The sequence below is a fragment of the Calidithermus timidus DSM 17022 genome (genome assembly GCF_000373205.1).
Classification (GTDB): domain Bacteria; phylum Deinococcota; class Deinococci; order Deinococcales; family Thermaceae; genus Calidithermus; species Calidithermus timidus.
On sequence record NZ_KB890699.1, the window covers coordinates 1 to 56,942 of the forward strand.

Here is a 56,942-nt window from a genome sequence, read left to right on the forward strand (position 1 = left end):
ACTTTGTTCAAAAACACCACGATGTACGGCACCCCTACCTGCCGAGCCAGCAGGATGTGTTCGCGCGTCTGCGGCATCGGTCCATCGGTCCCAGACACCACCAAGATCGCCCCGTCCATCTGTGCCGCTCCCGTGATCATGTTCTTCACGTAGTCCGCGTGCCCCGGGCANTCNACGTGGCTGTAGTGCCGCTGGGCCGTCTCGTACTCCACGTGCGCCGTGTTGATCGTGATCCCACGCGCCTTCTCCTCCGGCGCCTTGTCGATCTGGTCGTAGTCCTGCACCTCGATGCTCGGGTTCGCCGCCGCCGCTACAAACGTGATCGCCGCCGTCAGCGTCGTCTTCCCGTGGTCTACGTGCCCGATCGTCCCCACGTTTACGTGCGGTTTCGTCCTCTCGAATACACCTTTCGCCATGGTTGCCTCCTTTGGCTTCCGCTGCCGGTGAGGCCAGCGCCACACCTTTTCATTTGCACGCCGCCCGTAGCGGTGACCGGGCGGCGCCTGTACTGCTATGGAGCTCGGGATCGGGCTTGAACCGACGACCTCACCCTTACCAAGGGTGTGCTCTACCAGCTGAGCTACCCGAGCACTCCAGCGCTTGCTTACCTCCGACTGTGCCGCTCATCAGCGGCACGGAGATAAAGTGGAGCGGGAAATGGGACTCGAACCCACGACCCTCTGCTTGGGAAGCAGATGCTCTACCAACTGAGCTATTCCCGCGCATGGCGCTCTCGCGCTACCTCTAGCTTACAGCTTATAGCCAGACAGCGCCATCGGCTATAGGCCATGAGCATGAGGTGTATGGTGGGCAGGGATGGATTCGAACCATCGAAGGCTTGCGCCAACGGTTTTACAGACCGTCCCCTTTGGCCGCTCGGGCACCTGCCCCCACTTCTGAATTTTGGAGCCACCCATCGGAATCGAACCGACAACCTTCCGATTACAAGTCGGGTGCTCTACCAATTGAGCTAGGGTGGCCCGCCTCGTTTGGTATTCCCGATGGTTGGCGTGGACTAAGGGCTTGAACCTTGTCCGAGCGAATAGGTTACACCAGGGATAGGGCGCTGTCAAGGCAAGAGAATGCGCTGCTAGAGGCAGTTCCCCGCACGACAAGTCCATTTTGGGCACAAGAGTGTGGGGGTTGAAGGCGCTTAATGGCATACCGGCTGGTAGATTGCTGAGCGGTGGTAGATTAGCCCCATGCGCCTCACGCCCTACGGAGCCGCCAGGACCGTCACCGGAAGCTGCCATCTAGTTGAGTACCAAAATTACCGCTTGCTGCTGGATTGCGGAGCCTATCAAGGTTCCGAGGACGACCGCAACAACGAGCCTTTTGGCTTCGAGCCAGCGACGATTGATGCAGTGGTGATCTCACACGCACATCACGATCACATAGGCCGCCTGCCGCTGTTGATTCGGCGGGGCTACAAAGGCAGGGTTTACGCCACCAAACCCACACAGCTCTTCCTGCCGGTGATCCTCGAGGACTCCCTGCACCTCATGAGCGAGGAGCGTGACCGCCTGCTGCGCAAGGGCAAGCAGCCCCCACCTCTGGACTGGGATGAAACCGACCTGCGGGAGCTATATACCCGGCTCGAGGTCATCCCGCTGGGGCAAAGCCTCGAGTTCGGACCCCTCCGGGTACGGCTCGGCGACGCAGGCCACCTGCCGGGCAGCGCCTTCGTCGAGGTGAGGGCGGGGGGAAAACGGCTGGTCTTCAGCGGCGACTTGGGTCACAGCGCCAAGGAGGTGCTGCCCGACCTCGAGGATGCCACCCCCGCCGACTTGACGCTGTGCGAGGGCACCTACGGCGACCGCTCGCACCGCCCCTTCCCCGAAACCATCGCCGAGTTCGCCCACATCCTCTCGGAGACCCTGGACAAGGGGGGCAAGGTCTTCATCCCCAGCTTCGCCCTCGAGCGCACCCAGGAAATCCTGTTCTACCTGCGCGACCTCGAGGAGAAGCGCCAAATCCCCAGCGTCCGGGTCTTCGTTGATTCGCCCATGGCCTCCAAGATCAGCGACATCTACCCCTCGGTGCGCGAATACCTCAGTGAGGAGGTGCGAGCGCTTTACCGCCAAGGACGCGATCCCTTCAGGCCCAGGAGGTTGGAGTACACCCAGAGCGTGGAGGACTCCAAGGCCCTCAATGAGCTCGAAGGCCCCCTGGTCATCATCGCCGGAAGCGGGATGCTGGCTGGAGGACGCATCCTGCATCACCTGCGCCACGGTCTACCGGGGGAAAACAACGCCCTGGTGATCACCGGCTACCAGCCCAGGGGAGGGCTGGGGCGACTGCTGATCGAAGGAGCCCAGAGGGTACGCATGTTCGGTGAGGACGTGCCCGTGCGGGCCCACACCCACACCCTCGGCGGCTTCTCCGGCCATGCCGGGCAGGACGAGCTGCTTCGCTGGCTCGAGGGCGAGCAGCGGGTGGCGCTGGTGCACGGGGAAGCAGACAAGCTCGAGGCCCTGCGGCAAAAGCTCACCCAACAAAACACCCGTGCTTTCCTGGCGGAATGGGGTCGGGCAATCGAGGTTTGATCGTCAATGCCGAATCTGGTATCACTTCCACTCGCGAATAGGTATCAACTCACCGCCTTCAACCACCTTGCGGGTGGGTTTGTAGGCCCGGTTAAACCAGATCTCCAGCGTAGCCCGCTCGAGGCTCTTCGGCCCGATGATGTGCTTGCGCACGTAGTAGCCCCCGCCCTCGTCGACGGAGATTTCACCGCCTTTGGTCAGGCGCAATTCGACGATCTCGCCGCTTTTGAGCAGCCGCACCCGCACCCACAGCACCCGATCGCCCTCGGGTTTGACGTGCTCGTCCCGTTTGAAAAAGCCGAACATGAGCCTAATTTACCGCCATCACGCGGCCACCGGTCAGGGCCACGAGTTGCTGGGGGGTGAGTGCGAAGAGGGCGTTAGGCGTGCCCGCCGCGGCCCACACCTGCTCGTATTGCAGCAGGTCGGGGTCGATGAGGGCCTCGAGGGGAGTGGCGTGACCCACCGGGGGCACCCCGCCGATGGCGAAGCCGCTCACTTCGCGCACCCAGTCGGGCTTGGCCCGCTCGAGCCGCTCCCCCAGCCTCTCCCCCACCTTCACCTCGTCCACGCGCTTGGAGCCGCTGACCAAAAGCAGGTAGGGCCTGCCCGACTCCGCCCCGCGGAAGATGAGGGACTTAACGATCTGGCCCACGCTGCACCCCACCGCGTCGGCGGCTTCCTGGGCGGTGCGGGTGGAGACGGGCATCTCGACGACCTCGAGTTCGCCAAAGCCCCGCTCGCGAAGGACATCCTGAACCTTTTGGGCGCTCGGGCTGAGCATGTGGGCTCCTCAGCAAGCCGCCAGGTCGGCCAGCAGACCTGACAGCAGCGCGGTGCGGCGGGGGATCTCGGGGATGACGACGTGCTCGGTGAGCTGGTGGGCATCCGCGCCGAAAAGACCCAGGCCGTCGAGGGTGGGCACGCCCAGCGCAGCGGTGAAGTTGCCGTCGGAGCCGCCCCCCACGCGACCCGCGCCCAGGCTGAGGCCCAGCGAAGCCCCGACGCGCCTGGCCCGCTCGAAGAGTTCCAGCGAGGCCGGGCTGGGCTCCATGGGCGGGCGGTTGAGGCCGCCGCTCAGGCGCAGCCGCGCGCCGGGCAGGACGGGCTGCAGGCCCCTGAAAGCCGCCTCGAGGCGCTCGTACTCGGCCATGGTCCACACCCGGAAGTCCACCGTCACCGAGGCCTCGGCGGCCACCACGTTGACGGCGGTGCCGCCTTGGACCTTGTTGGGGCCGAGGGTAGTGCCCTTTTCCCAGTCCTGCAGGGCCACGATCTTGAGAATCTGGTGGGCCAGCTCGACCACCGCGTTGACGCCCTTCTCGGGTTCGACGCCCTGGTGGGCGGGCTTGCCCTGGGCGGTGAGGGTGTACATGCCCGTGCCTTTACGTGCGACCTTGAGGTCACCGTTGCCCATGGGGGCCTCGAGCACCAGCACCAGCTCATTGCGCCGGGCCGCCGTCTCGATGGCCTCGCGCGAAGCCGGCGAGCCCACCTCCTCGTCGGGGGTGAAGAGCAGCTCGAGCCGCGGCAGCCCCAGGCCCATCTCGTCGTTGGCGCGCAGCGCCCACAAGAGCTGCACGATGTTGCCCTTCATGTCGTAGACGCCAGGACCATAGGCCCGTTCGCCCTCGACCTTCCACCCGAAGACCCCGCGCGGATGCACGGTGTCGTAGTGGCACAGCACAAGGACCTTGGGGCCACTGTGGCCGAATTTCAGGCTCAAGATGGGACCGTTTTTGCTGTCCTCGTGCCTGAGCTCAGCGAAGCGGCCAAAGCGCGTCTTGATCCAGGCCGCTACGGCCTCGAGCCCCAGAAGGTCGTGGGAGGGGGATTCGAGGCAGACGATGGCCTCGAGGTCGGCGAGGATGCTGGGAAGGTGGGATTCGAAGTAGGCAAGCGGGGTCACGCAACACATACTAGCGCTTTTGGAGTGCTGGACGCCTAACGCAGAACGTCCTGACCCCCAGCTACCTACACCCCTACCTTCCACTTCGGCCCTTCCCGGGTGTCCTCCACGGCGAGGCCGAGCTCCGCGAGGCGGTTGCGGATCTGGTCGGAGAGGGTGAAGTTGCGCTCGCGGCGAGCTTCCTCGCGGATCTCGAGCAGCAGCTTGATGAGGCCGTCGAGCAATTCGCCGCCCAGGCTGGCCTCGAGCACCCGCTTGGGGAACAGGCCCAGCACCCCCTCACCCAGCCTGCCGAAGACCTCCTCGGCCCGCGCCAGCGTGTCCCGGCCTGGCTTGTCCGGCATGGCGCGGTTGAACTCGGTGACGAACTCGAAGAGTGCGGCCAGGGCCTGGGCGGTGTTGAGGTCGTCGTCGAGGGCGGCGGCGAAGCGGGTCTCGAGCGCGTCGATGGCCTGCTCGAGCCCGGCATGCCGCCCAGCCGGGGCTTCGGCAACCTGGCGGCGGATCTCGCGGTAGGCGTTGAGCAGGCGCATGTAGCCCTGCTTGGCGGCCTCGAGGCCCTCCCAGGTGAAGTCCATCACGCTGCGGTAGTGGCTGCTCAGCAGGTAGAAGCGCACCGTGATGGGCTCGTGCCGGGTGAGCAGGTCGCGCAGCACCACGAAGTTGCCGGTGCTCTTGGCCATCTTCTCGCCGCCCAGCAACACGTGGTTGTGGTGCATCCAGTAGCGGGCGAAGCGGTAACCAGCCGCCTCGGCCTGGGCGATCTCGGCTTCGTGGTGGGGGAATTGCAGGTCGATGCCGCCGGAGTGGATGTCGAAACCCTCGCCCAGGTACTTCAGGCTCATGGCGCTGCACTCGATGTGCCAGCCAGGGTAACCCTCGCCCCAAGGGCTCTTCCAACGCATGATGTGCTCGGGGTCGGCGCTCTTCCACAGCGCGAAGTCGCGGGGGTCCTCCTTCTCCTCGCGCACCTCCACCCGTGCTCCAGCCTCCTGCTCCTCGAGCTGGCGGTTGGCGAGCTTGCCGAAGCTGGGCCAGGCCCTCACCCGGAAATAGACCGAACCGCCGCGCACGTAGGCGTAGCCGCGCTCGAGCAGCCGTTGGACGAGGTCGATCTGCTCGGGGATGTGCCCGGCGGCGCGGGGAGCGATGTCGGGGCGGCGCACGTTGAGGTCCCTCATGTCGTCGAAGTAGGCCCACATGTACTTCTCGGCGACCTCCATCGGCTCAAGCCGCTCGAGCTTAGCCCGCTTCTGCACCTTGTCCTCGCCCTCGTCGGCGTCGTCTACGAGGTGGCCCACATCGGTGATGTTGGAGACGAAGCGCACCTTGTAGCCGCTATGCTCCAGCCATCGCCTGAGCACGTCGTAGGTGATGGGGCCGCGGGCGTGGCCTAGGTGGGGGTCGCCGTAGACCGTGGGGCCGCAGAAGTAGATACCCACGTAGCCGGGCGTGCCGGGCACGAAGGGCTCTTTCTGGCGGGTGAGGGTGTTGTAAATCTGCAGAGGCATCGGGGTCTCCTGATTCAGTTTGGCTCGAGGCTGGCCTGGTGTGGGTATTGAAAACGCCGGGCCTGGGCATGGCGGCACCAGACACCCGGCGGCGGGTTCAGCTCAACATCGCACGACGAAGGTCATGGGTCGAGTATACCTCGAGCCACCCCCGCCTCAGGCCATGGCCCGCTCCTTGAGCCCGGCCAGCAGCCCGTCGCAGTTTTCCTTCATCAGCTTGAGCACGAGCTTTTGCAGCAGCCCGCCGAAGATGGGGATATTGAGCTCGTACTCGAGCTCGAGCCTGACCCTCGTACCCCCGTCGGCCTCCTCGAAGACCCAGCTGCCCTCGTACTTGTCGAAATCGCCCTCGGGGCTTCTGAAGCGGTTGCGCAGCTCGGCGTCGAACCACTCCTCCTCCTCGATCCAGTGCACCTTCTTGCCCATCGCCACCGCCACCCACTCGCTTTTGGAGCGGTTGCCGTGGTCCTCGAGCACCTGCAAGCTCTGGACGTCCTTGAGGTAGGGCTTGAGCCCCGCGAGGTCCTTGGCGCAGGCGTAGACGTGGGTGGGCGGCTTGGGGATGAAGATTTCAGATTGCACGTGCGGCATACCCACCCAGTTTAACGCCCTCAGGCTTACTGGTTGGAAAGGGTGTTGATGATCTGGAACAGCGGCAGGAACATCCCCGCCACGATCAGGCCCACCACGCCCCCCAAGAACACGATCATGATGGGCTCGATGGCCGCAGTGAGGCTGCTCACGGCCTCGTCCACCTCGCGCTCGTAGAAGTCGCCGATTTTCTGCAGCATCACGTCGAGCGCGCCGGTCTCCTCGCCGATGGCGATCATCGAGCCCACCATGGGCGGGAAGACCTGGGGGTAAGCCTGGATGGTGGCGTAGACGGGCTCACCGGCCTGGATGGTGGTCTTGGTCTCCTCGAGGATGTCCTCGATGATGGCGTTGCCCGCCGTGCCCTTGGTGATGTCGAGCGATTCGACGATGTTGACGCCGCTGGTGATGAGCAGGCCGAAGGTGCGCGAGAAGCGAGCGAGGGCGCTCTTCTTGTTGAGGTTGCCGAAGACCGGCATCCGCAGCTTGATGCGGTCGATCACCCGGCGTCCCTGCTCGGTGCGGTAGTAAGAGCGGTAAGCGAAGAAGCCCACGATGGCCAGGAGAACGATGAACAACGTGCCCGCACGCAATGCGTCGGAGATGGCAATCAGGAGGCGCGTCAGCAGGGGCAGCTCCGAACCGAGCCCGGTCAGAATCCCGGCAAACTGGGGAACCACCCCGGTCAGCAGGAAGTAGGTCACGCCGACAGCGAAGACGAAGACGATAGCGGGATAGGTCAGGGCCGAGCGGATCTTGCCGCGCAGCTCGAGGTCCTTCTCCAGGAAGGTCGCCAGCCGGTCGAGGATGGCGTCGAGGGTGCCCGAGGTCTCCCCAGCCTTGACCAGGTTGATGTACAGGCGCGAGAAGAGCCTGTGCTTGGAAAGCGCGTCGCTGAAGGTGGTTCCACCCTCCACCTCGGTGCGGATCTCCTTGATGATCTCGCGGAACTTCTTGTTCTCGGTCTGCTTCTCGAGGATGGCCAGCGACTGCACGATGGGCAGCCCCGCCGAGAGCATGGTGGCGAGCTGGCGGCTGAAGACCGCGAGGTCCTTGAGGCCGGGGCCGCGCTCGAGGCCGGGGAGCTTGATTTCCGCCTGTAAACCCCGGCCCTGCTCCTTGATCTCGGCGACGAAAAAGCCCTTGTCACGAAGGGAGCGGGCAGCCGTGCGAATGTCCTCGGCTTCGATCACCGCAGCGATCAGGCGCCCCTCACGATCACGAGCTTTGTAGTTGAAGCTAGGCATACTGGTAGTATAGCCAGGGTTGAGGGGCGGAGTTGTCCGTTTTCCACCCTGGCTCAAGACATCATGAACGCAGCGCAGGCACAGTTACTGGCGGTACTCTTCGCCGCAGGGCGTCCGGTGAGCCTGGCCGAGCTCTCGGCCCTCGCGCCGGAGGAGGCCGTTGTGCGGGAGCTGGCGGGCCTGGAGCACTGGCTCCTCCAGCATCCCATCGGCGTGCAAATCGAGCGGGTGGCCGGGGGGTGGCGACTGGTGGTCCACCCAGCGCACCTGGATGCGGTCGAGCGGGTCCTGCGGCCCAATCCGCCCCGGCTTTCGCGGGCCGCGCTGGAGGTGCTGGCCATCGTGGCCTACCAGCAGCCCATCACCCGCGCCGAACTCGAGGCCGTGCGTGGGCGCAGCGTGGACGGGGTGCTCGAGGGGTTGCTCGAGCGCGAACTGATCCGCGTAGTAGGCGAAAAGGAGGCCATAGGCCGACCAAAGCTCTACGGCACCACCGAGCGCTTTTTGGAGCTCTTTGGCCTGGAGAGCCTCAAGGAGCTGCCCCCGCTCGAGGAAGGCCCAGTGTTGCTGCTGCGGGGCTGAGCTCATCCGCCGATCCCTGATAATATGCCGTGATGCGTTTGCGGGTCGACCTTCAACGAAACAAGGACAGTTATACCGACCAGATCATCGCAGTCGCGGTTTTCCACGGCAGCGCGATCGGAGCCTTGCTCAGCCAGGGGGCCCGCGAAGTCTGGGTCGCACCGAGCGTCCGATCGGCCCGGTCACTGGCACAGCCTGGCGACGTCCTGCTGGGCGAAGAAGAGGGCATCCCACCCGAGGGCTTCCACCACAGCCTTTCCCTGCGGGACCTGCTCAAGATCGACTTCAGCGGCAAGCGGGCCATCGTCTTCGCCTATACCCTCTGCAAGGCCCTGGCCCCCAGCGACACACGGGTAATGTTGGGCTACTTCCGCAATGCCAAAGCAGTGGTGGAAGCCAGCCTCCAAGCCCGCGAGGAAGTAGCGCTGGTGTGCGCCTCCGACGCGAGTGGGGAACCCAGCCTGGGGAACATCCTGGCGGCGGGGTTTCTGGCCAGGCGCATCCAGCAGCTCACCAAAGCGGAGCACCTCGAGGGCGCGCTGTTGGCCTCGAGCCTGCTCAGAGCCTTTCCCGACCCCCAGGAGGGGCTTTTCGCCAGCGCCGCCGGGCAGCGCCGCTACCGCATGGGCCGCAGCGAGGATTTGGCCCTGGCCAGCTTGATCGGCGTTGAAGACGTAATCCCCGAGCTCAAGGAGGTGCGGGTGCTGGGGGCAAAAGAACACGGCCTGAGCAAAGACCGCCCGGTCTACCGCTTTGGCCGCCGGGGGGAATGATGCAAAGGGTAGAAGTGCTCGGCCTCCCGGTAGACCTCGTCAGCCTCGAGCAGGCCGTCGCGCGCATCGGGGAGATGCTGGAGTCGCCTGGAACCCATCAGGTCATCACCCTCAACCCGGAGTACGTGGTGCGGGCTCAGGGCGACCCCGAGCTCGTGCAAGCCGCACGGGAGAGCGAGCTGGTGACGGCAGACGGCGTGGGCATCGTGTGGGCAGTGCGCCAGCTGAGCAAGCAGCAGTTGCCAGAGCGCGTCAGCGGAGCCGACCTGGTCCCGGCTCTGCTCGAGCGCTTCGGCCCCAAGCTGCGGGTCTTCTTCCTGGGAGCCAGGCCCGGCGTGGCCCAGAAAGCTGCCGAGAAGGCTCGAGCCCGCTGGGGAATCCAGGTCGTCGGGGTGCAAGACGGCTACTTCAAGGACGAAGCCCCGATAGTCGAGCGGATCGCCCAGGCTCGACCCGACCTGCTGCTGGTGGGCATGGGCGAGCGCCAGGATTTGTTCATCTACCGCAACAAGGCCCGGTTGGGAGCCAGGGTAGCCATCGGCATCGGTGGGATGCTGGACGTGCTCTCGGGCGAGGTCAAGCGCGTACATCCGCTATTCCAACGGCTGGGCCTGGAGTGGCTGGTGCGCATCGCCGGCGACCGCAAGCGCTGGGGGCGCTTCCCCCGGCTGATCCAGTTCGTGCGGCTGGTGCAGGCGGCGAAGAAAGCCCATAGCCGATAGCCAAGGGTTTTGGGGCATCAGTCCTGCGGCACCGGCTGGGCTTTCACCAGCGCATAGGCATAGCCATCGGTGAGGGCCTTGAGGGAAGCCTCGAGGCTGTTGCGGCTTGCACCTACGGTGGTCCAGCGCTCTCCGGCGCGGTGCATCTCGATCATGACCCGCACCCCGCTCGCCGTACCGCTCTCCTGCCCGCTGAGGATGCGCATCTTGTAGTCGGAGAGCTCGATCTCGCCAATTTCGGGGTAGAAGGCCTGCACCGCTTTGCGGAAGGCGATGTCGAGCGCCGAGACCGGGCCGAACTTGCTCTCCCCCGCCGTGTGCTGCACGCTCTCCCCCACCTTCACCCGCACCGTGGCCTCGGCCCAGGTGGGGCTGTCGGGGCGGTCGTCGTTGGCGTGCATGAAGACGCTGAAGCCCATCAGCTCGAAGGGGAGCTTGCCCCCACGCAGCCGGTGGGCCAGCAGGTAGAAGCTCGCCTCGGCGCCCTCGAAGGAGTAGCCGGCGTGCTCGAGCTGCTTGACCTCCTCCAAGAGTGCCCCCGCCGTCTCCTTGGGCAGCTGCACCCCAGCCTCGGCCAGCTTGGCGAGCAGGTTGCTTCGGCCCGAGAGGTCGGAAACCAGTACCCGCCTTGTGTTGCCCACCGCCTCGGGGGGCACGTGCTCATAGGTGCGCGGGTTCTTCAGCACCGCCGAGACGTGGATGCCGCCTTTGTGGGCGAAGGCCGCGTCGCCCACGTAGGGGGCCCGCAGGTTGGGGGTGAGGTTAGCCCGCTCGTCGACGTAGTGCGAGACCTCGCGCAGCTCGGTGAGCTTTCCCCGGCTGATGCCCTCAAGCTCGAGCCCGTACTTGAGGATGAGGTTGGGGATGGTGCTGGTGAGGTTGAGGTTGCCGCAGCGCTCCCCGTAGCCGTTGATGGTGCCCTGCACGTGGGTCGCCCCGGCCCGCACGGCAGCCAGCGCGTTGGCAACCGCCAGTTCCCCGTCGTTGTGGGGATGGATGCCAATGCGCACGCTGGGGAAAGCCTCCACGACAGCGCGGGTGATCTCGGCGACCTCCTCGGGCAGGCTGCCGCCGTTGGTGTCGCACAGGCACAGCGTGTCGGCCCCGCCACGCACGGCGGCCTCGAGCGTCGCCAGCGCATAGCCCCGGTTGGCCTTGAAGCCGTCGAAGAAGTGCTCGGCGTCGTGGATGACCCGCCGGCCCTGGCTCACCAGGTAGCGGTAAGTCTCCTCGATCATGCGCAAGTTCTCCTCCAGGCTCACCTCGAGCGCCTCGGTGACGTGGAAGTCCCAGGACTTGGCGACCACCGTGACCACCGGGGTGTGGGCCTCCAGCATGGCCTGCACCGAAGGGTCGTCTTGTGGACGGAGCCCCTTGCGCCGGGTCGAGCCGAAGGCCACCAGCCGGGTCTGGCCCAGGTCCACGCCCCGCATGCGGGCGAAGAACTCCGCGTCCTTGGGGTTCGACCCCGGCCAGCCGCCCTCGACGAGGGGCACGCCGAAGGCCGCCAGCCGCCGGGCAATGGCCACCTTGTCGTCGCTGGAGAGGCTCACGGCCTGCCCCTGGGTGCCGTCGCGCAGGGTGGTATCGAGGATTTCGATCATATCTACTCCAAGCTCTCTAGGTCGGCCAAGTCCTGGCTTCTGCCGGTAGCCAATCTGGACAACCGTTCCGGCTTCCGGAAGAAAGCTTCAGCGCACGATGCCCTTGGCCTGCACCTCGTCCAGGCTCGGCGGGTGCTTGGCCGCCTGCCCGGCCACCAGCTTGTTGGCCGCATCCAGGTAAGCGCGGGCCGAAGCCTCGATGATGTCGGGCGAGATGCCGTGGCCGGTGGCGAGCACTTCGCCCAGCTTGAGCTTGACCGTGACCTCGCCCAGCGCCTCGGTGGTGCCGGTGACCGCCTCCACGCGGTAGAGCTCGAGTTCGGGCTGGATCTCGATGGCCTCGGCGAGTGCCTTGTAAACCGCGTCTACCGGACCGTCCCCGATTGCCGTGGTGGTCACCTCACCCTTGGGGGTCTTCAGGCGCACGGTGGCGGTGGGGAGCATGCCGTAGCCGGAGAAGAACTGAAGCTGCTCGATGGCAAATAAATGCGCGGTGGGCGCGGTCTCGCTCTCGACCAAAGCCCGCAGCTCTTCGGTGGAGATGGGACCTTTGCGATCTACGATCTCGCGGAAGCGCTGGAAGACGGTCTGCATCTGGCTCTCGTCGAGTTTGTAGCCCAGGTCGTGCAGGGCCTTCTTGACCGCGGCCCGGCCCGAATGCTTGCCCAGCACCAGCACGGCGGCCTCGCGGCCCACCAACTCGGCGTTCATGATCTCGTAGGTCTCTTTGTTCTTGATCACCCCGTCCTGGTGGATGCCCGACTCGTGGGCGAAGGCGTTGTCGCCCACGATGGCCTTGTTGGGCTGCACCACCATGCCGGTGTAGCGCTCGATCATGCGGCTGATGCGGTAGATTTCGCGGGTGTTGATCTGGGTTTCGGCCTGGTAGTGGTCGCGGCGCACGTAGAGGGCCATGACCACCTCCTCCAAGGCGGTGTTCCCGGCCCGCTCTCCGATGCCGTTGATAGTACACTCGATCTGGGTCGCACCGTTCTCCACCGCCGCCAAGCTGTTGGCGGTGGCCATGCCCAGGTCGTCGTGGCAGTGGGCGGAGATGTGCACGTCGCGCCCGCGCACCACCTCGTCGTGGATACGCTTGATGAGGGCGCCGTACTCCAGCGGCGTGCCATAGCCGGTGGTGTCGGGGATGTTGATGGTGGTAGCCCCGGCGGCGATGGCGGTATCGTAGAGGCGCAGCACGAAGTCGAAGTCGGCGCGCATGACATCCTGGGCGCTGAACTCCACGTCGTCGGTGAAAGTACGGGCGTAGCGCACCATCTCATCGGTGAGTTCTATGATCTGCTCGGGCGTCTTCTTGAGCATGTACTCCAGGTGCACCCGGCTGGCGCTGGTGAAAACGTGGATGCGACGTTTCTCGGCGGGCTCGAGCGCGGCGGCAGCCCGCTCGATGTCGAGCTTGTGGGTGCGGGCCAGGGCGCAGATCACCGGCCCCTGCACCTCCTGGGCGATCCGAGAAACGCACTCGAACTCGCTGGCCCCGTTCACCGGAAAACCCGCTTCGATGATGTCGACGTTAAGGCGGGCCAGGGCGTGGGCGATCTCGAGCTTCTGCTGCAAGGAAAGGGCTACGCCAGGGGATTGCTCCCCGTCCCGAAGCGTGGTGTCGAAAATCCGGATGTGGCGCATGAAAACCTCCCGATGTCCTACGCCATAGGTCTTACTAAAAGCCTTGGGCGTACGACGTAGGACGCAAAGCGTACGCCCATGACGGTTTAATCCCCCGCTACCTCTTCCTTGCTAAAGCGCGACTTCAAGAAGGGCATCATGGCCCTGAGCTTGGGGCCGACAAGCTCGATGGGGTGGCTCTTCCAGTAGTTGCGGTTGGCGCTGAGCACGGGCTGGCCGGCCTGGTTCTCCAGCATCCACTCCCGCGCGAACTCGCCCTGTTGGATCTGCCGCAGCACCTCGCGCATGCGGGCTTTGGTCTCCTCGCGGTTGATCACCATGGGGCCGCGGGTGTAGTCGCCGTACTCGGCGGTGTTGGAGATGGAGTAGCGCATTCCTGCAAAGCCAGATTCGTAGATCAGGTCCACGATGAGCTTGACCTCGTGCAGGCACTCGAAGTAGGCCATCTCGGGGGGGTATCCGGCTTCGGTCAGCGTCTCGAAGCCTGCGGCGATGAGCTGGGTCAGGCCACCGCACAGCACGGTCTGCTCGCCGAAGAGGTCGGTCTCGGTCTCGTCTTTGAAGGTGGTCTGGATGGTCCCGGCGCGGGTGCCGCCGTTGGCCTTGGCGTAGGCCAGCGCGGTGGGTAGGGCCGAGCCGGAAGCGTCCTGATAGACGGCGACCAGGCTGGGTACGCCCGAGCCTTTCTCGTATTCGCTGCGCACGAGGTGACCAGGGCCCTTGGGGGCTACCATCCACACGTCGAGGTCGGGCCGGGGCTTGATCTGGCCGAAGTGGATGTTGAAGCCGTGGGCGAAGGCCAGCGCCGCACCTTCCTTGAGGCTCGGCTCGATCTCCTCGCGGTAGACCTTGCCCTGAGTCTCGTCGGGGAGCAGCACCATCACCACATCAGCCTTCTTCACCGCTTCGGCTACGGGGAGCACCTCGAGCCCCGCCCCCCGGGCCTTGGCCTCGTTGCGGCTACCAGGGCGCAGGCCCACGACTACCTTGATACCGGAGTCACGCAGGTTTAGCGCATGGGCGTGACCCTGCGAACCGAAACCCAGGATGGCCACGGTCTTGTCCTTGATGAAGCCGATGTCCGCGTCGGAGTCGTAATAGATCTTCATGTACTTGCTCCCCTTTCGTATACCGTTATGTCCTTCGACCCAAAAAGCAGGCCCGTGAGGCCTGCCTTAAACTGCCGCTTTCTTCTCGCGTACCTTCAAGACCTGCTCGCCGCGCGAGAGCGCGACCGCTCCGGTACGCATGACCTCCATCAGCCCATAAGGCCGCATGGCTTCGATGAAGTTGTGTACCTTGACCGAGTCGCCGGTGAGCTCGAAGATGATGGACTTTCGCGCCACGTCCACGATGCGGGCGCGGAAAGCCTCGGCGATGTCCTTGATCTCCAGCCGCTCCTCCATACCCGGCACTGCCACCTTGACCAGCGCCAGTTCCCGCTCGACGTGGGGCTCGGAGTGGTCGGTGACCTTGATGACCTCGATCAGGCGGTTGAGCTGCTTCTCGACCTGCTCGAGCACCCGGTCGTCGCCCGTCACCACCAGCGAGATGCGCGAGAGCCCTTCCTGGTGGGTGCGGCCCACCGCCAGCGACTCGATGTTGAAACCCCGGCGGGCGATCAGACCCGCGATGCGTTGCAGGACGCCGGGCTTATCCTGAACCAAAACCGAAACCACGTGTCGCATGAATTCTCCTGTCTACCGGTCAATCACCGGCTTCCACCGCCTCGCGCGGGTTCTCGATGATCATGTCCTCGGCGGCCCCACCCGAAGGAATCATGGGGAACACGCCTTCCTCGTGGTGTACGCGGCAGTCGAGCAGCACCGGGCCATCGTGCTCCAACACCTCCTGCACCGCCTCGGCCAGCTTGCCCCTGTCGCTGAGGGTCAGACCCTTGATGCCGTAGGCTTCAGCCAGTTTGGCAAAGTCAGGGTTGGAGTCGGCGAGGTAGACCTCGCTGTAGCGCCTAGCGTGAAAGAGGTCTTGCCACTGACGCACCATACCCAAAAATCCGTTGTTGAGGATGACGATTTTGACGGGGAGGTTGTACTTCTTCACCGTAGCCAGCTCCTGCAGGGTCATCTGGAAGGAGCCGTCGCCGTCGAAGTCGATGACCAGTTCGCCAGGCCTCGCCAGCGCCGCGCCGATGGCGAAGGGCAGGCCCACCCCCATGGTGCCCAGCCCGCCGGAGTTGATCCAGGAGCGGGGCTGGTCGAACTTGAAGAACTGCGCGGTGAACATCTGGTGCTGCCCCACCCCACTCGTCACCACCGCTTTGCCCCCGGTGGCCTCCCAGAAAGCGTGAATGACCTCCTGGCTTTGTAAGTAGGGTTTGGGGTTCCAGCTAAAGGGGTGCTTGGTGCGCCACTCGTCCACCTGCTGCCACCACTCGGCGATGGAGAGCTTCTTGGCTCCCTTGGCCAGCTCGGCGGCCACCCATTTAGCATCGCCCACCACCGGGATGGCGGTGCTCACCAACTTGCCGATCTCGGCGGGGTCGATATCGACGTGGATGATGGTGTGGGCGTTGGGGGCAAAGCGCGAAACCTTGCCGGTCACCCGGTCGTCGAAGCGCAGGCCGATGGCCAAGATGGTGTCGGCGTTGTGGATGGCCCAGTTGGCCGCCACCGAACCGTGCATGCCGGGCATGCCCAGAAACTGCCGGTGGGTACCGGGGAAGGCCCCCAGCCCCATCAAGGTGGGGATCACCGGGATACCCGTCTTCTCGGCGAAGGCGATGAGCTCAGCCGAGGCGTGCTGGGCCCCGCCGCCCACCATCAGGACGGGTTTTTTGGCCCTCTCGAGCGCCTCGAGCGCCCGCTCGATCTGGCGGGGGTGCCCCCTGAAGGTGGGCCTGTAACCGGGAAGGTTGATCTCGACGTCGAAGCTGCCGCTGAAGGGCGCGAGTTGCACGTCTTTGGGAACGTCAACGAGCACCGGCCCAGGGCGACCCGTGGAGGCGATGTAGAAGGCCTCGGCAATCACCCGGGGAATGTCGCCCACGTCACGGATTTGAAAGTTGTGCTTGGTAACCGGCTGGGTGATGCCACACACGTCGGCTTCCTGAAAGGCATCGGTGCCGATGAGCGCCTGCGGCACGTTGCCCGTGATGGCTACCACGGCAGTGGAGTCCATCAGGGCGTCCTGTAGCCCGGTGACTAAGTTCAGTGCCCCCGGCCCCGAGGTCGCCATCACCACGCCCACCTTGCCACTGGCGCGGGCGTAGGCGGTGGCGGCGTGGACCCCGCCTTGTTCGTGCCGCACCAGGATGTGCCGGATGGGAGAATCGTAGAGGGCATCGTAGGTGGGCATGATGGTACCTCCCGGATGCCCAAAGATGGTAGTCACCCCTTGTCTTTCCAGCGCTTTGAGGATTGCCGCCGCTCCGTTCATACCCACTCCCCTTCAAAAAAACTTCCCCCGGTTGGTATCCGGGGGTTTGCGATGCGCTCGTAGGTCGTATAGCTACACCCTACCCCCCGTAGGCCCGATAATTACTAGGCCTACTACAACCAGGGTTAGGGTGAGGCTCTCAGGCATCTCGTCTGTGAGTCTAAGGGGCTTTGGTATACCGTGTCAACCACCCGGCTCGAGACAAGTGTGGCTTCCGCGCTGCAGGAGCCGTTACAACACCACCACCGAGCAGCTTTCAGAGGACTCGTAAGCCGCCAGGGCCACCCGCAGCGCCTGGAAGCCATCGTTCCAGGTCACGCTGGGTTGTCGGTGCTCGCGGATGCTGGCGATGAACTCCCCCAGCATAGCCCGGTTGGGGTCAGGGCCGAAGCCCACCCAGCTCACCGGGTGCGACCCATGACGCGCGTAGAGCGTGAGGTGCTGGGCGAAGGCGTCCAGCACCATCGTGCCCCCCTCCCCCACCACCTCCATCTTGAGATGGCCCCAGCGCGGATACCAGGTAGGGCGGCTCCAGCTACAGTCGATGCTGGCCCGAACCCCGTTGGAAAGCGACACCAGCAGGAGCCCGGCGGTGTCGACATCCACCTCGCCAGGGTAGAAGAGGTTGTCCAGCTCGGCGTAGACCTCGGTGACCTCGGCGTCGAAGTACCAGCGCAGCAGGTCGGCCAGGTGGACGATGTGGTCCATCGCCGCGCCACCCCCGGCCAGTTCCCTCTCAGCAAACCAGGCCCGGTGGGCCCTGGGAATCTCGCTGTGGTTGATGCCGTTGACCCCCAAGATGCGACCCAGCCGGCCCTCCTGAATGGCGGAGCGGACAGCCTGCACCGAGGGAGCGAAGCGCATGGGGAAGGCGGTCATGAAGCCAACCCCGTTGGCTTCACACGCCGCACGCATGGCCAGGGCATCGGCGAGGCTGGTTTCGATGGGCTTCTCGCATAGAACGTGGCACCCGGCCTGGGCAGCTAGCTCGACGAGCTCGAGGTGGCGCGCATTCTCCGAGCACACGATCACCCCGTCGAGTCCTTCGGCCAGCAGGTCTTGGTGGCGGGGGAACCACTTCAGGCCGTATTCGTGGGCGAAATGCCGAGCTTCCTCCGCGTTTTCGTGGGAAAAACCGACCAGTTCGACCCCTGGCATGTTTTTGAGGTGGGCCTGATAGCCTTCGGCGTGCAGGTGGGCAAAACTCAGGATGCCGATACGCATGTCGTCCTCACAGCGAAACGGGCTTGCCGGTGGCGATGGATTCCTTGGCGGCCAGGGCGAGGCGCAGGGCCTCGAGGGCGTCTTGTGGGCTCACCTCGAAGGGCGCACCGGCCTGGATCGAGCGGTAGGCGTGCTGGAGCTCGATGGCGTAGGGGTCTTCGGCCAGACCCACCACCGGTAAGCCCACCGAGGCTGCCTCACCCGGCCTGTGCAGCACGAAGCTCCGCACGGGGCCGTGCTCGTCGGAACTCCATTCGATCAGACCGTCCGTGCCCGCGAGGTCGAGCGCGGTGCGGAACACCCCCGGGGGGTAGGCCCACCCTCCTTCGATGAGCGCCATTGGTCCCGACTTGAAGCGCAGGATGACCTGAGCGTATCGCCCCACGCCGTCGGCGCTGCGGGAGAGGTGGGCAAAAACCCGCTCGACCTCGCCACCCAGCCAGCGGGCATAGTCGAAGTCGTGGATCATCAGGTCCACCACCATCCCGCCCGAGCGCGACTCATCGAAGTACCAGTTGTCATCCGGCTTGTGGGGAGGATACGAGACCCGCTTGAGCCGCATCACCCCCAGCTTCCCGATCTGGCCCCTGGTCACCAGCTCACGCGCCAGGCGATACTGTGGGAAAAAGCGCACCACCATAGCCACGAAAAAGCGCACTCCGGCCCGCTCACAGGCCTCGATCATCTCCTGGCCGTCTTGCACGCTCAGGGCAATGGGCTTCTCACAGATCACGTGCTTCCCAGCCCCAGCCGCCTGCAGCACCATGGCCTTGTGCAGGTGGGTGGGCACGCAGATGTCCACGATGTCCACGGCCTTTAGCAGCTCACCGTAGCTCGGATAAACCTCGAAGCCGAACTGCTCGGCCAGCCGGAGGGCTTGCTCGAGGTGAGCCGAAGTACAGCCCACCAGCTCGGCCCCCGTGCTGCGCCAGCCCGCCGCGTGAACCTCGGCCATCACCCCGCTTCCCACGATTCCTACGCGCATCAAAGCTCCCTCCCCCGATGTTCAGTGTCTTGTGTGCTCTAGCCTTGCGTCTTGCATTCAACCTCACTTCACCGCCCCCGAGGTGATCCCCCGGATCAGCTGCTGCGAGAAGATGAAGTACAGCAGCACCGCCGGCACAATGGCCAGGGTCAAAGCCGCCAGCACCGCGTTGTAGTCGTTGACGAACTGGCCCAAAAACACGCTGGCCCCCAGCACCACGGTCTTGGTGGCCTCGCCGGGAGCGAGGATAAGCGGGAACCAAAGGTCGTTCCAGATGGGAATCATTGAGATGGCCAGCACCGAGCCGATGGCCGGGCGAATCAGGGGCAGGGTGAGCCAATAGATGCGGTATTCGCTGGCCCCGTCGATGCGGGCGGCGTCTTTGAGGTCCCTGGGCAGCTGGCGCATGAACGACGAGAGCACGAACACCGCCAGCGGGATGCCCTGGGCGGTATAGACCAGGATCAGAATCCACAGGGTATTGACCAGCTCGAGGTCCTTGGCCAGTTGCAGTATACCCACGGTGCCCAGGCGGATGGGCACCATAATCCCGATGGACAGGTACAAGCCGATGAGGTTGTTGAAGCGAAAGCTGTACTCCGCCAGGGCAAAGGCGGCCATCGAGCTCAGCAGGATCATCAGCGCCAATGCCCCCACCGTGACGATGAAGCTGTTGAGGAAGTAGGCGGGGAAGTTGGCGGTGGATTGCAGGGTGCGGAAGCCCTCGAGGGTAAAGGTCTGAGCGTTGGGCAGGGCGTAGGGCGCGCTGAAGATCGTCAGCCGGTCCTTGAAGGCGTTGAGGACAACCAACAGCACCGGGAACAGCGCCAGCAGCGAGTAGGCGATCAGGGCGAGGTGCACGCCCAGCACTCCCGGCCAGTTGGTGCGGCTCATGCAAGCCTCCCATGCGTTTGGCTCATGGCGCTTCTCCTAAAACTGGATGTTCTGCAATCGGCGCTGCCAAGCAAAGAGGTAAAGCAGCACGCCACTGAGGATGATCAGGAGCATCACCCCGGCCACCGTAGCCCCCATGTAGGGGTCGCCAGGCTGAAGCTGGTAGCCGAAGAAAGTGCGGAAGAAGAAGGTTCCCAGGATGTCGCTGGCGAAGTTGGGTCCGGCCAAGGCACCCTGGGTGGCGTAGATCAGGTCGAAGGCGTTGAAGTTGCCCACGAAAGTCAGCACCGCCACGATGCCCGCCGTGGGCAAGATCAGAGGGAACTGGATGCGCCAGAACACCGTCCACGCACCCGCCCCGTCCACCCGCGCCGCCTCGATGAGCTCGTCGGGGATGCGGATGAGCGCCGCCAGGAAGAGCATCATGGGGATGCCGATGTTTTGCCATACGGAGATCAGGGAAAGGGTGGGCAAAGCGGTGGACTCGAGCCCCAGCCAGGGCTGGTTGAGGTGCCCCAACCCGAGGAGGTCGAGAATGCCCTGCGAAATGCCCCAGGCCGGGTTGAGGATGAGCTTCCAGGCGAAGCCGATGATCACCACCGACAAGATGGTGGGCGTGAAGATGATGGTGCGGTAAAGCCAGGCCCCGTGAATCCTCGAGGCCAGCAGCACCGCCAGGAACAGGCCCACGGGGTTCTGGATGAGCATGTGGTAGGCGAAGAACTCCACGTTGTTCCAGAAGGCGTTCCAGAAGGGCTGGGCCCAGTTTTTGCTGGTAAACAAGGTCAGGTAGTTCTGCAGCCCGACAAAGACCTCCGCACCGCTTTGGGTCTTGTTTTGCAGCGAAAGGGCCAGCGATCCGACCAACGGATAGACCATGAACAGCGTGTAGACGAAGACCGCCGGGGCGAGAAAAACCACGATGTGCCAGGGGAAGGATCTGCGCTTCATGGTGACGGGGCCCTCTGAGCTGGCGGGGGCACAAAAGCAAAAGCCCGCGCCCCCGCCTGAGCTACCGGGCTACTTGCCCTTTTGCGGCCCGTACCAAGAGGCCAGCCGCGACTGAACGTAGTCGGCAGCCTGTTTGGGGGTCATGGTGCCGTTCAAAACCTGCGCCGAGGCGTTCCACAGATCGTTCTCGTTGTTGGGGTTGGGGTTGCGGGAGAGGATCTGATAGGCCGTGCGGAAGGAGGCTTGGCACTGCTTACGCCAGTTCAAGAATTCCTGCGCTACGGGGTCGGAAACGGTGTAGCTGACGTTGGCCAGGGGAAAGAAGCCGGGCAGGGCGTTGGCGTAGAGTTGAGCAAACTCGTCGGAGGCCACCCAGGAGAGGAAGGTGCGGGCGGCTTCCTTGTTCTTGCTGGCCGAGTTCAGGCCAATGGCGATGTCGGGGTGATCGTTGATGACGCACTGGTTAGCCCCTAGGTTGGGGAAGGTGTAGGGCTTGAAGGCTCCGAGCTCGAGCCGGGGGTTCATCTGGCGGAAGACGCCGATGTCCCACGAACCGGCGGGGTAGATCGCCCCACGGCCCTGGGCGAAGAGGTTTTGCGCGTCGGGGTAGGCCAGGGCCTGATAGCCTCTGGGCAGGAAGGGTCGCCACCTGGCGAGGGCTTCGAAGGCCTGCAAAAAGCCACCTTTGTTGTACTGTTGGGTTCCGTTGATCAGGCCCTTGCGCCCGGTCTCACCGCGCCAGAGGGTGGGGCCGATGTTCTGGTAGCCCATGGTGGCCGACTCCCATTGGTCCTTGGTGCCCATAACCAGTGGGCTGTACTTCCCGTTTTGCTGGATGCGCTGGAGCACCTGCAGGAACTGGGCCTCGGTGGTGGGCACCTGCAAACCCAGCTCACGGAAGATGGCCCGGTTGTAGAGGAAGCCGTGGATCACCGAGGCCATGGGTACACAGAAGGTAGTCTTGCCATCGTCGGTGCTCCAGGCGGCTTTGGCCACCTCGGAGAAGTTACTCATGCCCGGAAGGTCGTTGAGGCTGTCGAGTTGCTTGGCGTTGAAGAGCTCGAGGCTCTTGTCGAAGGGGCGGCAGGTGATGAGGTCGCCGGCGGTCCCGGCCTTGAGCTTGGTGTCGAGCACCGCGTTGTACTCGGTGGGCGCGGTGGGCGCGAAGACCACCTCGATGTTAGGGTACTTCTTCATGAAGGCGGGCAGAATGGTCTCCTGCCAGATCTTCAGGTCGTCGTTGCGCCAGCTCTCGATAGTCAGCCGGACCTTGCCCTGAGCCAGGGCAGAGCCCAGGGTAGCCATAGCTCCAACCACCAAAAATGCCAAAGCCAGCCACTTACGCATACTTCACCTCCGAAGCAGACCCCAGGGCCGATGCCAGCCAGCCTCCCCTGCCACACCCACGCGACAGCCGTTGGACATGGTGGCTTCTCCTGAAATATGGCTCTATTCAAAAAGCTAGAGCCTGAAGTAAAGTTTTGTCAAGAGGAGCCAGCGTAGATAAAACGTTACGTCTCGCCGAAGACTTGTTAGGTGCCCTTCGCTTGGTTTAGCCCTCGCTGTGACCCCGCGTTACCCCCAGCCCACCCCCTGCCCCTCGAGTCAGTAACGTTCGGGATGAGGTTTTGAACCGAGGGCGTCTGCGCCGCCTGCTACCCTCGAGCCTTAGAGGAGGTGGTTCATGCGCAGAAATACCCATACCGATAAACACGTGCGAACCGTCTACTCGGTGTTTGCCACGGGCACGCTCCTGTGGTTCGTGGGGGTGGTCGGGCTGCTGCTCACCCTAAAGAGCGGGACCGACACGGTGCGGCTGGTGGCCGGGATCGTGATGTTCGTGGGTCAGATCATCGCTGCCCTGGCGGTCATCCTCAAGCAGTTCCCGCCCCACGAGTCGCGCCAGAAGCAGGCCACGGCCCCCCTAGCAACCGACCAGTAACGAACACCGAGGACGCAGAAGGGGCTCCGGTAAGGGGCCCCTTCAGGTTTGAAGCCTAAACCCTAGAGCACACCCCTCCCTGACAATATCCCTTGTCCGTGGTCTGTCGAGGGCCACAGCGTATCGGCGTCCTGCGCCTTGCGTTTAGCCATAAGCGCCTACTGAGCATCCGGCACGATGCGGTAAATCTTGCTTTCATCGGTGGAGGAGTAGATGAAGCCGTCGGGGCCTACCGTCACATCACGTAGGCGGCCATAAGAGCCGGCCTGGTCGTTTAGATTGCCGACGATCAGTTCCTCCTCGGCGATGCTTTCGCCGCTGAGCTCGAGGCGATACATGCGCCCGGTCTTGAGGGTGACGAAGAAGAGGCTGCCCTTCCAGGCGGGGAAGGCGTCGGCGCGGTAGAAGGTCAGGTCGGAGATGGCGATGGTACGGTCGGAGTAGTACTCCTTGGCGGCAGGTTGGTAGGGCGGGTGGGCTGGACAGGGGTCTGTGCCCATGCAGTCGGGCCAGCCGTAGTTGTACCCAGGCTTGATCAGGTTGAGTTCGTCCTTTTTATCGGGACCGTGCTCGGTGGACCACAGCTTGCCGGTTGCGGGGTCGAAGGCCAACCCCTGCGGGTTACGGTGGCTCAGCGTCCACATGGCCTTGGCCTGCCCCGACACCTCGGGGTCGTTGTAGAAGGGGTTATCGGTGGGGATGGAGCCGTCGAGCTTGATGCGGAAGATCTTCCCGGCCAATAGCTTCTTGCTCTGGGCCTTTTGGCTGTCGTCGGGCTCGCCGGGGACGTTGGAGGGAGCCGCTGCCGCGTCGCCCATGGTGATGAAGAGGTATTGCTTATCGGGCGAGAGCAGCACCCGGCAGCCGTTGTGGTTCCACCAACCCAGCATGTCGTCGAAGAGCTTGAGCTCACCGGTGAGGCTGGAACCCGAGATCACGAAACTCGAGACGCGGTTGCGGGCGTTGGCTTCGACGCTGGAATCGCCGTCTTTCCAGTAGGAGTAGCAGATGTAGACCTTCTTGTTGGTGGCAAAGTTGGCATCGAGCTCGAGGCCCAGCACACCCCCCTCTCCCTCGTCGCGCACCGCCGCCGAGGAGGCGTAAGTGGTGATGTTGCCGGAGGCTAGGTCGAGGGCCGAGAGTTCGACGCGGGAGCGATCGCGGTCGGTGAAGTAGAGCCTGCCGTCGGGGCCAAAGTTGAGGCTCCAGATGACCCCGGCCTTGACGTCCTTGACCAGCTCGATCTTGTACTTGGCAGCCGGGGGCTCCCCCTGATCGGTCTTACATCCGGCAGCCAGTAATAGCAAGCCCAATGCAACCATGCGGTTCATGCGCGCTCAGTCCTCCTGGTGCACAGCTGCGCTGTCCCAAAGGGGGGCGTCCTCCTCTGTGCTTCTGGCTCAGATTGACCCCACGGCGGCTTGGGATCCAGTAGGACTGCATGAATTTCCCTTCAGCAAAATCAGGAGTGGGCGGCGAGCTCGAGCCGACGGGCGATTTCCGCCACCACCACCCTGGCATGTTCGCGGCCATTCTCGATGAACACGGTGCGGGTATCCGAGCCGAAGCCGGCGGAACCGGCCACGAACAACCCCCGCAGCGAGGTCTCGAAGGCCTCGGAAAGTACAGGCTGATCATCCCGTTCGTCGAAGCGGACACCCGCCTGGCGCAGCAGGCCATCCGTTGCCCGGTAACCGATGTGCACGATCACGAAGTCGGCGGGGATGGTCTGGCTCGAGCCAGCGTGCTCCAGCGTCAGGCTGCGCGGGCCTATCTCCTTCACCCTCGAGTTCAGCAGCAGCCGGATCGAGCCCTCCTTGACCCGGTTGTCGAAGTCGGGTTTGAGCCAGTACTTGACGCGGGGGCGGATCTCCGCCTCGTGGTGCACCACCGTGACCCTGGCCCCCGAGCGGTAGAGCTCCAGCGCGGTCTCGACGGCGCTGTTGGAGCCACCGATCACCACCACTTGCTGCTGCCAGTAGCTTATGGTCTCCTCGATGCCGTAGCGCACGTGGGGCAGGTGCTCGCCAGGCACCCCCAGCCGGTTGGGGGTGTCGTAGTAGCCCGTAGCCACCAGCACGAAGCGGGCCTCGAGGCTGCCCTCCCCCTCCCGACTCCTGTACCGAACGCTGAAATTGCCCTCGGAGCCGTCGATGCCCCTCACCTCGGTGTAGGTGCGCACCTCCAACCCCTCCACCTCGGCCACCCGGCGGTAGTAGACCAGGGCTTCGCGGCGGGTGGGCTTGGGAGCGAGCGAAGGAAAGGGGTGCCCGCCGATCTCGAGGTTCCTGGCTTCGCTGAAGAAAACCGTCTCCACCGGCCAACGACGGATGGTGTTGACCAGGGTGCCCTTCTCCAGCACCAGCGCCCGTAGGCCGGCCCGCCTGGCCTCGATGGCAGCAGAAAGACCCACCGGACCTGCACCCACGATGATCAGATCCCACATGCTCCCCATGCTACAGGGCCAGGCTCGGGGCCGATTGTTCCCTCAAGCGGCCTGCCGCATCTGGCCTAATACCGGATTCAAAAAGATAATCACCCAAACCAAAGACCTTCAGAGGCTATCTTTTTGAATCCTAGAGCACTCCCTTCGGTCGACCGCCCCGCCTTGGCGGGGCGGCGTTCCCATTCGGGAACGAACTGACCGAATCTGGTATAAGATCGTGCTCACCAATAAGCTTGAACTCATATGGAATGGATCAGTAATCCCGAAATATGGACCGCGCTCCTCACGCTGACCGTGCTCGAGATCGTGCTGGGCGTGGATAACGTCATCTTCATCTCGATCTTGGCCTCCAAGCTGCCCAAAGCGCAGCAGGACCGCGCCCGCCAGACCGGGCTCTTGCTGGCCGCGGGCATGCGGCTGTTGTTCCTACTGGCCATCGGCTGGATCATCGGCCTCAAGGCCACGCTTTTCACCGTGCTGGGGCAAGATATCTCGGGCAAAGATATCGTGCTCCTCCTAGGTGGGCTCTTCCTGATCTACAAGGCTACCAAGGAGATCCACGAGAAGCTCGAGGGTGAGGAGGGCCACGCCAGCGCCCGCGTCGCCCCCACCTTCGCCGCGGTGATCGGCCAGATCCTGCTGCTAGACCTAGTCTTCTCCATCGACTCGGTGATCACCGCCGTGGGCATGACCCCCTACGTGCCGGTGATGATGGCCTCGGTGATCATCGCCGTAGGCATCATGCTCTTCGCCTCCAAGAGCATCTACGAGTTTGTCAACCGCCACCCGGCGGTCAAGATGCTGGCGCTGTCCTTCTTGCTGCTCATCGGCGTGAGCCTCATCGCCGAGGGCTTGGGCCAGAAGATCCCCAAGGGCTACATCTACTTCGCCATCGCCTTCGCGGTCTTCACCGAGTGGCTCAACATCCGCGCCGGCAGCCGCAGCAAGGCCAAGCCGGTGCAGCTTCACCAGCCCTACGAGCAGACGAAGGAGTAGCCGGCAATTATCCCCCGGGCGGGCTGGTCTCGAGCTCCTCCAGCGCCGCGTTCACGGCCCCAAGGAGGGGCCGGATTTTTTCGTCGGGGACACGCGAGAGCACCTTGACGATCTGCTCGAGGGCAGCCTGGTCGAACTGCCGGGTGATCGTGCGGCCCTGGGGGCTCAGCCGCACCTGCTTCTCCCGGCGGTTGGCGGGGTTCTCGGCGCGCTCGAGCAGCCCCTGCCGCACCATGCGCTCGACCATCTGGCTGGCCGCCGCCTTGGAGAGCCCGGTGCGCGCGGCGATCTCGGAGACCTTGAGCGATCCATCCACACTAAGCTCATAAAGCGTGTTGATCTCGCGCAGGGTGAGGCCGTGGATCTGGGCCATCTCGGTCATCCAGCCTGTCCAGTCAGCGAAGGCCACCTCGCTCAGCCGCCACAGGGCCTGGGCTAACTCCTGCCGTAGGGCGTCCACCCCCCCATCTTAGGCCAAAAGGGCGAACGGTTTGGCGAACCGCTATTTACGATTGACAAAACAGTTTGACAAACCAAACTTTTGTAGGTAAAGTGAGCCCATGGTGCGCTCCGGCCTGCTGGTGGTGCTGGCGATCCTCTTCGTGGACGTCGCAGGCGAAGGGTTGCTCTACCCCATCACGCCCAGCTTCCTGCAAGCCCTAAGCGGCGGCAGCGTGCAGGAGGCGGCCCGCCTCTACGGCTGGTCGCTGGCCCTCTACGCAGCGCTCACCCTGTTCTTCGCCCCGGTATGGGGAATGCTCTCCGACCGCTACGGGCGCAAGCCCCTCCTGCTTTTGTCAATGGCAGGGGCGGCGGTGGGAAACCTGCTCACCGCGCTGGCCCCCGGTCTGGAGCTCTACTTCCTAGGCCGCGCTGTTGCGGCGGTTACCAGCGCCAACCTGGTGGTAGTCAACGCCTACCTGGTCGACATCTCGCCCCCCGAACGGCGGGCCCGCAACTTCGGCCTCTTGGGGGCGGTTTTCGGCGTCGGCTTCGTGATCGGGCCTGCGCTGGGCGGGCTGGTGGGCGACTGGGGCTTGCGGGTGCCCTTCTGGATCGTCGCGGGCTCCTCGGCCTTCACCTTCACGCTGGCCCTGGCGCTGCTGCCCGAGTCGCTAAAGGCGGAAAACCGCAAGCGAACGCTATGTTGGCTCGAGGCCAACCCCTTCGGGGCGCTGGCCGCCCTGGCCCGGTACCCCCTGCTGCGCCCGCTGGGTTGGACCATCCTGCTGAGTGGCCTGGCCATGAACATGCTGGTCGCGGTGTGGATTCCCTATGGTGCCTACCGCTACGGCTTCGGCCCCACCGAAAACGGCCTCATCCTGGCGGCTTTTGGGCTGATGGCCGCCTTGGGGCAGGGGCTGGTGGTGCCCTGGCTGGTCCCAAGGCTGGGAGAGCGGCGGGCCGTCGTGCTGGGCCTGGGCGTGAGCGCGCTCAGCCTCGTGCTCTACGGCCTCGCCAGCACCCCTTGGGTGCTCTTCGGGGCACTGGCGATCAGCGCGCTCGGCGCGGTGGACGAACCCGCATTGCAGGCTTTCATCAGCCGCAACGTCCGCTCCGATGAGCAGGGGACCGTGCAGGGCGCCCTGGCCACCATCGGCAACCTGATGGGCGTCGTGGGCCCGGTGGCGGGCACCTATCTCTTCAGCCGCTTCACCGGGCCACAGGCGGTGGCGGAGCTGCCCGGCGCCCCCTTCCTGGCCGGGGCCTTCTGCGTGGCACTTGGCTTAGGGATTGCCTACCGCACGCTGCGCCGTTTCGCCCCCCAGCCCAGCCGGTAAAATGGCGAGGCTATGAGTTACCGCGTCGAAAAAGACACCATGGGCGAAATCCAGGTCGAGTCCAGCCGCTACTGGGGAGCCCAGACCCAGCGGTCATTGCAGAACTTCCCCATCGGCACCGAGCGCTTCAAGATGCCCAGGAGCATAATCCGGGCGCTGGGCATCCTCAAGAAGGCGGCGGCGCTGGCCAACGCCGAGTTGGGCGAGTTGCCCCGTGACAAGGCTGAACTCATCGTGAAGGCCGCCGAGGAGGTCATCGCCGGGAAGCTCGACGAGCACTTCCCGCTGGTGGTCTTCCAGACCGGCTCGGGCACCCAGAGCAACATGAACGCCAACGAGGTGATCGCCAACCGGGCCATCGAGCTCTCGGGCGGGGTACTGGGCTCCAAAGACCCAATCCACCCCAACGACCACGTCAACCGGGGGCAGTCCTCCAACGACACCTTCCCCACCGCCATGCACATCGCAGTAGTGGAGGAGCTGCACCGCCAGCTCTACCCCAACGTGCAGAAGCTGCGCGACACCCTGGCGGCCAAGGCCGAGGCCTTCAAGGACATCGTCAAGGTGGGCCGCACCCACCTGCAAGACGCCACCCCCATCACGCTGGGCCAGGAGATCGGCAGTTGGGTCGCCCAAATCGACTACTGCCTCGAGCAAGTCCGCCACGCCGAGCAGGGGCTGTACGAGCTGGCCATCGGCGGGACGGCGGTGGGCACCGGCCTCAACGCCCACCCCAAGTTCGGCGACCTCTGCGCGGCCTACATCGCCAAAGAGACCGGCTTTCCCTTCGTCTCGGCCCCCAACAAGTTCGCCGCGCTGGCGGCCCACGACGCCCTGGTGACCACCAGCGCCGCTTTGCGCACCCTGGCCGGAGCCCTCTTCAAGATGGCCAACGACGTGCGTTGGCTGGCCTCGGGACCGCGCAACGGCATCGGAGAGCTGCTCATCCCCGAGAACGAACCCGGCTCCTCCATCATGCCCGGTAAGGTCAACCCCACCCAGAGCGAGGCCCTGACCATGGTCTGCGTGCAGGTCTTCGGCAACGACGCAGCGGTGGCCTTCGCTGGAAGCCAGGGCAACTTCCAGCTCAACGTGTTCAAGCCGGTGATGGTGTATAACGTCCTCACCAGCATCCAGCTCCTGGGCGACGCCTGTCTTGCCTTCAACGACCACTGCGCGGTAGGCCTCGAGCCCAACCTTCCCCGCATCCGGGAGAACCTGGAGAAGAACCTGATGCTCGTCACCGCGCTCAACCGGCACATCGGCTACGATAAAGCCGCCGCCATCGCCAAGAAGGCCCACAAGGAGGGCACCAGCCTCAAGGAAGCCGCGCTGGCGTTGGGCTACCTGAGCGAGGAGGAGTTCGACCGCTGGGTGGTCCCCATGGAGATGACGAGGCCGAGCTAGAAGAGCACCGGGCCGATACCCTGTTCCCCGAACCCTTTCCTGGCTCACATCTTGATCGCAAGCCCGGCAATAGAGTACCTCTGGGGAGGTGGAAGTATGAGTTATCCGTTCAAACTACCCGAACTGCCCTTCGATAAAGCGGCCCTCGAGCCCCACATCGACGCTATGACCATGGAGATCCACCATGGCAAACACCACGCGGCCTACGTCAACAACCTCAACGCCGCGCTGGAAAAAGCCCCCGAAATCCAGGGCTGGAGCCTGGAAGAACTCCTCGGCAAGATCGGCCAGGTGCCCGAGGCCATCCGCACCGCCGTGCGTAACAACGGGGGTGGTCACCACAACCACACCCTCTTCTGGGACATCCTCACCCCCGGCGGCTCCAAGGAACCCACCGGCAGGCTGGCCGAGGCCATCAACGCCACCTTCGGCTCCTTCGAGAAGCTCAAGGAGCAGCTGACCCAGGCCGGGCTCACCCGTTTCGGCTCCGGCTGGGCCTGGCTGGTCAAGGACAAAGACGGCAAGCTCAAGGTCTACAGCACTGCCAATCAGGACTCCCCGCTCATGGAGGGCGACACCCCGCTCTTGGGCATCGACGTGTGGGAGCACGCCTACTACCTCAAGTACCAGAACCGCCGCCCCGACTACCTGGCGGCGATCTGGAACGTGATCAACTGGGACAAAGTGGCCGAGCGGTTCTAGGCTCGAGCGCTGGGGCGGAGGCCGGGGGACCCCCGGCCTCCTCCTTTCATTCGCCGGTCTCGAGACGCTTCACGGAGTGGTGAAGTTAAAGATCTCCGACTGGCCGATCCCGCCGTCCGCATCGGGCCCCGCGCCGCTGCCGAACAGGGCAACCTTGAAGTAATCCTTCAGGAAGCCGCCGGACCCCGCCGCGAGGTCGGTGGAGGTGAAGGGCGCAACCCCGATGACCTGCCACGAGTAGCTGACGGCCCCGGAAGTGGGCAGACCCAGGCCGATCGCGCTCAGGTCGGGAATTTTGGTGGTGTTCGCGGTGGTGATCACGTAGATGTCGGGGTTGGAGCCGGCCAGGTGCCTGAAGTAGAAGACGTTCACCCCGCCGCTGAAACCGGTGGTCTGGAAATCGGTGTTGATGGTGACGCCCGTGGCGTTGTTGACCGGCACCGTCAGGCCGGGAGCGGCGGTCAGGCTGACACCGACCCCGGAGGCGTTGGTCGCGACCCCGGTTTTCCAGGCCACAGACAACCTGGCCCCGCTACTGGCCGCCGCCACGAGCGAAAGGGTCGCACCGGCGATCCTGGGGGTGACGTAGCTGAAGCTGGTGGCGGCCGAAGCGTCGGCGAGCAGGGTCGTGCCCGACCCGGGGGCTACCCGCAGGTTGACCCTACGCTGGTTCAGGGCATACCCCGCCGGGACGGTGACGCTCCCGCTGAGGTTGTCCTCGGCCAGGCTGCCCAAAGTCACGTTCTGGTTGTTGAACGCGCCGCCATCGCTCAGGGTCAGGGCCTTGCTCCCGAAGCCCTTGTAGTCGATCGGGAGGTTGGTGCCCGGGTCAAATTGCCACTGCAAGGCGTACACGTTGCCCGAGGTGCTGTCTGGGCCCAACCACTGGGCGTTCAGCGGGCCGTAGGCGGGACCGGGGACGCTGCTGCCGCTCGGCAAAGCCTCGGGTGAGCCAAAGAACACGCGGGTCGTGTGGTTGGCAGGGTTGGGGAAGCCGGCGCCGCCGGAGTGGCGTTAAATTCCCGTTATACCAGATTCGGTCAGTTCGTTCCCATTCGGGAACGAACTGACCCGACCGAAGGGAGTGCTCTAGGATTCAAAAAGATAGCCTCTGAAGGTCTTTGGTTTGGGTGATTATCTTTTTGAATCCGGTATTACAGTGGGAAGGCGGCTGCGGCCCCGCCCCCGCGGGAGATCCGGGCACAGGGGCTACGGGGGGGTCGGCTTCCCAGCCCTCTTCGCCAGGGCCCACTGTACGAAACGGTTATTGAGCAGGCGCGCGGAGAATTCGGGAGGGAGGCGCTCGGATAGCGAGCGGAGGAGCTGCTGGGTACGTTCCAGCAGCCCAGCGCCTTCCTCGTCCCCCAGGGCCCTGGCCCTGGCATAGAGGATGAAGGGCAGGTCGAAGATGCCCTCGGCCCACTCCTCGCGGCCTTCGTAGGCCAGGCTCGAGGCCTGGAGGGCTCTCTCCCGCTCGCCCCGGCGCAAGTAGGACAGCGCCAATCCCGCCAGCGCCCTGGCCCGGTCCCTGCCCTGCTTGCGCTCGCCCCAGTGCTCGGCGGCGCGGGTGAGCACCTCCTCCCCCTCCTCGTAGCGGCCCAGCTCGACCTGGGTAAAGCCCAAGGAGAACAGGGCGTAGCCCAAAGTAGCCTGCTCGCCCAAGTCCTGCATCACCCGCAAGGCCTGCTGGAGTTCCTCGAGGGCCTCCAGAAGCCGGTTCTCGACCATCAGCGCCGTGCCCAGCGCGGTGCGCAGGATCGAGACATCGCGGTAGGCCCGCACTACCTCGGCCTCGCGCAGGGCCTGGTGCAGGGATTGCTCGAGCTGCGGGCTCAGGCCCACCGCTCCGGCGTTAAGGCCGAGGATATGCAACGCGTCCCACACCGCCCACAAATCCCCCCGCTCCCGCGCCTCGGCCAGCAGGGTTTCCCCGGTGGCGATGCTGCGGTGGTAGGCCCCACGCACGAAATCCACGATGGCGCCATCGGCCTTGAGGCGGCGCAGCAGCAGGTCATCGGCCATGCCCTGGGCCAGCACCAGCGCCTTGTTGTAGGCCTCGCGGGCTTTGGCCTGGTCACCGATGCGCGAGTAGTACCCGGCCAGGTTGCGCAGCGCGTGGGCTTCCATGAAGCGGTCACCGGAGAGCTCGAAATAGCGGATGGCCTCGGTGAGGGGCTCGAGCTGGGCATCGGGATCGCCACCGCGGTATTCCAGCCAGGCCAGCCGGAACAGGGCCTTTCCCTTCTGCCAGGCGGTGCGGGCGAGCTCGAGGGCCTGCCGCGCCGCCTGGATTCCCTCGGCAACCCGCCCCGACTGCACGGCGGCTTCGGCCTCGATCAGGAACAGCCGGCACTGCTCCTCGGGCACTTCGCTGAGCAAGCGGGCCAGCTCGAGCCGCTCGGCCTGGGCTCGCTCGCCCAGCGCCAGCTTGAGCTCGGTGCATTCGGCCAGCACCTGGAAACGCTCTTGGGGCGGGGCCAGGGGACCCATGAGTTCGAGGGCCTTGCTGTAGTGGGCCAACGCGCTGCGCCCCAGCGGGCCCACCCGCAGCTTGCGCCCTACCGCCAAATGAGCCCGTGCGGCCTGGGTCAGTTGACCGGCGGCCTCGAGGTGATGGGCCAGTCGCTCGGGCGGCGCACCGGTATCGCGCAGCACCTCGGCCAAGCGGTGGTGCAGGCGACGGCGGGCAGCCGCGGATAAGGTCTCCAGGATCGTCGAGCGCAACAGGTCGTGTGCCAGGACGTACCCTTCAGAACTTTCTTGGACAATACCGCCGTGGAGCAGGTGCTCGAGGGCCAGGTCGTCGCGGTTAAAAGCCGCCAGCTCCGAAGGCTCGAGCGCTGCATCGGCGATGGCCAGAACCTGGGCGAGTTCGCGGGCCCCCTGCGGGAGCCGCTCGAGGCGCTGCTGTACGACCTCGCGCACCGAGGGGGGCAAGGGCAGCTCGCGGTAGTCGGCGGTGATGCTGTCGAAGGGGGTGTGCCAGCGTCCCCCTTCCACCCGTAACAACCCCCGGTCGAAGAGGAAGCGCAAGGTCTGCAACAGGTACAGCGGGTTTCCGCCGGTGGCCTTATGCAGCCGCTCGGCGAAGAGGGTCCCGCCAGGAGTACCGGAGAGCCGCTGGACCAGCTCGCGCACCCCGGCCTGGGACAGGGCCTCGAGGGTGTGCACCCACAGCAGCCCCTCGCTGCTCAAGGACCGCAGGGCCTCGTAGAGGGGGTGCCCCCGCTGATAGCCCTCGCTGCGGGTGGTGCCCAGGAGGTAGATCCCCAAGCTAGGGGCCCGCTGGGTCAGGTAGCCCAGGAACTCCAGGGCAGGGGCATCGGCCCAGTGTAGGTCCTCCCACACTACCGTGCCCCCCGGTCGCACCAGGGTCAGCAGCATGCGGGCCAGGGCCTCGAAGAGCCGCAACTTGGCGTTGGCGGCTCCTCCCACGAAAACGCCTAGCTCGGGCAATAGCTGGGCCAGCTCCTCGCGCCAGACGGGCTCGAGCCCCTCCAACGACTGCCCGCTCTCGATCGCGCTCCGCACCGCCTCGATCAGGCCGCCAAAGCCCAGTTCGCGCAGACTCTCGCGCTGGCGAATCTGAAAGACCTGACCCCTGCGTCGGGCAAAGTCCTGGGCCAGGCGGCTTTTCCCCACCCCCACCTCACCCACCAACAACACCAGGCCCCGACCCAGATGGGTCTCGAGCCAGGCCCAGTCCTCACTGCGGGCCACCAGGGGCGGATCCTGCAGCGAAGCAGGCGAGGCCGGGGCCAGCACCACGGCATCCAGGCTGCCCCGTCGCAGGTGGTGGTAGAGGGCCTGGGTCTCGGGTGAAGGTTCGACCCCCAGCTCCAACGCGAGCAGCCGGGCGTACTGCTCGTACTGGCGCATAGCCGCCGGGAGTTCCCCCAGCACCGCCAGCAACCGCATCACCGCTTGCTGCTCGGCTTCTTGCAGGGGGTCTTGCTCGAGCAGTTTTTGATAGACCGACAGCGCCTCCCGCCGCTGCGAAGCGGCCTCCAAGCTACGGGCCCAGCCCAGCATGGCCTCGCGGTAGAGGTTTTGCCAGCGGGTCTGCTCGATGGCCAGCCATTCCTCGAAGGCCTCGTTAGCCCGCACCTCGAAGCCCGCCAACAGCCCACCCCGCCACAACCCCACCGCCTCGGCCCAGCGTCCCCGGCTCAAGTGCTCGAGGAAGCGTTGCAGGTCGGTCTCGACGGCGGTGAGCACGATCTGTTGAGAGCCCTGCTCGAGCATCCGCTCCCAAGGCGTCCCCTTGAGTCGGAACAGCTCCTGCCGAAGGTTGCGCCGGGTGCTCTCTTCATCCCCCTCCCACAGCAGCGAAGCCAGCGTACCCCGGTCGGCCTGCCCCCCCTGGGTCACCAGATAAGCCACCATCGCCACGGCCTTCCGGGGCAGCTGTGGCCAGAGCCGATCACCGATCAGCAGTTGGGGAGGACCGAGGAGACTCAGAAGCATCGCTATACCGGAGCTGGTAAATCAACAGGCACGGTTGAACCCTTGAAGGACTTCGGCATCCTTGCACCCTCCCTTCACGACCATCAAAAGGCCACGACAACCAGCGCAGAAGTTGATGAGCCTGAGCCTACCCCCGCCATCGCCCCGGAGCTAAAGCCAGGGCTGCACCACCCCCATATCCATCGGCTTTGGCTCAGCTCGAGGTCGCGCTGCGCTCGAGCTTGCCAAAGAGCAGACGCCCCACCTGAGTCTGGATGGACTGGGTGATCACCACCGACACCTCCTGCCCCCGGAAGGGCAGGGCATCGTCGACGACGATCATGGTGCCGTCGTCGAGGTAGCCCACCCCCTGCCCGGCCTCCTTACCCTCCTTGGTGATGGTGATGCGCACCACTTCCCCCGCCACGTAGGGTGTACGCAGCGCGGTGGCAAGGGCCTGCACCGAGAGGGCCTTGACGCCGTAGATGCGGGCGAGTTGCAGCAGGGCCGAGTCATTGGTGACCAGCGCGGCGGAGTTCTGGCGGGCCAGGGTGAGGAGCTGGTCATCGACGGGTTCGTCGCTGGCAGGTGCCTCGAGCACCTCCAACCCCACCTTTTCCTTCAGCCGCTCGAGCACCTCCAACCCCCGACGGCCCCGCGCCCGCTTCTGGGCGTCGGAATGGTCGGCGAAGCTTTGCAGCTCGCGCAGCACCATCCGCGGTACCAGCAAAGGGCCTTCCAAAAAGCCCAGATCGGCCACCTCGGCGATGCGGCCATCGATGAGCACGCTGGTGTCGAGGATCTTGCCCCCCTTGGGGCGAGGGGGTGGAGCGGGTGGACGAATGCGAAAGTAATCGCGGTTGGCCAGGGCCAAAGCCGAGAGAAAGCCCGAGAGCAGCAGGGCCAGCAGCAGTGAATACCAGGGGGTATAGCCAGCGAACTGCGAGAGCAGGTTGTTGATGAGCACCGTCAGGAGCAGCCCGGCGCTCGAGGCCACGATCAGGGCTACGGGCACCTCTGGCGGCAGCGACCCCAACCAGCGCTGCAGGCGGATCCACCAGCTTTCGATGAGCACGCTCAGGCGAGGCACCAGCAAGAAGCCCAGCAGCAGCCCGACCAACCCGAGGTAGAGGCGGTTGAGCGAGAGCATCCCCCCCGAATCCGCGCCCAGCACCCCGCGCGCCTCGAGCCAGCCTCCCACCTCGAAGCCGCCGAGCACCATCAAAAGGTAGAGCCCTAAGCGCAAAATGCTCATAACAACCGCTTCACTGCCTCCTCCACGTTGCGGATGACGCCCGGGTACAACAGCCGCTCAAAACCCGCCCGCCGGCCCTCGCGCAGTCGGCGCTCGAGGCCCTCCACGCTGCGCACCTCTCCGGCCAACCCGACCTCGCCCACCACGGCGAAATCCTGAGGAATGGGCTTACCCACCACAGCAGAATACACCGCCAGGGCTACCGCCAGGTCCAATCCCGCGTCAAAAAGCTTCAAACCGCCCGCCAAATTGACGTAGACGTCGAGGTTGCCCAGCGGCAGCTCGAGCCGCCGCTCCAGCACCGCTAGCACCACATCTACCCGACGCGAGTCGAGCCCTTGCGAGACCCGGCGGGGAGCGGGAAAGGGGGTGCGGGCCGCCAGGGCCTGCACCTCCAGCGCCAACGCCCGCTCACCCGAGAGACTCAAGGCCACCACCGAGCCCGGCGCACCCACCGGACGCTCGGCCAAAAAGGCTTCGGAGGGGTTGGCCACCTCCTCCATGCCCTCCTCCGCCATGCGGAAGACCCCCATCTCCCCCACCGGGCCGAAGCGGTTCTTGCTCGAGCGCAAAACCCTAAAGTTCCCAGCGGTCTCGAGGTAGAGCGTAGCATCGACCACGTGCTCGATGACCTTGGGTCCGGCCACGATGCCCTCCTTGGTCACGTGCCCCACCAGCACCGTGGTCACCTTGTTGGCCTTGGCGAAGCGGGTCAGGGCCGAAGTGGCGTCGCGCACCGCCACCAGCGAGCCCGCAGCCGAGGTGGTCTCGAGGGTCTGAATGGAGTCGACCACCAAGAACTCAGGCAATTCGGCCTCGAGGGTGGCGAGCACGGCCTCGAGGCCGGTCTCACGCAGGAGCTCGAGCTCGCCGGAGGTGCCCAGTCGCTCGGCCCGCAGGCGGATCTGCCCCGGCGACTCCTCCCCCGCCAAATAGATCACCCGCCGGCCCTGGCGCAGCATACGGTCGGCTACCTGAAGCAGCAAGGTGCTCTTGCCCACCCCTGGCTCGCCGCCCAGCAGCAGCACCTCTCCGATCACAAAGCCCCCGCCCAGCACCCGGTCCAGCTCGCCGATCCCGCTGCTGAAGCGGGCCTCGCCGCTGGGGTCTACCGCACCCAGGCGCACGATGGCCTCGAGGTTGGGCAGGGGCCGGACCTTGCTGAGGCTGTTGCGGGAACTTCCCACCGGCGCCCGGCCAGGTGCGGCCTCTTCCTTGAACGAACCCCAGGCCCCGCAGTTGGGACAGCGGCCCAGGGCCTTGATGGACTTGTAGCCGCACTCAACGCAGGTGTATTGGGTCTTGGCCATAGCTGCTGTGGGGCTCAATGGAAAAGGCCGAACGCCAAACGCCTTCGGGTCTTTGCGTTCGACGTTCGGCGTTCGCTGGGCATCAGACCGTGAAGACTTCCTCTTCCTCGAAGTGGATCTCCTCACCCTTGAGCGTCACGAAGAGGGTGCGGCCAGGGCGGGTCAGCAGGGCCAGCGACAGCGGGTCTTCGACCTTCTCCCGGATCAGGTTGCGCAGGATGCGGGTCGAGCCCTGCTTGGGCGCGTGCTCAACGAGCCAGGCCGCCAAGGCCGGGTCGAAGCGCACGATCTTCTCACGGCTTTCGAGCTCCTTGGCGATGTCCTCGAGCATGATCTGGGCGACCTGCACCAACTCGGACTCGTCGAGGTTGCGGAAGCGGACCACCTCGTCGAGGCGGTCGAGGAATTCAGGGGTGAAGAGGGCTTTGATCGGGCTCTCGGTATCGACTTCCTTGGAGGTGAAGCCGATGGCGGGGCCCACGTTGAAGCCGGTGTTGGAGGTCATGATCAGGATGACCCGGCGGAAATCGACGGTGCGGCCCAGGCCGTCGGTGAGACGACCCTCGTCGAGCACTTGCAAGAAGGTGTTGTAGATGTCGGGGTGGGCCTTTTCGATCTCGTCGAGCAACACCACGCTGAAGGGCTGGCGACGCACCGCCTCGGTGAGGCGACCGCCCTGCTCGTAGCCCACGTAGCCGGGGGGAGCCCCGATGAGCTTGGAGATGGAGTGCGGCTCCTGGAACTCCGACATGTCGAAGCGGATCAGGGCCCGTTCGGAGCCGAAGAGCACCTCGGCCAGGGCCTTGGCCAGGTGGGTCTTGCCCACACCGGAGGAGCCGACGAAGAGGAAACTGGCCGAGACCCGCGTACGGCCACCCAGGCCCACCCTAGCCCGCCGCAGGGCGGCAGCCAGGGCCTCGATGGCCTCGTCCTGCCCGATGACCCGCTTCTTGAGCTCGGCCTCGAGGCCAAACAGCTTGCCGTCGTCCTTGTCATCGACGTAGACGCCGCCCCAGCTATCCACCACCGCTTCGATGTCCTCGCGGCTGACGAGGGGGGTGCCGTCCTCGTCCTCGGCCACCGGCAGGCCCAAGCTGGCGTTGAGGCGCACCCTCGAGGCAGCCTCGTCGATGAGGTCGATGGCTTTGTCGGGGAAGTTGCGGCCCGGCAGGCTACGGATACCGATCTTGACCGAAAGCTGCAGGATTTCGTCGGGAACCACCACGCCGTGGTGGGCCTCGTAGCGCGGGCGCAGTCCCTTGAGGATCTCCAGGGTTTCCTCGGGGCTGGGCTCGAGCACAATCACCGGCTGGAAGCGGCGTTCCAGCGCCGCGTCTTTCTCGATGTAGCGGTGGTACTCACCGGTGGTGGTCGCGCCGATGACCTGGATTTCCCCGCGCGAAAGCGGGGGTTTGAGGATGTTGGCCGCATCCAGGGTGCCCTCGGCCCCACCCGCCCCAATCAGGGTGTGCAGCTCGTCGATGAAGGCCACCACCTTGGCGTTCTTGAGCTCTTCGATGATCTGGCGCAGGCGCTCTTCGAACTCGCCGCGGTACTTGGTCCCCGCCACCACGCCCGCGAGATCCACAGAAACGATGCGGGCCCCCCGCAGCACCGGGGGCACGCGTCCTTCGATGATGGCCTGGGCCAGGCCCTCCACGATGGCCGTCTTGCCCACGCCGGGGTCGCCCACCAGCACGGGGTTGTTCTTGGTGCGCCTGGCCAGGATCTGGATGACCCGGTTGATCTCCTCCGAGCGACCGATCACGGGGTCAAGCTTGCCCTCACGGGCTTCGCGGGTCAGGTCGCGTCCGTATTCGTCGAGGAATGGCGTTGCCACGGCCTTCTCCTTCTGGCCCTCGCCCGCTTGCGAGAGAACCCGCCAGCGGATGGTGTCCACGTCTTTGGCGTAGTGGGTCATGATCCGGTAGGCGATGCCGTCGCCCTCGCGGATGATGCCCAGAAGGATATGCTCCGTCCCGATAACCTGACTCGACATATTGCGGGCTTCCGCCCCGGCCAGCTCCATCACCCGGCGGGCCCGCGGGGTGATCGCGGGCGGCTCCCCAGTGCGGCTGCCCTCCCCCCGGCCCACGAGCTCCTCGACCATGCGCCGCATGGCCTCGAGGCTGGCCCCATATTCCATGAGGATGCGCGCCGCCGTACCGCCTTCGCGCATCAGCCCCAGGAGCAGGTGCTCGGGGCCGATCATGCTGTGGCCCAGACGGCTGCCTTCCTCCCTGGCGTAATGAAACACCAACCGCGCGCGGTCGTCGTACCTGTTCAAAGGTAACCCCCTTCTGGCGTGTAAGCGGCGTCCATTTCTACCCCTAATGATATACTACGCCCCCAGCATATTTGGTGTTTGAGCCGCTACTTACATCCGTTATTAGGGCGTTATGAAGCGCAGGTGGAAGTACCGTCTGGGAGTGCGGGGCTTTGGCTCGAGGATCCGCTCAGGCCAGGGTGTCGAGCCAGGGAAGCATTTCCAGGAGGTTGCGCACCTCGAGACTGGCCCGGTAGCGGGGGTCGGGGTCCTTGAAGCCCCGGTTCACCAGCACCGAGCGCATGCCCGCACCCAGGGCCCCGGCCACGTCACGTTCGGGGTTATCGCCCACCATGACGCAGGCTTCGGGTTCGACCTCGAGCTCCTTGCAGACGTGCTCGAAGATGCCGCGCTCGGGCTTGCCGATATTCACCACGCCCGAGATCACCGCCGCCTGGAAGCGGTGCAGCAAGCCGCAGCCCTCGAGTTTTTCCTGCTGCAGGTCGGGCACGCCGTTGGTGACGATGCCCAGCTTGTATCGCGGGGACAGCGCTCCCAGCAACGCGTCCACCTCAGGGTAGCGGGGGTAGACCCGGCGCTCATTGAAGAAGCGATCGGCCAGCGCCTCGCTCAGCGCCTCGTCGGCGATGCCCTGTTCGGCCAGTGCGTCGCGCCACACCGCCACCCGGTAACTCCCTGCCCACTCGCGTAGGCGAGCAATCTCGGGCACCTGCGTGTCAAGGTAGCGGGCCCACAGCCCCTCCCCCGCGCTGTGGCCGATGCGCTGGGTATAAGCGTAGACCGGCGAGGTCTTCCACAACCGCGTCGCCTGCTCCCCCACCGCCTCCACGAGGGCCTCGAGGTCGAGGCTGTACCAGGAAGCCGCATAATACGCGCAGTTCCACAGCGTATGAACCGAAACCGGGTGGTCGAGGATGAGGGTTTCGTCGAGGTCGAAGAGGATAGCCCGGATCACTGCACAATCTTAACCGCATTCTCGCCTACGCGACTCTAGCCTCACGCCTTCTCCCGCAACAACAGCTCGGCGCCTTGGGTAAGTGCGGCCTCGCTCGAGGCCATGCCCGCACGGATACCCGCCTCCACGGCCTCGTTATAGCTCTCTTGGATGATGGTGAGTTCGATGGCAATGATTTTTTCAAAGGCCTCGACAGCAGCAAGCAACTCGGAGGCTTTGAGCACCGAGTTCATGTGCTCTAGGGAGAGCTCCTGCACAATCCCCATGGCCGGGATGATGAAAGCGGGGCGGATGCCCAGGCGTGCGTGAACCAGGCCGATGCGGCGACGGCTTTCGGCGTAGTGTTCATCGTAGACTCCCGAGAAGAGCTCGCGGTACCAGCCAGCAAAGCGCCCATATAGGCGCTCGACCCGACCCGGCACCGCCCACAGGATCGCCCGCATCTCAGGGTCCCGACCCAGGTAGTCGTAGAAAGCCAGCGCGATCTCGGAAGCCATAGGGGTCATATACCGACCAAGGTCTTGCAGCAACCCGGCGTGCTGCTCGGTAAAGCCGGTGCGGCGCTTGAGGTCTTCCAAAAGGGTCTTCGTCATTAGGGACATCTGTCCTATCCTACTCCTGCAAGCGAGGCCTGAACGCCACTTGCATCAAACAAATGGCCGATAGCGCTGCCGGGCTATCGGCCATCAACGTCGACGATCGGCGCGCTTACTCCGTGCTCACTTCCTGAAGCACCTGCTGGTTAACCGGCACCACCACGCGGAAGTGGTAGGCGGGGTCTTGCACCAGGCGCTCGAGCCGCTCTGCCTTGTCCGAGCGCTCGGCGGCGTACAGTTCGGCGATGTAGGCGCCCAACAGTTCCTTCACATCGGCCACCCCGCGCTCGTCGAGCTTCTGCACCACCACCTTGGCACCTTTGGCCAGGCGGCGGTTCAAAGCAGCGTCGTCGAGGCCCATCTCGGGCCAGTAACGCAGGTAAACCCGCCCGCCGGTCATGCCCGAGCAGATCCAAGGACCGGGGTCACCCAACACCACCGCACGACCACGGGTCATGTACTCGAAAGCGAAGCCCTTGGCCTGGGCGCGGGTGGCGATGTTGCCCAGCTCGTCCTGCAAGGGGCGCTCGGGCTCACCACCCAGCACCACATCGGCGCCGGAGAGGCGAATGCAGAAGCGGCTGTCGGCCATGCCCTCCACGATCAGCAGGCCGCTGATGGCCCCGTAGGCGAAGGACTTGCCCACCGAACCATCGACGTACTGACCGTAGGGGTTGCGGCCTTTGAGGATGGTCACCTTGCCGCCAAAGGCGTTCTTGGCCACCCCGTCCTGGGCGCCGCCTTCGACGTGAACCTCAATCCCTTCGCAGTTGAAAGCCGCCAGGCCGTTGCCGGCCACACTCCCCGAGTCAAAGCGCAGCTCTACCTTGGCATCGAAGCCCTTGCCGTAGAGGCGACGGCGGGCCATCTCCCCCGCCAGGTGCACGCCCAGGGCGCGGTCGGTGGAGCCCACCGGGCCTTCTTGGAAGATCAGGTCGCGGCTGCCCTCCTCGTAGGCGGCGGAGACCACCTCGGTGATGGAGCGGGTGAGCTGGTTGAGCGGCTTGCGCAGCACGTGGGCCGAACGCTCATTGATCCAGTCGGGCGCGCTCACCGGCTCAAAGAAGTAACTCAGGTCGATGGCCTTCTCAAAGCCTTCCTGGCGCAACAGGTCGCTACGCCCCACCAACTCGCGCAGGGATTTGAAGCCCAGCGCGGCCACCATGCGGCGCAGTTCCTCGGCCTTGAGGCTGAAGAAGCGCACCAGCTGCTCCACCGCCCGGTCCAGCTCCTGGGGTACGAAGCGCTTGAGGCCGTGGGCCTGAGCCTGCTCGAGGGTCTCGATCTGGGTGGTGATGCCCACGTGGCAGGTGTCGAGCTGACAACCGCGGCAGATGGTGCAGCCGATGGCGACCATGGCCATCGTCGCCATGCCCACCCGGTCGGCACCCAGCAGCACCATGCGCAGGGTGTCGTAGGCGGTCTTGAGGCCACCATCGGCCCACAGCTCGACCCTATCGCGCAGCCCTGCCCGCACCAGGGCGCGGTGAGCGCGGCGCACGCCGATCTCCACGGGCAAACCGGCGTACTTCAACGCGTGCCACCTCGCCGCACCGGTGCCTCCTTCGAAGCCCGACAGCGCGATGATGTCGGCTCCAGCCTTGGCGATGCCCACGGCGATGGTACCGATGCCAGGAATCACGGGCACCTTGACCGAGACCTTGGCCTTGGGGTTGACGGTCTTGAGTTCCTCAACGAGCTGGGCGAGGTCTTCGATGGAGTAGAGGTCGTGGTTGTTGGAAGGCGAGATCAGGTCCACGCCAGGCACCGCGTTGCGGGCTGCCGCCACCTTGACCGAGACCTTCTTGCCCGGCAGGTGGCCGCCCTCGCCGGGCTTGGCTCCCTGCCCGATCTTGATCTCGATGACCGAGGCCGAGTTGAGCATGTAGCTGTGCACGCCAAAGCGCCCCGAGGCCACCTGCTGGCCGCGCCAGTGGGTGTACTTGCCCAGCATGTCGGGGATCTCACCACCCTCGCCGTTGATGCACAGCATGTTGAGCTTCTTCACCGCTTCGACGTAGGAGCGGAAAGCGGTCTCGCCCTGTGAGCCGAAGCTCATGGCGGTGATCACGAAGGGCATGGAGTGCCCCCCGACCCCGATGTCCACCTCCTCAGGGAGCACGTCGCTCTTGTCGGGGAACTTCACCTCCAGCAGTTGGCGGGCCGCCACGGGAGATTCCTTCTCCAGCCCCCGCACCCGCTCCTGGAAGGTGTCGTAAGGGGCTTCCCCGCTCGAGACGTCCATGGCCGCCTTGAAGATGCGCGGGTTGAAGCGGAAGTCCTTAGTGGGCAGCACCTTCTCCTGCGAGAGGAAGGACAGGCGCTCCAAGGCGGTGCGCTCGAGCTCGCTGAAGCCGTATCCGGCCTTTTCCGAGGCCAAGAAGGTGCGGATCCCCAAGCGCCCGGCCAGCTCGGGCTTGAGACCCACCGCGCTGAAGATGCGCCCGTAGCCGCGCAGCTCGTGGATACCCATGGTGCTGATGACCTTCTCCAAGCCCTTCTTGAGCCCCTCGAGCACGTTCTGCAAAGCCACCAAGCCGCCCGAAGCGTGGGCTTTGTGCTGCATCAGCCAGGGGGATACCGCATCGGCACCCAGCCCCAGGCACACCGCCACGTCGTGGAGGTTGCGGATGCCACCGGAGTGCACGACGATCGAGGTGCGGCGGCGCAGGCTCACACCCTCAGCGTCGCGGGCGTGCTCGAGCGCCTGCCCGACGGCGGCGAGGGCCAAGTACACGTCGAGCCAGACGCCATTTTCGAAGGAGTTGCGGTCGGAGAGCACCAGCAGCTCGGCCCCTTCCCGCACGGCCTGGACGGCCTGTTCCTCCAGCCGCTTGAGGCCCGCCAGCAGCCCCTCCTCGACGGTAAACTGAGACAGCAGCACGGCGTGTTTGAAGCGACGCCGGGCGTCCTCGAGGCTCAGGGTGCCCTGGCCCTGCACGATGGCCCGCACCTCGGGATGGGTCTCTTCCAGCAGCACCGGGATCAGCAGCTCTTCGGTCCAGCCCCCCCCTGTCCCGTTAGGCAAGGCCCGCCGTCCCAGGATGGTGCGCACCGAGAAGTGCTCGATTTCGCGCTCGCGGTCGATGGCCGGATTGGTCACCACCGCCACGGTTTCCTTGAGGAACTCGGAGAGGTTGGGCTTTTCGGGGTTGAGGGCGGCCAGCGGGCCGTCGTAGCCCAGGCTGCCGATGGGCTCGTTGCCGGTCTCGGCCAGGGTGTCGAGGTAACCCGCGTCCCAGCGATCCCAGCCGAAGGCCCGCTCGAGGTTGAGGGAAGGCGGCGCGGGCTTCTCCTCCACCCCCGCCCCAGCTCCGCCCGATAGGGGAGGCAGGCTTTCGTAGCGGGGGCCCTTGAGGTGCACGTTGTACTCGCCCAGGGTGCCGCTCTTGGCCAGGAAGCGCTCGAGCACCTGGCGCTGGTGGCGCTCGTAGGGCAGCAGGCGCACGCCTTCGGGGGTCACGCGCAGGTAGACCTTCTCGCCGGGAGCCAGGGGGCGGGGGTCACCCACGAACTCCTCGGCGGTGAAGACCCCGCGCTCGGAGGAGAAGATATACTCGGCCTCGGTCTCGATGAACCACAGCGGGCGCAGGCCCATCGCATCGGTGCAGAACACCGCTTCCTCGCGGTGGCGCGTCACCAGGGCAGCAGGCCCCTGGGCCAGCGGACCGAAGCGCTGCCGCAGGGCCATGTAGAGATCTTGCAGGGCGGGTGAATAATTCTTGATCTCGCCCACGACGGGTGGGAAGACAAGGTCGAGGGCTTCGGGCAGCGAGAGGGCGTAGCGGTAGAGCAGGCCCTCGAGCACCCGGTTGAGGTCTTGCGAGTCCGAGCCACCCGTAAGGGGAATACCCAAAAAGCGCCCTTCACGGCGCAGGCGCTCGATGGTGTTGATCTCGCCGTTGTGGCCCAGCAGGCCGAAGGGCTGCACCTGCTCAAAGGTGGAGAGGGTGTTGGTGGAGTAGCGGTTGTGGCCTAAAGTGATGGCCGACTTGTACTCTGCCCGCGAGAGTTCAGGGTAGTAGCGCTTGAGGATCTCGGCAGAACCGCGCACCTTGTAGACCACCGAGGAGGTCGAAAGCGAGACCACGTGCACCGGGAAGCGCTCCTCGAGCACCAGGCCCAGCTCCCACAGTGGCCCGTCGCCGTCGGTGGAGAGCCCCGCGATCTGGTAAAACAGCGGCTCGGTGCGCCTACCCACCGGCCCCAGCACGCTGGAATTGACCTCTCCCTTGCGCTCTAGCAGCAGCTTGATCCCCCGACGGCTGCCCTCGACGCGGATCAGATCCATGAGTTCTTGCACCCGCTCGGCGCTGCTCTTGGGGATGAAGAGGTGGCCCACGAAGAAGCGCGGGTTGTTGGCCAGGTTGCCGTCGAAGCCGGCTTCCTCGAGGTAGCCTGCCCATAGCTCACGTGGCAGATCGGTTTGGATTCCCGTACCATCCCCCTCACCCCGGATCAGACCCGCGCGGTGGGCCATGCTGTACAGGCTCTCGATCACCCGCTGCACGTTGGCATGGGTGGGTTTGCCTGCCTTCTCGGCGATGGCAATGATGCCGCAGGCGTCGTGTCCGATAGCTATGTCGGGATATGCCTTCCTGAACTCCATTAGGGGGGCCTCCTGTGCTGCAAGTTGGGATGCGGGGGGACCTTCGCATACTCATGCAAAGGTTTCAGTGAGTATACGGTCCAAGGTATACCAAGTCAAGCTAGCTGGGGCCGGGAATACTGATCGGTGCGTAGCAAATAGCGCCACAGTCGCCTTATTTGGAATCTTTAGGGCTAAAAGAATCTTCATCCGCCGAGAAAATGCTGTATTTATCGCATATTTGCGCCTTGACTTTTAAACATGTCCCCAACTACAATGCAATTCAACGGCGAGTACCCAGGAGGGTATGTGGAAACGTTGCGCGTGTCCGGCAAATCTCGTCCCAATTCCGTAGCAGGTGCAATTGCCGCATTGTTGCGCTCACAGGGTGAGGTAGAGGTACAGGCCATTGGGCCCGCCGCGGTCAACCAAGCGGTCAAGGCCATCGCCATCGCGCGGGGTTACATCGCCCCGGACAACCTCGACCTGCTGGTCAAGCCGGCCTTCGTCAAGCTGGACCTGGAGTCCGAAGAGCGCACCGCTTTGCGCTTTACCATCAAGAGCCAACCCCTGGACTCATAGGGTTCTGACCCCAGCAGAACGCTCGTGACCCAGCTTGCAGAAGCTGGGTTGTATTTTTTGTACCTTACAGCCTGGGGGAACGACATGGTGAGTGCAACTTACCTGCTAATGATCGCGGTCTTTATCGCCACGCTTTTTATCCAGTTCTGGCTACAACGAACCTACGCCCGTTACAGCCGCGAGGCCAACTCGCGCGGGTTGACCGGAGCCCAGGTGGCTAGGGCTATCCTCGACGCCCACGGCCTGCACCACGTGCGGGTCGAGCCGGTGCCGGGAGCCCTGACCGATCACTACGACCCCATGCAAAAGGTCGTGCGGCTGTCCGAGCCCAACTACGCCTCGCCCTCCTCAGCAGCGCTGGCTGTAGCCGCTCACGAAGTGGGTCACGCTCTTCAGGATGCCAAGGGCTATGCTTGGCTGCGTATTCGTGCCCAGCTCCTGCCCGCGGCCAACATCGGCAGCACACTGGGGCCCTGGATCTTTCTGGCCGGGCTGCTCTTCAGTGCTACGGGACTGATGAGCATTGGTATCTGGCTCTTCGCCGCTGCTGCTTTGTTTCAGCTCGTGACCCTTCCAGTCGAGTTCGATGCCTCCAATCGCGCCCTGGCTATCCTCAAGCGCATGAACTTCCTGGACAACCGCGAGATGAACGGAGCCCGCACGGTGCTGACCGCCGCGGCCCTGACCTACGTAGCGGCGCTGGCCAACTCGCTGGCTACCATCCTGCACTACGTCGCCATCATGCAGACCGCTCGCGAGGAGTAGCTACCACGCCCACATCGCCCAAAAGCCCCCAGTTTTGGGGGCTTTCTTGTTCCCGTTGCTTGAGCCCTATCGCACGGGCTCGGCGCGGGCCTCGAGCCGCACCTCGAGCGGGTCGTCTACCGAGATGAAGAACAGGCTGGGGCGCTGGAGGTTCCACTCGCTAAAACTGGTTTTGAAGCTGCCCCGGAAGCGGTAGGCCGCCCCGTCGGCCTCGAGCTGACCCTCGATCCGTATGCGCTTCTTGACCCCGTGAAGCTCGAGGGTGCCCTCGAGCAAGACCCTCTCTCCTTCTAGGCGGCGCAGCGCGCTGGCTTCAAAGCACGACTGCGGATACTGACCAATTTCGAAGACCCCCCTGGTGTCGGCATCGCGCAGCCAGTTGCCCGAGTCAAAGCGACTTAGCTCGACACAGACCTGGCCAGAAGCCTCGGGCTCCCTCCAGAGCACCACTCCCCTGGCGGTGGGGTTAACCCCTTGCCAGCGACCCAGTGGATAGCTGGCAAAGTACGTCACCTTGCCCTCGACGCTATAGCTCTGCGGGGCCTGGGCCACCGCTCCACAGGCCAGCATCCACACCAGCACCACCAGACGCATCTCCAGCTTCCATCGCTTCATACGCCTGCGTGCCCAGCGTGGATTCAGGGCAGGGCCTCGAGGTAGTGGGCAGGGGCGCATGGGCCTATCCCCGAGCATCCTCCACCCCTGTACGGGCCACTCTCCAGTCTGGGGCGGCCTAGGCTACTTGGGCAAGAGCACGGTATCGATGACGTGGATCACACCATTGCTGGCCTGGATGTCCACGGCCGTGACCTTGGAACTACCGTTGAGAACCACCATATCTCCGCTGACCGAAATGGCCACGCTCTGGCCCTGTACGGTCTTGACCTCCTTCAGCTTGACCACCTCGCCCGACGTCACCCTGCCCGCCACGACGTGGTAGGTCAGGACCTTGGTGAGGGCAGCCTTATCCTTGAGCAGGGCATCGAGGTCGGCCTTGGGGATCTTGGCGAAGGCCTCGTTGGTGGGCGCGAAAACGGTGAAGGGGCCGGGCCCCGAGAGCGTCTCAACCAGACCTGCCGCCTGCACCGCTGCCAGCAGGGTGCTGAAGTTGGGGTTTGAGGCCACGATCTGGGCAATGGTCTGATTGGCAGTGGTGTTCTGGGCACTGGTCAGGGTCATCCCCACAGCGGCCAGGGTCAGGCTTCCTGCGACGAGCAAGGTCTTGATCTTCATGCTTTTGCCTCCTGAAGTGCTCCCCAGGTCGGCAAAGGACCACCGCGCTCGAGGGCTTGCGCTAAGCCTTTGCCTTTCCCGTCATGAGCCTAGCTGTTCAGCTTATGTACAATTTTTGTCCATACTACGTTCGGGTTTGAGGGCTCGCCTGACCAATCCGCCTAGCCACCTCGAGGTAACGCCGGCGAGCGGCCTCGAGGTCGAGTACTGGTCGCCCATAGGGCTCGGGCCTGCCCCAAGACTCGGGCACCCAGCGCCGTAGCCAAGCGCCGCTGGGGTCGTGGGTCTGGGCCTGGGTGACGGGGTTAAACACCCGGAAGTAGGGGGCCGCGTCCACCCCAAGCCCCCCGGACCACTGCCAACCCTGCAAGTTGGAGGCATTGTCACCATCGAGGAGCAAGTCACGGAAGGCCCGCTCGCACTTTTGCCAAGGCAACAGGGCCAGCTTCACGGCAAACTGTGCCACCACCATGCGCGCTCGGTTAGAGAGAAAGCCGGTTGCCCGCAATTCGCGCATCCCAGCATCGACGGCTGGGATGCCGGTGCGACCCTCGAGCCAGGCCCCAAATATCTCGGCATCGTCGACCCAGGGCAGGGCGTCCCAGCGTGGGTCGAAGGCCGAGTGGGCCATGAGGGGGAAGTTGTGGAGGAGGTCGCCACTGAAGTCACGCCAGGCCAACTCACCGACCCACTTGCGAGCGCCCTCGCCCCCCACCCGCATAGCCTGCTGCACCGCCAGTCGGGGCGAAAGCACCCCCAAGGTGAAGTAGCACGACAGTCGCGAAACCCCGCTTCCGTCAAGCCTGTCACGGGCCTGGTGGTAAAGCGGTAGCCTCTCCGAGACGAAGGCCTCGAGCGCCCTCAGTGCAGCCTCCTCACCCGCAGGCGGCAAGGGCACATCGGAGGGTTCGTCAGGGACTGAGCCCAGAGCATAGCCAGGCGGGAGTGCCACCGAGGGGAAGCGCTCGGGCGCTTCATATAGGGTCACCTCGGGCGCGGCCCACCAGCGCCGGGCGTAGGGTGTGAACACCGTGTACGGACCGCCGCCCGGCTTAACGATCTCCCCCGGTTCCTGGACGTACTGGCCGTGGAACCACGCCACCCGGCCCGCTAAAGCCTCCTCCACCTTCCGATCGCGGAAGCGGGCGTAGGGCGTCGAGTTGCGCACCGCAAAGACCCGGCGGACCTCGAGTTCAGCCACCACCCGGGGCAGTACCTCCCATGGCAGCCCAAACCGCACCAGCAAGTTTCCACCGCGGCGGGCATAAGCCTCGCGCAGCGCGGCGACGTTGCGGTAGAACCAGGCCCGTCGCCGGGCAGAGGTACGGCTGAGGATATTGGGGTCGAGGACGACGAGGCCCACCGCAGGTCCGCTTTGTAGAGCAGCCGCCAGGGCCGGGTTGTCGTGGGTACGCAAGTCAGCGCGGTGCCAGACGAGGTTCATGCCCTTCTTCTACCTGCGAAGCCGCCCGCCGCCTTTAGCATGGCCTACAAAGCCGGGGGCTACCTCTCGGCTTCCCGGAAATGGCCGCTGGGTTCTTCTACCAGGTTCGGTCAGTTCGCTCCCGAACGGGAACGCCGCCCCGCTTTGGCGGAACGGCCGACCAAAGGGAGACGCCTTTTTCACCGACCGTCAGGGAGGGGTGTGCTCTAGGATTCCAAAAGATAGCCTCTGAAGGTCTTTGCTTTGGGGGGATTACCTTTTTGAATCCGGTATTCGGCGCGGAGCACCACCACACCAGTAGCCACTTCGCCCAGTGGCGGTAGAGCGCACGCCAGCCACCGCGGCATGGCCGGGCCCCAGTGCAGCATCACAGCAGCGAAGAGGGCGTAAGCCCGGGTGTCGAGGGAAGGCCCAAGGGCCGGGTCTTGGAAAGCTGTATCGGGAACTCCAAACCCCACCCCTCGCCCGGTGACCTCGAGGCCCGCAGCGCAGTCGGCCACCCGGCCTACCTGCCGAGCTTCTCCTTGAGGTAGGCCAGCACGGTGTCGGGGTCCTTGAAGGGGTTGACGTTGCGCCATACCTTCTCGACCCTGCCCTGGGGGTTGATCAGGAAAGTATCGCGGGCATAGAAGCCGAAGAAGCTGTTGACCTTGTATGCCCTAGCCAGGGTGCCCTCACGGTCGGGAATCATGGCTCCTTTGAGGGCCAGTTTCTCGATGAACTCGCACTGCTCGGCGGCAGGGTCGTGGCTTACCCCGAAGATCTCCACGTTGTAGCGCGCGAACTCCTCGTACAGCTCGGCGTAGCGCTTGCCCTGAGCTGAGCAGCCCGGTGAAGAGGCCTTAGGGTAGAACCACAGCACAATGTACTTGCCAGCCTTGGCGACCTCGGCCAGATCTACAGGCTTGCCGTAGGAATCGGTGACTTTGGGCAAGGGAGCAAAATCACCCGGCGCGATGGCCCTGACCCCGAAAATCGACAGGATCAAAACCCACAGCAGGCTTCTCATGTCCAAAGTGTTCCAGATCTTACGCCCTCGAGCTGTGATCCAGACTGGAAAGCTCAGTCAAAGGTCTGTGGCTTGTGCTTTCCCCTTCCCCGCCCGTGGAAGGGATCCCCCGCCTTGCCGACGTAGGACCCGCGTCTAGCGTGCGGCTATCGGCCAGCGACATTTCCCGTACAACCTAGTCCTTCGGCTCCTCCGGATTGAACCACAAGTCCATCCCCCGCACCGCCGCGTACACCTCCAGCGGCGCCAACGGTGTACCGTTCTCTTGGATGCGGTGGATGCGGTTGGCGCCCCGTCGTACGGCGTAGATGATGCCCTGGTGCATGCGCATCTCGACCAGGCTCGAGGCGTCCTCGCCCTCGAGCACCGGTAGAGGGTAGGAGGCCACGATCTGGCCATCCAGGCTGACCTTGCGGATCTTCTGGCCGTCGGCGTCGTAGACGAGGAGGTGCTCGTCGATGGTGGTGCCTAGCCCGCCCAAGAGGCGCAGCTCGGCAGTCTCCTTGCTGCGGCGGAACGCGTAGCGCGAGAGGTACTCGCCCTCGAGGCTGAGGCGTTGCACCTGGCGGTTGCCGTAGTCGAGCACGTAGAGGTAGTGCCTTCCGGCGATGAGCATGCGCGGGGTATCGAAGCTGCCCTTGCCGCGACCGGCCTCCCCAAAGCGCCTGATGGGGTTTCCGGCCAGGTCGAACTTGGTGATGGTGCTGGTCTCGGCGTCGAGGACGTAAACCGCTTCCTGACTGGCCGCTACCGAAATCGGGTAGAGCACCTCGCCAAACTTCATGCCATACGGAGCGATGGAGAGCTTGAGCTCCCCCTCGGGGCTGAAGCAGTGCACCAAGCGCACGGCCCCCCCGCCGAACTCGTAGAGGCTGATCCAGAAATCGCCGTTGCCGTCAATGGCCATCGCCAGGGGGGGTGAGGGGAACATGCCCCTGCCACTGCCCACCCCACTCCACATGCGCGCCAGCACCCCGTCGGCAGACATCAGCCGCAAGGTGCCCCGCTTGGCCTCGACCGCCAAGCCCAAATAGAAGGACGCCACCAGTCCGGGATTCTGCTCCCACTTGCCCGAGAGCACCTCGAGCACCTGGTCGAGGCCCGGACGCTTGGCCGGGTCCTTCTCCAGCATCCGCTGAATGATGTCGGAGAGGGCCTGGGGCACCTCGGGGTTGACCTGCTTGGGAGGGGTGGGCATCTGGAAGATCTGCTGGTGGATCACCGCCTCATAGCCCCCCTGGAACGGGGGCTGGTTGCACACCGCCTCGTAGAAGACTACTCCTAGGCTGTAGATGTCGCTCTTGTGGTCGATGCGCTGACCCTTAGCCTGCTCAGGGCTCATGTAGACCGGCGTGCCGATGCGGGCTCCGGTGATGGTCAGGCGGGTGAGCACCTTGCCCGCAGCAATGCCGAAGTCCATCAGGCGCACCCCGCGCGGGTCCACGTCGCCATTGGCCTGGATGGCCCCGCGCAGCACCATGATGTTGCCGGGTTTGATGTCGCGGTGGATGATGCCCTGGGCGTGGATGTGCTGCAAAGCTTCGGCCACGCGGGCGATGATCTGCACGGTCGATCGGATGGAGAGCTTGCGGTTTTCGATCAAGCGGTCCAGGCCCTCGCCGTCGAGGTACTCCATGGCGATGAAGTGGGTGTCACCCACATTGCCGTGGTCGAAGACCTTGACGATGTTGGGGTGGGAGAGGTGGGCCAGCACCTCGGCTTCGCGATGGAAGCGCCGCACGAAGCGCGTATCGCCCACGTACTTCTCCTGCGGGATCTTCAGCGCCACCATGCGCCCGTCGCTGCGGGAGCGAGCTTTGTAGACGGTGGCCATACCACCGATCCCCACTTTGTCGAGGATCTCGTAGGTGCTCTCGAGCCCGGTCCCCCCTTGAATCACGGGGGCAGGTCGGCTTTTTTCGGGCTTAGTACGCTTGGCCTTGGGGGGGCGATTGATCGGCGGGCGGTCGAAGTTGAAGCGAGGCAACACAGCCGTGGTGAAGCCCAACAACGCCATGCTGGCCAGTACCCATGGCTGGGCGCCAAGCGCAGCCAGGGCAATCAGGAGCAAAAGCAGCAGCGTGGCCTGCAACCAACTGGCCTGCAAGCGCAAAGCCAGGGCAGAAGTGAGGCCCACCAACAGAATTCCCAACAGCACACTCATCTATACCTCGCCGCGATCACGGTGATGTTGTCATTTCCACCCCGCACCAGCGCCTTGGTTACCCAGTCCTCGAGCGTGGCCTTCAAGTCCTTGCCCAGTTCCCACTCCTCGGGGGGCACCAGGCCGTACAGCCCATCGGTGGCGAGCACGTAAACCTCGCCGGGCGAGAGCGTGAAGGGGGTGATATCCAGCCGGATATCCTCCAGCCCCAGAGCCTGCGTCAGCATGTGCTTCCAGGGATGGGTCTCGGCTTCGGCCTCGCTGAGCACGCCCTGCCGCACCTGTTGGGCCACCCAGGAGTGATCCTGGGTAATCTGCACCCATTTCCCCCGGCTATAGCGGTAGGCCCTGGAGTCGCCGATGTGCCCGATGGCTCCCCGGCTGTTCCACTCGCTGATGAGGATGGCGGTCAGGGTTGTGCCCATGCCCTTCCGGTCGGGGTTGTTGATGCTCTGCTCGCGGATACGGCGCTGGGCGAGCTGGAAAGCCTTTTCCATCACCCGCTCCAGCGGCACCACCGGACGACCAAGATCGATGAGGCTCACATACGAGCGAACCGCCTCGGTGATCCCCTCGATGGCCAGCTTGCTGGCCCACTCCCCTGCCTCGGTACCGCCCATACCATCGGCCACAGCCAGCAAAGCTAGGTTGCCCATGCGCGAAGACACCACCAGCGTGCGGTGGAAGTCCTCGTTGAGGCTTCGCTTCCTGCCGATGTTCGACTCGCTGGCAATTTCCAGCCTGGAACCCCGCATCTCGGGCTTTATAATACGCTACAGATGGAAGCGGGCCTGGTCGAATTACTCGATCTCTTCGAATACAAGGTGGCTGACTTGCTCGAGGGCCGAAACCCCAAGGGGGGCCGCTCGAGCGTGGTCCGGTTGCGCCAACAACTCCTGCAGAGCAACCTCCCCCCTACCCTCGCCCGCCGCTTCCGCCAGATCGACGCGGAGTACCGCAGCCTGCGAGGCCAGCCCGAAGAGCACCTGCCGGCCATCGAAGCCGACCTCGGGGGCATCGTGGTCGAGGACGAACCCAGCCTCGACACCCCCGAGCGGGCGGTGCTCGAGCAGCTGGCCGAGGCGGTGTACTGGCAGCGCACCGCCCGCGAAATCACCCGCCAGATGCGCCACTTCAACATCGGCAAGCGCGAGGCCCTGCGCCTGACCTATGCCGTGCTGCAAAACCTCGAGTCCTACGCAGCCACCCCCTACTTCAAGCAGGATTACAACCTCTCCCACCTCGAGATCGTCCACCCGATCCCCGCTTACTCCGACCCCCTGGTGCGGCTCGAGGACACCGAAGTGGGGCGCAACCTCATCCTCGAGCTTGTGCGCGAAGCCCACACCCTCTCCGAACGGCTCCAACTCCCTTCGGAGGAGACCCTCCCCTATCTGCGCCGCTTCCTGCGCCGGGTCATCGATAAGGGGCTGGCCCTGCGCTACGGCGGAGGTAAGGGTATCTCGCAGGAGGTGTTGCGCCGCAGCCTCGAGGAGGCCCGGCGACACAACCTCACCAGCACGCAAATTCGCCAGCTCGAGCAGCGATTGCGCGAGCAGAGCCTGGAGGACCGCCGCCTGGCAATGGTCATGGAGCAGGATCGGCAAGCCTTCAGCGCGGCTGCCGAGAAGTTGCTCGAGCTGTTGCAGAAGCTCCTGCCCTATCCCAAGGGCGAGGCCCAACCCCCCACCCTGCCCGCACAGATCTGGCTGGGCCTGGACCCAAAGCTCAGCCTGCAGCAAATCCCCAACGACCTACCCGGCCTCACCCTGCGGTTGGTACCTGGCTCCTTCAAAGCTTGGGACGCCGAGTTCACCGTAACCCAGACCGGTGGCGAGTTCAGCTTGGTGGTAAATGGCAGCGAATATCCCTTGAGCGAGGTGGAACCCCTGGCGGTGCCCTGGGGCAGCTTCGAGCTATGGGCCATCCGGCGGGGTCAGTACGCTCACCTGCGGCTGGAGACCAGGGGTGAAGCCCTGCTGTCGTCCCTGCTGGCCGAAGGCCGGGTGCTGGCCTACCTGCTGCGCCCGGACAAAGCCTTCGCCTACTTGCGCCTCCTGCGGGCCTTCTCCGCCCGCCTCAAAGGCCCCATCACCTACCATGACTTCACCCCAGATAAGGCCACCCGCTACCAGGAAGCCTCTCCGGAAGCCCTGCAAGACTTCGCCCGCAAGGGCCTGGAGGTGGTACGCTCACGCATGGAGCGCTCGAGCGACTGGCCCGCATTGATGCGCGAAGTGGGGCTGGGACTGGCCTTGGAGAAAGAAGCCGAGCGGATGGTTCAGGAACTCACGTCCTGGCTCAGCCAGCGCCCAAACAATCAGACCCAAACCCACAGCTTAGGTAGCACCACCTTGGGTGACGGACCCAGCAGCCTCAAGGTGGGCTCGCTGGTGCTCTCGCTGCGGCAGGAGGGTGAGGCCGTGTACGTCTCGGCCCCAGGGGTGATGGCCCGCCGCCTGAGCGACTTATTGGTGTGGCACCTACCCGAAGGCAGCGCGGTGCTGGCGCGGGAAGGCCCTTGCATCGCCCACACCTTCGTTGCCTTCGATAGCCATGTTTGAGTTTATTCCGAGTGAGCGGGTATACTGACCCGCAAATGCAAGGGGTGCTGCAACTCCCTCACTTTCGCCGCCTGTTCCTGGCCGCGCTGGTTTCTCAGGCAGGGAGCCGCATGCATCGGGTGGCGCTGCTGGCGTTCATCTACCTGCTGACCAGCAACACCCTGTGGGTATCGCTCGCGCTCATCGTCAAACTGTTGGCCTCGGCGGTGGTGGGGCCCATGCTGGCTCCCTGGGCCGACACCCAAAACCGCAAGCAGCTCATGGTGCTCAGCGACGTGGGCCGGGCCTTCTTGGTGTTGCTGATTCCCTTCCTGGGGGTAAACTCCCTGCCAGCACTGCTGCTGCTGGTGTTCGGCATCGAGGTGCTCAGCAAGATCTTCGACCCTGCCGCCCAGGCAGCCATCCCCGAACTGGTACCCGAGTCTAAGCTCGACAGCGCCAACAGCTTGATGATCTTTGCCGCGCGCATCTCCGAGGTGGTGTTCGTAGGCGTGGCCGGGGTGCTGGTGGCGGCGGTGGGGGCTCAGCTCGTGTTCCTCCTCGACGCGCTGAGCTACCTGATCTCGGCGGTGATCCTGCGGGGCCTGCCCGACCTGCCCGCGGCCGGGGGCGGGGGCCAGAGCTACTGGAGCCGCGCCCGCGAGGGCGCCGAGCACCTGCTGAAGAACCCGGCCATCCGCCGCACGGTCACCACCTTATTCACCGCAGCCTGCTTTGGCTCGGTGGAGAGCGTGCTGGGCATTGTGATGGCCGTAAAGGTGCTCAAAGTCGGCACACCGGGTTTCGGAGCGATGGAGTCGGCGCTGGCGGTGGGTGCAGTCTTGGGTACCTTGATCGTGCCGAAGCTGGTGCAGCGCTTCCGCCGGGAGCAGCTGTTCTTCGGAGGGCTCATCGTCTTCGGCCTGTTCGAGGCCTCCTTGGGGGTGTGGCCGGCGTTCGCCTGGGTGTTGGCTGCCCTCTTTATCAGCGGGGTCTTCAACCAGGTCTTCTTGGTTCCCGCCCGCAGCATCCTGCAAAGCCACACCCCCAATCCCCTGCGCGGGCGCATCTTCGCCGCCTTCTTCGCGGTCATGGATACGGCGGTGATCTGCGGGGCGTTGCTGGCAGGGCTGCTCGAGCCCATATTGGGATCTCCCACCGTGTTCCTGCTGGCGGGCCTGGTGGTGAGCGGGGTGTCGGCCTTGATGCTCCTGACGGGGGGCATCCCCAGTCCCAAACCCCAGCCCAGCCCCCAGTCTCACCTATAATGCAGTGCGGAGGCGTGATGAACCTTCAAAAGCTCATGAAAGAGGCCCAGAGGGCCCAGAAAAAAGCGGCTGAGGTGCAGGAGAAGCTAGGCCAGATGACCGTGAAGGGTTCCGCCGGGGGCGGCTTGGTCGAGGTCACGGCCACGGGCCACGGACAGATCGTGGGGCTCAAGCTGCAAGCGGGTGCGGTGGACCCGAGCGACCTCGAGTCCCTCGAGGACCTGCTGCTCGTGGCCATCCAGGATGCGCAGAAAAAAGCCCAGGAATTGCAAGAGAAGGAGATGAGCCGCGAGCTGGGCGGCATCGGTCAGATGCTGGGCGGGATGTTCTAAAGTATCCCGCGGGAAGCTTCCCATCATGGGCGACCTCAGCGTGAACCAATTGAGCCTGCTGGCGTGGCTGACGCTCCCCGCGGGAACTCAAAGTGGCCACTTCACCACCGACCCCTGACCTTTGCCTTCACTTTTATGCGCTACCCTGAACGCCTGCTCAAGCTCATTCGTGCCCTCTCCGGACTACCCGGCGTGGGACCCAAGAGCGCCCAGAAGCTGGGGCTTCACCTCGTGCAGCAGCCAGGAGCAGCCAAGGAGTTGCTCCAGGCCCTCGAGGCCGCCCAGAGCCTGCACACCTGCCCCATCTGC

49 protein-coding genes and 4 tRNA genes (1 of these 53 running past the window's edge) are annotated in these 56,942 nt (G+C 64.8%); 15 read left to right on the forward strand and 38 right to left on the reverse strand.

Annotated elements, in window-relative coordinates:
• From B047_RS0111745 to B047_RS0111765, 5 genes are all read right to left on the reverse strand, one after another.
• A partial coding sequence (locus B047_RS0111745; protein ID WP_018467166.1) for a GTP-binding protein occupies positions 1-416 on the reverse strand: 416 nt, incomplete at its 3' end.
• 98 nt (positions 417-514) lie between these two features.
• Positions 515-590, reverse strand: a tRNA-Thr gene (locus B047_RS0111750).
• A 56-nt stretch (positions 591-646) separates the two neighbouring features.
• Positions 647-722 (reverse strand) — tRNA-Gly (locus B047_RS0111755).
• 82 nt (positions 723-804) lie between these two features.
• Positions 805-890, reverse strand: a tRNA-Tyr gene (locus tag B047_RS0111760).
• 14 nt (positions 891-904) lie between these two features.
• Positions 905-980 (reverse strand) — tRNA-Thr (locus tag B047_RS0111765).
• A gap of 222 nt (positions 981-1,202) precedes the next feature.
• Between B047_RS0111765 and B047_RS0111770 the strand changes: the two genes are divergently transcribed.
• Positions 1,203-2,546 carry an MBL fold metallo-hydrolase gene (locus B047_RS0111770; RefSeq protein ID WP_018467167.1) on the forward strand — a complete coding sequence of 448 codons (1,344 nt, stop codon included), beginning with the start codon at positions 1,203-1,205 and terminating at the stop codon, positions 2,544-2,546.
• Between the two features lie 21 nt (positions 2,547-2,567).
• On the opposite strand, the gene B047_RS0111775 is transcribed toward B047_RS0111770, so the two are convergent.
• From B047_RS0111775 to pilC, 6 genes are all read right to left on the reverse strand, one after another.
• Entirely contained in the window at positions 2,568-2,852 is a 285-nt protein-coding gene (locus B047_RS0111775; protein WP_018467168.1) for a hypothetical protein, read from the reverse strand.
• A gap of 4 nt (positions 2,853-2,856) precedes the next feature.
• The gene (locus tag B047_RS0111780; RefSeq protein ID WP_018467169.1) at positions 2,857-3,330 is read right to left on the reverse strand and encodes a YbaK/EbsC family protein; all 474 of its coding nucleotides are present in this window, start codon (positions 3,328-3,330) and stop codon (positions 2,857-2,859) included.
• A 9-nt stretch (positions 3,331-3,339) separates the two neighbouring features.
• Positions 3,340-4,455, reverse strand: a complete 1,116-nt coding sequence (locus tag B047_RS0111785; RefSeq protein ID WP_018467170.1) for a M20 family metallopeptidase — start codon at positions 4,453-4,455, stop codon at positions 3,340-3,342.
• A gap of 65 nt (positions 4,456-4,520) precedes the next feature.
• Positions 4,521-5,966, reverse strand: coding sequence for a cysteine--tRNA ligase (gene cysS / locus B047_RS0111790; RefSeq protein ID WP_018467171.1), 1,446 nt, complete (start codon positions 5,964-5,966; stop codon positions 4,521-4,523).
• 156 nt (positions 5,967-6,122) lie between these two features.
• Positions 6,123-6,557: a type II toxin-antitoxin system RatA family toxin gene (locus B047_RS0111795; protein WP_018467172.1), complete on the reverse strand. Its 435-nt coding sequence runs from the start codon at positions 6,555-6,557 to the stop codon at positions 6,123-6,125.
• A 26-nt stretch (positions 6,558-6,583) separates the two neighbouring features.
• Positions 6,584-7,804, reverse strand: a complete 1,221-nt coding sequence (gene pilC, locus B047_RS0111800) for a type IV pilus assembly protein PilC (RefSeq protein WP_018467173.1) — start codon at positions 7,802-7,804, stop codon at positions 6,584-6,586.
• 63 nt (positions 7,805-7,867) lie between these two features.
• Here pilC and scpB point away from each other — a divergent pair, with 63 nt between their 5' ends.
• From scpB to B047_RS0111815, 3 genes are read left to right on the forward strand one after another with little or no spacing between them, the layout of a single operon-like run.
• On the forward strand, positions 7,868-8,386 hold the full coding sequence (scpB, locus tag B047_RS0111805; RefSeq protein ID WP_018467174.1) for an SMC-Scp complex subunit ScpB: 519 nt from the start codon (positions 7,868-7,870) through the stop codon (positions 8,384-8,386).
• Between the two features lie 32 nt (positions 8,387-8,418).
• The gene (locus B047_RS0111810; protein WP_018467175.1) at positions 8,419-9,159 is read left to right on the forward strand and encodes a 2-phosphosulfolactate phosphatase; all 741 of its coding nucleotides are present in this window, start codon (positions 8,419-8,421) and stop codon (positions 9,157-9,159) included.
• Entirely contained in the window at positions 9,159-9,881 is a 723-nt protein-coding gene (locus B047_RS0111815) for a WecB/TagA/CpsF family glycosyltransferase (RefSeq protein ID WP_026234847.1), read from the forward strand. Before B047_RS0111810 ends, B047_RS0111815 begins: the two co-directional genes overlap by 1 nt.
• A 17-nt stretch (positions 9,882-9,898) precedes the next feature.
• On the opposite strand, the gene cimA is transcribed toward B047_RS0111815, so the two are convergent.
• The 10 genes from cimA to B047_RS0111865 all read right to left on the reverse strand — a co-directional run bounded on the left by cimA (position 9,899) and on the right by B047_RS0111865 (position 21,929).
• The gene (gene cimA / locus B047_RS0111820) at positions 9,899-11,485 is read right to left on the reverse strand and encodes a citramalate synthase (RefSeq protein WP_018467177.1); all 1,587 of its coding nucleotides are present in this window, start codon (positions 11,483-11,485) and stop codon (positions 9,899-9,901) included.
• A gap of 87 nt (positions 11,486-11,572) precedes the next feature.
• Positions 11,573-13,132 (reverse strand): 2-isopropylmalate synthase, encoded by a 1,560-nt coding sequence (locus B047_RS0111825; protein WP_018467178.1) that lies wholly within the window; start codon positions 13,130-13,132, stop codon positions 11,573-11,575.
• An 86-nt stretch (positions 13,133-13,218) separates the two neighbouring features.
• Positions 13,219-14,241 carry a ketol-acid reductoisomerase gene (gene ilvC / locus B047_RS0111830; RefSeq protein WP_018467179.1) on the reverse strand — a complete coding sequence of 341 codons (1,023 nt, stop codon included), beginning with the start codon at positions 14,239-14,241 and terminating at the stop codon, positions 13,219-13,221.
• Positions 14,242-14,307: 66 nt separating this feature from the next.
• Positions 14,308-14,820 (reverse strand): acetolactate synthase small subunit, encoded by a 513-nt coding sequence (gene ilvN / locus B047_RS0111835; RefSeq protein WP_018467180.1) that lies wholly within the window; start codon positions 14,818-14,820, stop codon positions 14,308-14,310.
• Positions 14,821-14,839: 19 nt separating this feature from the next.
• Positions 14,840-16,528, reverse strand: coding sequence for a biosynthetic-type acetolactate synthase large subunit (ilvB, locus tag B047_RS0111840; RefSeq protein ID WP_026234848.1), 1,689 nt, complete (start codon positions 16,526-16,528; stop codon positions 14,840-14,842).
• A 231-nt stretch (positions 16,529-16,759) separates the two neighbouring features.
• Positions 16,760-17,752: a Gfo/Idh/MocA family protein gene (locus B047_RS0111845; protein ID WP_018467182.1), complete on the reverse strand. Its 993-nt coding sequence runs from the start codon at positions 17,750-17,752 to the stop codon at positions 16,760-16,762.
• A 7-nt stretch (positions 17,753-17,759) separates the two neighbouring features.
• A complete protein-coding gene (locus B047_RS0111850) occupies positions 17,760-18,737 on the reverse strand; it encodes a Gfo/Idh/MocA family protein (protein WP_018467183.1) in 978 nt (325 codons plus the stop codon).
• A 63-nt stretch (positions 18,738-18,800) separates the two neighbouring features.
• On the reverse strand, positions 18,801-19,631 hold the full coding sequence (locus tag B047_RS0111855; RefSeq protein ID WP_018467184.1) for a carbohydrate ABC transporter permease: 831 nt from the start codon (positions 19,629-19,631) through the stop codon (positions 18,801-18,803).
• A 36-nt stretch (positions 19,632-19,667) separates the two neighbouring features.
• Positions 19,668-20,582, reverse strand: a complete 915-nt coding sequence (locus tag B047_RS0111860) for a carbohydrate ABC transporter permease (protein WP_018467185.1) — start codon at positions 20,580-20,582, stop codon at positions 19,668-19,670.
• 69 nt (positions 20,583-20,651) lie between these two features.
• The gene (locus B047_RS0111865; RefSeq protein WP_018467186.1) at positions 20,652-21,929 is read right to left on the reverse strand and encodes an ABC transporter substrate-binding protein; all 1,278 of its coding nucleotides are present in this window, start codon (positions 21,927-21,929) and stop codon (positions 20,652-20,654) included.
• A gap of 337 nt (positions 21,930-22,266) precedes the next feature.
• On the opposite strand from B047_RS0111865, the gene B047_RS0111870 reads away from it, so the two are divergent.
• Positions 22,267-22,524, forward strand: coding sequence for a hypothetical protein (locus B047_RS0111870; protein ID WP_157205909.1), 258 nt, complete (start codon positions 22,267-22,269; stop codon positions 22,522-22,524).
• Positions 22,525-22,682: 158 nt separating this feature from the next.
• Here the strand turns inward: B047_RS0111870 and B047_RS16770 are convergent, their stop codons facing one another.
• Both B047_RS16770 and B047_RS0111880 read right to left on the reverse strand, forming a co-directional pair.
• Positions 22,683-23,855, reverse strand: a complete 1,173-nt coding sequence (locus B047_RS16770) for a PQQ-dependent sugar dehydrogenase (RefSeq protein ID WP_018467188.1) — start codon at positions 23,853-23,855, stop codon at positions 22,683-22,685.
• A gap of 131 nt (positions 23,856-23,986) precedes the next feature.
• The gene (locus tag B047_RS0111880) at positions 23,987-24,970 is read right to left on the reverse strand and encodes a YpdA family putative bacillithiol disulfide reductase (protein ID WP_018467189.1); all 984 of its coding nucleotides are present in this window, start codon (positions 24,968-24,970) and stop codon (positions 23,987-23,989) included.
• A 243-nt stretch (positions 24,971-25,213) separates the two neighbouring features.
• On the opposite strand from B047_RS0111880, the gene B047_RS0111885 reads away from it, so the two are divergent.
• Positions 25,214-25,966, forward strand: a complete 753-nt coding sequence (locus B047_RS0111885; RefSeq protein WP_018467190.1) for a TerC family protein — start codon at positions 25,214-25,216, stop codon at positions 25,964-25,966.
• Positions 25,967-25,973: 7 nt separating this feature from the next.
• On the opposite strand, the gene B047_RS0111890 is transcribed toward B047_RS0111885, so the two are convergent.
• A complete protein-coding gene (locus B047_RS0111890) occupies positions 25,974-26,426 on the reverse strand; it encodes a MarR family winged helix-turn-helix transcriptional regulator (RefSeq protein ID WP_018467191.1) in 453 nt (150 codons plus the stop codon).
• A gap of 100 nt (positions 26,427-26,526) precedes the next feature.
• On the opposite strand from B047_RS0111890, the gene B047_RS0111895 reads away from it, so the two are divergent.
• The 3 genes from B047_RS0111895 (at position 26,527) to B047_RS0111905 (ending at position 29,856) form a co-directional block, all read left to right on the forward strand.
• Positions 26,527-27,747, forward strand: coding sequence for a tetracycline resistance MFS efflux pump (locus tag B047_RS0111895; RefSeq protein ID WP_018467192.1), 1,221 nt, complete (start codon positions 26,527-26,529; stop codon positions 27,745-27,747).
• 12 nt (positions 27,748-27,759) lie between these two features.
• Positions 27,760-29,154, forward strand: coding sequence for a class II fumarate hydratase (gene fumC, locus B047_RS0111900; RefSeq protein ID WP_018467193.1), 1,395 nt, complete (start codon positions 27,760-27,762; stop codon positions 29,152-29,154).
• Positions 29,155-29,250: 96 nt separating this feature from the next.
• Positions 29,251-29,856, forward strand: a complete 606-nt coding sequence (locus B047_RS0111905; protein WP_018467194.1) for a superoxide dismutase — start codon at positions 29,251-29,253, stop codon at positions 29,854-29,856.
• A gap of 69 nt (positions 29,857-29,925) precedes the next feature.
• On the opposite strand, the gene B047_RS16775 is transcribed toward B047_RS0111905, so the two are convergent.
• The 8 genes from B047_RS16775 to B047_RS0111945 all read right to left on the reverse strand — a co-directional run bounded on the left by B047_RS16775 (position 29,926) and on the right by B047_RS0111945 (position 45,314).
• Positions 29,926-30,819, reverse strand: a complete 894-nt coding sequence (locus B047_RS16775; RefSeq protein WP_018467195.1) for a hypothetical protein — start codon at positions 30,817-30,819, stop codon at positions 29,926-29,928.
• A 246-nt stretch (positions 30,820-31,065) separates the two neighbouring features.
• Entirely contained in the window at positions 31,066-34,242 is a 3,177-nt protein-coding gene (locus B047_RS0111915) for an ATP-binding protein (protein WP_245533740.1), read from the reverse strand.
• Positions 34,243-34,516: 274 nt separating this feature from the next.
• Positions 34,517-35,557, reverse strand: a complete 1,041-nt coding sequence (locus B047_RS0111920; protein ID WP_018467197.1) for a PIN/TRAM domain-containing protein — start codon at positions 35,555-35,557, stop codon at positions 34,517-34,519.
• Positions 35,554-36,867 carry a DNA repair protein RadA gene (radA, locus tag B047_RS0111925; RefSeq protein ID WP_018467198.1) on the reverse strand — a complete coding sequence of 438 codons (1,314 nt, stop codon included), beginning with the start codon at positions 36,865-36,867 and terminating at the stop codon, positions 35,554-35,556. Before radA ends, B047_RS0111920 begins: the two co-directional genes overlap by 4 nt.
• Before the next feature lie 82 nt (positions 36,868-36,949).
• Positions 36,950-39,154, reverse strand: coding sequence for an ATP-dependent Clp protease ATP-binding subunit (locus tag B047_RS0111930; RefSeq protein ID WP_018467199.1), 2,205 nt, complete (start codon positions 39,152-39,154; stop codon positions 36,950-36,952).
• Positions 39,155-39,323: 169 nt separating this feature from the next.
• Complete coding sequence (locus B047_RS0111935) at positions 39,324-40,109, reverse strand: HAD family hydrolase (RefSeq protein WP_018467200.1); 786 nt, start codon at positions 40,107-40,109, stop codon at positions 39,324-39,326.
• A gap of 41 nt (positions 40,110-40,150) precedes the next feature.
• Positions 40,151-40,702, reverse strand: coding sequence for a protoglobin domain-containing protein (locus tag B047_RS0111940; protein WP_018467201.1), 552 nt, complete (start codon positions 40,700-40,702; stop codon positions 40,151-40,153).
• A gap of 115 nt (positions 40,703-40,817) precedes the next feature.
• Entirely contained in the window at positions 40,818-45,314 is a 4,497-nt protein-coding gene (locus B047_RS0111945; RefSeq protein ID WP_018467202.1) for a glutamate synthase-related protein, read from the reverse strand.
• 288 nt (positions 45,315-45,602) lie between these two features.
• On the opposite strand from B047_RS0111945, the gene B047_RS0111950 reads away from it, so the two are divergent.
• Positions 45,603-45,875, forward strand: a complete 273-nt coding sequence (locus tag B047_RS0111950; RefSeq protein ID WP_026234850.1) for a stage V sporulation protein S — start codon at positions 45,603-45,605, stop codon at positions 45,873-45,875.
• Between the two features lie 84 nt (positions 45,876-45,959).
• On the forward strand, positions 45,960-46,640 hold the full coding sequence (locus B047_RS0111955) for a zinc metallopeptidase (RefSeq protein WP_026234851.1): 681 nt from the start codon (positions 45,960-45,962) through the stop codon (positions 46,638-46,640).
• Between the two features lie 66 nt (positions 46,641-46,706).
• Here the strand turns inward: B047_RS0111955 and B047_RS0111960 are convergent, their stop codons facing one another.
• From B047_RS0111960 to B047_RS0111985, 6 genes are all read right to left on the reverse strand, one after another.
• A complete protein-coding gene (locus B047_RS0111960; protein WP_018467205.1) occupies positions 46,707-47,255 on the reverse strand; it encodes a YceI family protein in 549 nt (182 codons plus the stop codon).
• A 123-nt stretch (positions 47,256-47,378) separates the two neighbouring features.
• On the reverse strand, positions 47,379-47,873 hold the full coding sequence (locus B047_RS0111965) for a fasciclin domain-containing protein (protein ID WP_018467206.1): 495 nt from the start codon (positions 47,871-47,873) through the stop codon (positions 47,379-47,381).
• Between the two features lie 124 nt (positions 47,874-47,997).
• The gene (locus B047_RS0111970) at positions 47,998-49,317 is read right to left on the reverse strand and encodes a cryptochrome/photolyase family protein (RefSeq protein WP_018467207.1); all 1,320 of its coding nucleotides are present in this window, start codon (positions 49,315-49,317) and stop codon (positions 47,998-48,000) included.
• 505 nt (positions 49,318-49,822) lie between these two features.
• Complete coding sequence (locus B047_RS0111975; RefSeq protein WP_018467208.1) at positions 49,823-50,326, reverse strand: peroxiredoxin; 504 nt, start codon at positions 50,324-50,326, stop codon at positions 49,823-49,825.
• Positions 50,327-50,501: 175 nt separating this feature from the next.
• Positions 50,502-52,490, reverse strand: coding sequence for a protein kinase domain-containing protein (locus B047_RS0111980; protein WP_018467209.1), 1,989 nt, complete (start codon positions 52,488-52,490; stop codon positions 50,502-50,504).
• Positions 52,487-53,245, reverse strand: a complete 759-nt coding sequence (locus tag B047_RS0111985; protein ID WP_018467210.1) for a PP2C family protein-serine/threonine phosphatase — start codon at positions 53,243-53,245, stop codon at positions 52,487-52,489. The genes B047_RS0111980 and B047_RS0111985 overlap by 4 nt, the downstream gene beginning before the upstream one ends.
• A gap of 24 nt (positions 53,246-53,269) precedes the next feature.
• Here B047_RS0111985 and B047_RS0111990 point away from each other — a divergent pair, with 24 nt between their 5' ends.
• From B047_RS0111990 to recR, 4 genes are all read left to right on the forward strand, one after another.
• Entirely contained in the window at positions 53,270-55,054 is a 1,785-nt protein-coding gene (locus B047_RS0111990) for a hypothetical protein (RefSeq protein WP_018467211.1), read from the forward strand.
• Positions 55,055-55,089: 35 nt separating this feature from the next.
• Positions 55,090-56,301, forward strand: coding sequence for an MFS transporter (locus tag B047_RS0111995; RefSeq protein ID WP_018467212.1), 1,212 nt, complete (start codon positions 55,090-55,092; stop codon positions 56,299-56,301).
• 17 nt (positions 56,302-56,318) lie between these two features.
• Positions 56,319-56,633, forward strand: coding sequence for a YbaB/EbfC family nucleoid-associated protein (locus B047_RS0112000; protein ID WP_018467213.1), 315 nt, complete (start codon positions 56,319-56,321; stop codon positions 56,631-56,633).
• A 135-nt stretch (positions 56,634-56,768) separates the two neighbouring features.
• On the forward strand, positions 56,769-56,942 hold the 5' portion of the coding sequence (recR, locus tag B047_RS0112010) for a recombination mediator RecR (protein WP_018467215.1). Its footprint extends 444 nt past the window's final position; the window shows 174 of its 618 coding nt (coding positions 1-174); it begins with the start codon at positions 56,769-56,771; its stop codon lies off the right edge, out of view.

Bases quoted from the DNA above. Each gene is read 5' to 3' on its own strand.
- B047_RS0111770 (WP_018467167.1), top strand. From the start codon at position 1,203: ATGCGCCTCACGCCCTACGGAGCCGCCAGGACCGTCACCGGAAGCTGC.
- B047_RS0111775 (WP_018467168.1), bottom strand. From the start codon at position 2,852: ATGTTCGGCTTTTTCAAACGGGACGAGCACGTCAAACCCGAGGGCGAT.
- B047_RS0111780 (WP_018467169.1), bottom strand. From the start codon at position 3,330: ATGCTCAGCCCGAGCGCCCAAAAGGTTCAGGATGTCCTTCGCGAGCGG.
- cysS (WP_018467171.1), bottom strand. From the start codon at position 5,966: ATGCCTCTGCAGATTTACAACACCCTCACCCGCCAGAAAGAGCCCTTC.
- B047_RS0111795 (WP_018467172.1), bottom strand. From the start codon at position 6,557: ATGCCGCACGTGCAATCTGAAATCTTCATCCCCAAGCCGCCCACCCAC.
- pilC (WP_018467173.1), bottom strand. From the start codon at position 7,804: ATGCCTAGCTTCAACTACAAAGCTCGTGATCGTGAGGGGCGCCTGATC.
- scpB (WP_018467174.1), top strand. From the start codon at position 7,868: ATGAACGCAGCGCAGGCACAGTTACTGGCGGTACTCTTCGCCGCAGGG.
- B047_RS0111810 (WP_018467175.1), top strand. From the start codon at position 8,419: ATGCGTTTGCGGGTCGACCTTCAACGAAACAAGGACAGTTATACCGAC.
- B047_RS0111815 (WP_026234847.1), top strand. From the start codon at position 9,159: ATGCAAAGGGTAGAAGTGCTCGGCCTCCCGGTAGACCTCGTCAGCCTC.
- cimA (WP_018467177.1), bottom strand. From the start codon at position 11,485: ATGATCGAAATCCTCGATACCACCCTGCGCGACGGCACCCAGGGGCAG.
- B047_RS0111825 (WP_018467178.1), bottom strand. From the start codon at position 13,132: ATGCGCCACATCCGGATTTTCGACACCACGCTTCGGGACGGGGAGCAA.
- ilvC (WP_018467179.1), bottom strand. From the start codon at position 14,241: ATGAAGATCTATTACGACTCCGACGCGGACATCGGCTTCATCAAGGAC.
- ilvN (WP_018467180.1), bottom strand. From the start codon at position 14,820: ATGCGACACGTGGTTTCGGTTTTGGTTCAGGATAAGCCCGGCGTCCTG.
- ilvB (WP_026234848.1), bottom strand. From the start codon at position 16,528: ATGAACGGAGCGGCGGCAATCCTCAAAGCGCTGGAAAGACAAGGGGTG.
- B047_RS0111845 (WP_018467182.1), bottom strand. From the start codon at position 17,752: ATGCGTATCGGCATCCTGAGTTTTGCCCACCTGCACGCCGAAGGCTAT.
- B047_RS0111850 (WP_018467183.1), bottom strand. From the start codon at position 18,737: ATGCGCGTAGGAATCGTGGGAAGCGGGGTGATGGCCGAGGTTCACGCG.
- B047_RS0111855 (WP_018467184.1), bottom strand. From the start codon at position 19,631: ATGAGCCGCACCAACTGGCCGGGAGTGCTGGGCGTGCACCTCGCCCTG.
- B047_RS0111860 (WP_018467185.1), bottom strand. From the start codon at position 20,582: ATGAAGCGCAGATCCTTCCCCTGGCACATCGTGGTTTTTCTCGCCCCG.
- B047_RS0111865 (WP_018467186.1), bottom strand. From the start codon at position 21,929: ATGCGTAAGTGGCTGGCTTTGGCATTTTTGGTGGTTGGAGCTATGGCT.
- B047_RS0111870 (WP_157205909.1), top strand. From the start codon at position 22,267: ATGCGCAGAAATACCCATACCGATAAACACGTGCGAACCGTCTACTCG.
- B047_RS16770 (WP_018467188.1), bottom strand. From the start codon at position 23,855: ATGAACCGCATGGTTGCATTGGGCTTGCTATTACTGGCTGCCGGATGT.
- B047_RS0111880 (WP_018467189.1), bottom strand. From the start codon at position 24,970: ATGTGGGATCTGATCATCGTGGGTGCAGGTCCGGTGGGTCTTTCTGCT.
- B047_RS0111885 (WP_018467190.1), top strand. From the start codon at position 25,214: ATGGAATGGATCAGTAATCCCGAAATATGGACCGCGCTCCTCACGCTG.
- B047_RS0111895 (WP_018467192.1), top strand. From the start codon at position 26,527: ATGGTGCGCTCCGGCCTGCTGGTGGTGCTGGCGATCCTCTTCGTGGAC.
- fumC (WP_018467193.1), top strand. From the start codon at position 27,760: ATGAGTTACCGCGTCGAAAAAGACACCATGGGCGAAATCCAGGTCGAG.
- B047_RS0111905 (WP_018467194.1), top strand. From the start codon at position 29,251: ATGAGTTATCCGTTCAAACTACCCGAACTGCCCTTCGATAAAGCGGCC.
- B047_RS0111915 (WP_245533740.1), bottom strand. From the start codon at position 34,242: ATGGTGGCTTATCTGGTGACCCAGGGGGGGCAGGCCGACCGGGGTACG.
- B047_RS0111920 (WP_018467197.1), bottom strand. From the start codon at position 35,557: ATGAGCATTTTGCGCTTAGGGCTCTACCTTTTGATGGTGCTCGGCGGC.
- radA (WP_018467198.1), bottom strand. From the start codon at position 36,867: ATGGCCAAGACCCAATACACCTGCGTTGAGTGCGGCTACAAGTCCATC.
- B047_RS0111940 (WP_018467201.1), bottom strand. From the start codon at position 40,702: ATGACGAAGACCCTTTTGGAAGACCTCAAGCGCCGCACCGGCTTTACC.
- B047_RS0111945 (WP_018467202.1), bottom strand. From the start codon at position 45,314: ATGGAGTTCAGGAAGGCATATCCCGACATAGCTATCGGACACGACGCC.
- B047_RS0111955 (WP_026234851.1), top strand. From the start codon at position 45,960: ATGGTGAGTGCAACTTACCTGCTAATGATCGCGGTCTTTATCGCCACG.
- B047_RS0111960 (WP_018467205.1), bottom strand. From the start codon at position 47,255: ATGAAGCGATGGAAGCTGGAGATGCGTCTGGTGGTGCTGGTGTGGATG.
- B047_RS0111965 (WP_018467206.1), bottom strand. From the start codon at position 47,873: ATGAAGATCAAGACCTTGCTCGTCGCAGGAAGCCTGACCCTGGCCGCT.
- B047_RS0111970 (WP_018467207.1), bottom strand. From the start codon at position 49,317: ATGAACCTCGTCTGGCACCGCGCTGACTTGCGTACCCACGACAACCCG.
- B047_RS0111975 (WP_018467208.1), bottom strand. From the start codon at position 50,326: ATGAGAAGCCTGCTGTGGGTTTTGATCCTGTCGATTTTCGGGGTCAGG.
- B047_RS0111980 (WP_018467209.1), bottom strand. From the start codon at position 52,490: ATGAGTGTGCTGTTGGGAATTCTGTTGGTGGGCCTCACTTCTGCCCTG.
- B047_RS0111985 (WP_018467210.1), bottom strand. From the start codon at position 53,245: ATGCGGGGTTCCAGGCTGGAAATTGCCAGCGAGTCGAACATCGGCAGG.
- B047_RS0111990 (WP_018467211.1), top strand. From the start codon at position 53,270: ATGGAAGCGGGCCTGGTCGAATTACTCGATCTCTTCGAATACAAGGTG.
- B047_RS0111995 (WP_018467212.1), top strand. From the start codon at position 55,090: ATGCAAGGGGTGCTGCAACTCCCTCACTTTCGCCGCCTGTTCCTGGCC.
- B047_RS0112000 (WP_018467213.1), top strand. From the start codon at position 56,319: ATGAACCTTCAAAAGCTCATGAAAGAGGCCCAGAGGGCCCAGAAAAAA.